A 57,671-nucleotide genomic window follows, 5' to 3' on the forward strand; every position below is an offset into this window, starting at 1 on the left:
TATAAGCACGACCCAAGTCCAATAAAAAAAAGATTTTTGCAAAGCAAAATATCTAGTCCATAGTGCTTGGCAATATAAGCACGACCCAAGTCCAATAAAAAAAAGATTTTTGCAAAGCAAAATATCTATTCCATGTATAGCATTTAGAGTAGTCATTGTCGATCAGGAAGTGAGAGGAGATATCATGGCAGATCAGGGATTCAAAGTAGTTGAGGGAGGTTCTATTGTAACTCCTCAAGGATTTCAGGTAGGTGGATTGCATTGTGGTCTCAAAAAAACAGAGCGTAACGATCTTGGGGTCATCGTCTGTGATGTACTGGCCAATGCAGCGGCAGTATATACAACGAATCTATTTCAAGCCGCACCCCTTCAAGTGACTCGTGAAAGTCTAGCACATGGCACATTGCGCGCAGTAGTGGCTAATAGTGGAAATGCAAATGCATGCACAGGCAAACAAGGTGAGCAAGATGCATATACGATGCGTGCTCAGACCGCGCAGTATCTAGGTGTACATGAACACGAAGTAGCGGTAGCCTCAACAGGTGTGATTGGTGAATTGCTCAAAATGGATCGTTTATCTGCTGGAATCACTCGCCTTCCTGCACATATCGGCAAAACAGAAGAACATGCAGAAGCATTTTGCCAATCGATTTTAACAACCGATTTGGTTAAAAAAGAAATCTGTGTATCTGTAATGGTAGATGGACAAGAAGTGCATATTGCTGGAGCAGCCAAAGGATCTGGAATGATTCATCCGAATATGGCGACGATGCTTGCTTTTATGACTACAGATGCTGTGATCTCTTCCAGTGCGTTACACCAATTATTAAGTCAAACGACAGATCAGACATTTAATATGATTACTGTAGATGGAGATACAAGTACTAACGATATGTTGGTTGCGATGGCAAGTGGCTTTGTCAAACATAATGAATTAACACCAGAGCATCCAGATTGGGCTCATTTTGCTGCGGCTTTCCGTAAAGTCTGTGAATATCTAGCTCAAGCGATTGCACGTGATGGTGAAGGAGCGACCAAATTAGTAGAAGTGGTTGTAACTGGAGCAATCAGTGAATTATCGGCTAGAGCGATTGCTAAAACGGTAATTGGCTCAAGTTTGGTTAAATCAGCGATGTTTGGAGCAGATGCGAACTGGGGACGTGTTATAGCCGCTGTAGGGCGTGCAGGCGAACCTTTGAATGTAGAGACAGTAGATATTCGATTAGGCGATATCGTCGTGCTGACAGGCTCTAGACCGGTTACATTTGATGAAGAAGCAGCATTAGCTTATTTGCAAGGGGATAAAGTCGAAATCGTGGTTGATTTGCATTATGGCGAAGGACAAGCTGTAGCATGGGGCTGTGATTTGACGTATGACTATGTACGTATTAATGCCGCTTATCGCACATAACAATAGTATTGGATTATTCAAGTTCAAATAAAGGCTAGGTGATACAAACAATGAGCGGATCAACTACACGTACTTTTGTAATGAAGTGCGGAGGAAGTACACTTGCAGCATTACCTGATTCTTTTTTCACCGACTTGAATGAGATTCAATTATCAGGTATCCAACCCGTTATTGTACATGGCGGTGGACCAGCAATCTCTGAAAATTTGAGCAAATTGGGTATTGAAACTGAATTTGTAGGTGGATTGCGTAAAACGACAGAAGAAGTATTAGACGTTGTAGAAATGGTACTATCAGGCAGTATCAACAAGCAGATTGTGCGACGTATCCAGAGTACAGGTGGCAAAGCGATCGGTATTTCCGGTGTAGATGGCTCATTGATCCAGGCCAAACCTGTAGCAAATTCTAGCGAAGTCGGGCTAGTCGGTGATGTAACGTATGTTGAAGCTTCTATTATTCAAGGAATTGTTGATCTAGGTTATATGCCGATCATTGCGCCTGTTGGAAGCGATGCTACAGGACAACGTTATAATATCAATGCAGATACTGCTGCCGGTGCGGTCGCTTCTTTTCTAGGCGTACTCCAAATGATAGTCGTTACAGACGTACCCGGAATCATGCGAACAATAGATGGCAACAAACAAGTATTGCCTCAAGTATCTATTCAAGATATCGAGGATATGATCGCTACCGGAGAAATCTACGGCGGCATGATCCCTAAAGTTAAAGCAGCCATCGCCTGCATCCACGGTGATGTCCAAGAAGTAATCATCGTAGACGGCACCGAACCCCAAGTACTCAGCCGTGTACTCAAAGGCGAAACCATAGGCACACGCATTGTACGTAAAAATTAAAGATACAAACCAAGCTAAAACAACCATTACATCTATAGTTCAGATAGATGATAAACAGTATCTATTATTAAAAACTCCTGTTTATTTTAATTAGTATCTTAAAGATATTCAATCTCATACAAAGTACATGTAACCATATTATCATGTATCTGTGTATCTAACTTAAAATAAATCTTTCTAAAACTGATCATATCTGTGCAAAAGTACGAATCCAGATTAGCGTATTTTAACTAATCAGCTTTTAAACTATTAAATCTATTTCACTAATCCAAAATTCAAGAAATTGAACTACCCTGCCACTCCACCTGTAAAATTAAAAACGATCTTAAAATGAGGTTATATGCACAGAGTGGAAAAAATGGATTTGATTCTGAAAGAGCGAAGCGCTCGCCTTTGAGGTGGTATCCTTACCGCAAAGCGGAATCAAAAGGATACCACCTCAACAGCGACGACAAGAACAAATCCATTTTTGGAACAGTGTTAGCATATCCCCCATTTTCATTCGTTTTTCAAATCACACACTAATTATGAGGAGCGTGACCAGCATGGCTAATCCGATCAGCAGTCAATCTGCACAACCAACACAAACCGAGCAATCTGAAAGTTCTTTATTCCCGACGTATGCGCGTTATCCTATCGCTTTTGCTAAAGGAAAAGGCAGTTATCTGTGGGATACCGATGGCAAAAAATATCTCGATTTCATGTGCGGAATTGCTGTGACGAATCTAGGTCATGCACCAGACGCTGTGATCGATAAACTCAAAAACCAGTTGGATCAACTGTGGCATACATCGAATCTGTTTCATATTCCGAATCAAGAGCAAGCCGCGAAATTAATTACCGATCATAGCTGTGGCGATGCAGTATTTTTCTGTAACAGTGGAGCCGAAGCGAATGAAGGGGCAATCAAGTTAGCTCGCAAATATCAACAAAAAGTCAAAGGTGAAGAACGCTACGAAATTATTACGTTCGGGCAATCATTTCACGGTCGTACGCTGGCTACATTGACAGCTACCGGACAAGATAAAGTCAAAGAAGGATTCCATCCATTGCCTGCTGGATTTGTGACTGTACCTTTACATGACCTGGATGCCCTGAAGTCAGCTGTTAACGAACATACAGCAGCGATTATGATCGAAATGATTCAGGCTGAAGGTGGCGTCTATCCAGTAGAACCTGAATTTATGCAACATATTGTAGACCTGTGTAATGAACATGGATTGCTACTCATTATTGATGAAGTACAGACAGGCATGGGACGTACAGGCAAAATGTTTGCCTATGAGCATTACGGTATCGAACCGGATATTTTCACATTAGCTAAAGGGCTAGGAAGCGGATTCCCGATCGGAGCATTGGTCGGTAAAGCTTTTTTGAAAGAAGCTTTTGTCGCAGGCAGTCATGGCTCTACATTTGGAGGAACACCTTTAGCTACAGCCGCTGTTATCGCTACGATCGAAACGATGCAAGAACATAATGTGGTAGAACAAGCCGCTACGATGGGAACGTATTTACAACAACAATTACAAGAGAAGATCGGTCATCATCCATTTGTCAAAGATATTCGTGGAAAAGGATTATTGATCGGTATCGAATGTGATGGGCCTGTTGGAGAATTGGTTGTAGTTGGACAAGAAAAAGGACTGTTGTTTATTACAGCAGGACCTAATGTGATTCGTCTGTTACCTAATCTATTGGTCACTAAAGAAGAAGTTGATCAAGCAGTGAATGGAATTAAAGAGATTATCGAAGCCTATGCGCCGATTGTAAATAGTCAGACCCAACTCAATGGTAAATAAACAGAAGGATGGAGGTTTACACCAATGACAGATCCAGTATCGAAAAACAGCTCATTAGAGCTTAGTCATTTTAAAGGCAAAGACTTCGTAGAATTAAGCGACTATACAGCAGAAGAAATTCATTTTCTAATCGATCTAGCGATAGAATTGAAACGCAAGCAAAAAGCAGGAGAATCGTATCGTCCACTCGAAGGTAAAACAGTCGGATTAATTTTCGAGAAATCTTCGACACGTACCCGGGTATCTTTTGAAGTAGGTACTTTCCAACTTGGAGGACATGCGTTGTTCTTGAGTAAAAACGATATCCAAATGGGACGCGGAGAGATTATCGCCGATACAGCGCGTGTAATGTCTCGTTATCTCGATGGGATTATGATTCGTACGTTTGGACATGAAAATGTAACGGAACTAGCGAAATATGCAGATATTCCTGTGATTAACGGACTAAGCGATCTAGGGCATCCTTGTCAGGTGCTTGCTGATTTCCAGACGATTGTCGAGAGCAAAGGCAAACTCAAAGGATTGAAATTAGCTTATATCGGAGACGGTAACAATATGGCACACTCGCTGATGATCGGTGGTGCGCGTGTAGGTCTGGATGTGTATGTAGCTAGTCCAGAAGGCTATGAGCCTGATCCTGAAGTGGTGAAACAGTGCGAAGCCTTAGCGGCTGAAAGTGGAGCAACCATCAAAGTCGTACGCGATCCGAAAGAAGCGGTGCAAGATGCAGATGTAATCTATACCGATGTCTGGGCAAGTATGGGCTTTGAAGAAGAGCAGAAGATTCGGGAACAAGCTTTCAAAGATTATCAGGTCAATGAAGAATTGGTCAGTCATGCCAAATCCGATTATATCTTCTTGCATTGCCTTCCTGCTCACCGCGGTGAAGAAGTGAGTGCAGGTGTGATCGATGGACCGAACAGTGTCATTTTTGATGAAGCTGAAAATCGTCTACATGCACAAAAAGCAATTATGGCGGCTTTGATCGGATAACAAAAACGAAGTATTTTTATCGTTACTTTGAATTTGGAACAATAAAGCAAGATCATTGAAGGCGAAAAAATAAAGAAATAACTGCGATTTTGACAAGAAGGAAAATGGAGGGAACACATTACTATGGCTAAAAATAAAATTGTACTTGCATACTCGGGTGGACTGGATACGTCTATCATTTTGAAATGGTTAAAAGAAACGTACGATGCAGAAATTATCGCATTTACAGCAGATATCGGACAAGCGGATGAATTGGATGGATTGGAAGAAAAAGCATTAGCAACAGGGGCTTCCAAAGTCTATATCGATGATTTGCGTGCAGAATTTGCCGAAGACTTTATCTATCCTATGTTCCAAGCAGGAGCGCTATACGAAGGGCAATATCTTCTAGGTACAAGTATTGCTCGTCCACTGATTGCGAAGCGTATGGTTGAGATTGCGCGTGCTGAAGGTGCTATGGCTATCGCTCACGGTGCAACAGGTAAAGGAAACGATCAGGTTCGATTTGAATTGAATGCAGCGGCTCTAGCTCCTGAGATCAAAGTTATCGCTCCATGGCGCTTAGAAACATTCCGTGATCAATTCCCGGGACGTGCAGAAATGATTGAGTATGCTGAAAAACATGGTATTACCGTTACAGCTTCAGCAGCAAAACCATATTCAACAGATCGTAACTTGCTACATATTAGTTATGAAAGTGGTGTGCTGGAAGATCCGAACTTTGATGCAAGTGCAGAAAGCAACAAAGATATGTTCTTACTCAGCGTGTCTCCAGAAGATGCACCCGATCAACCAGAAATGTTAGATTTGGAATTTGAAAATGGTAACTGTGTTGCGCTTAATGGAGAAAAATTAACTCCGCTTGCAGCGATGGAGAAATTGAATGAGCTTGGTGGTAAACATGGTATCGGTCGTGTCGATATGGTGGAAAACCGTTTTGTCGGTATGAAGAGCCGCGGCGTATATGAGACACCGGGCGGAACGATTCTGTTCACAGCTCACCGCAAATTAGAATCATTAACAATGGATCGTGAAGTGATGAGTCTGCGTGATTCGTTAATTACACGTTATAGCAATCTAGTATACAATGGCTTCTGGTTCGCACCGGAACGTCTTGCTCTTCAAGCGCTTGTTACAGAAAGCCAAAAAAATGTAACAGGTACCGTACGTGTGAAATTATACAAAGGCAATATTATTGCAGCAGGTCTAAGCAGTCCATACAGCCTGTATAACCCTGAAATTGCAACGATGGAAGCTGATCCAACCAATGCTTATGATCAAGGGGATGCAGCAGGCTTTATCCAATTGAATGCTCTTCGTCTACGTGTAGGCGCAGGTGTGCGTCAAGCAGCTCAAGCGGATAAAGGAGAGTGAGTCACCAATATGAGTAAATTATGGGGCGGACGTTTTACCAAGCAAACGAATCATCTGGTTGAAGAATATACAGCTTCGATTAATTTTGATAAAGCTTTGGCAGAAGAAGATATTCAGGGCAGTCTGGCACATGTAAGTATGCTAGGCAAATGCGGAATCGTTCCTGCTGAAGATGTAGAAATCATCAAAAACGGACTGAATAAAGTATTGGACAAAATTCGTGCAGGCGAGATTCAATTTTCGGTGTCGGATGAAGATATTCATATGAATATTGAAAAGCACTTGATCGAAGAAGTAGGCGCTGTTGGTGGTAAATTACACACCGGACGTAGCCGTAACGATCAGGTGGCTACAGATATGCATTTATATTTGCGTAAACGTGTGGTGGAGTTAACAGGACTACTTCATGCGTTACAAGAATCGTTGATTACACAAGCGAAAAGCAATATGGATACGATTATCCCGGGATATACGCATCTACAACGGGCTCAACCGATCCTTTTCCCTCATCATCTGATGGCATATGTCTCGATGTTTGAACGTGATATCGATCGTCTGAAAGACAGCTACAAGCGGATCAATGTATTGCCACTGGGTGCAGGTGCACTCGCAGGGACTACTTTCCCGATCGATCGTCATTATGTAGCAGAGCAACTAGGATTTGATGGAGTTTACGAAAATAGTCTGGATGCAGTAAGTGATCGTGACTTTATCGTTGAATTTCTCGCAGGGGCTTCATTAATTATGACGCATCTTTCTCGTCTATGTGAAGAGTTAGTGTTATGGAGCAGTACTGAATTTAGCTTTGTTGAATTGGATGATGCGTTCTGTACCGGTAGCAGTATTATGCCACAGAAAAAAAATCCAGATGTTGCTGAATTGGTACGCGGTAAAACCGGTCGTGTATACGGTAATCTGATCGGATTACTAACCGTACTCAAATCGTTACCGCTTGCTTATAATAAAGATATGCAAGAAGACAAAGAAGGTATGTTTGATACCGTAGCTACTTTGGAAGGTGCACTTCAATTATTTGCTCCGATGATCGCTACAATGAAAGTGAATACAGGACGGATGCGTGAAGCGGTTAATAAAGACTTTTCCAATGCGACTGATATTGCAGACTTCCTGGTAGGCAAAGGGTTGCCTTTCCGTCAAGCTCATGAAGTGATTGGTAAAACGGTCTTGTACTGTATTCAAGAAGGCAAATACTTGCTAGATCTAACATTGGAAGAATTCCAAAACTTCTCTCCATTGTTCGACGATAGTATCTACGCAGTGTTGCAACCAGAAGCTGTCGTGAATGCACGTAATGTATACGGCGGTACAGCAACCGTACAGGTAGCAGCAGCTATCAAACGTGCAGAAGATAAATTAACGCACACTGTAACATGGCTAGAAGGTCATGTGCAGTAGAATACATGAACATATAGGTAAAGCAGAACAATCGCTTAATAATTTTGCATAGAATAGAGCAGGGTTGGAGTGTGGATGATGTCTCATGTTGATCCTCTCTATTCTTATTGCTTTTAACCTATCATTTCAAAAAAAGTCATCTCAAAAAGGACAACCATGCTGATGCTGGTTGTCCTTTTTGAATATTACGATTTGATCACCAACCCCATTAGTCCTACAAATGAAGAAGCTTGATAAGGCGATATAATACATCCGCGTAAATCTTCAATCTCAATCTGCAAACTTGTAAAATCACAGGTGCTTAGATCAACTGTATCTAACGAAGTACCTGACAGCATCGCTGTATCTAATTGACATTGTTCGAAAAAAACAGAGTTAAATACCGATGAACAATAATCAGCACCAAGCAATGAACAATTTTCAAAAAGAACACGTTTGAACTGGGAAAAGCGAAATACAGAATAATCAGCAACACAATCAGTAAAACGAACATTTTGCAATCGACTTTGAGCAAAATCAGTACCGATTAATTTGCAGTTGCGAAATTCAGTACGATGTACAAACGAACGAGGAAATGGAATATTAGACAGATCACATTGATCAAATATTACATCGGTCAGTTCGATTTCAGCTAAATGAGACTCGATCATATCTACGTGTTCAAAGATTGTTTTATCAAAAGAAACACGCTGTGCTTCCTGACGATCAATGGTGAAATGTTCTATTCTGGCGTGGCTGAATTCGTCTTTGGATTGCAATGTGTATAAAGGCTCATGTAAAGCTTCTAAATGCTGAGGAATTTTGGGTGCTTCGATTGAGATATTCATATGTACATGTACCTCCTGAATTGGGATTGTTATTATTGTATATCAACGATAAGTGGTTATTCTATGACTCGGTGCCTAGATTATGATTTTGCTGTGATATCTGTTACAATAACAGCACTTCTTAGTTCATATAACTGTAACAATAAAAATATCGAAATCCTATTGCGTATTCTACAAAAAGAGATACAATAAGACTGTAAATGTTCACGTTAACAAAATGAATAAACATTGCTGAATCAACGAAAGGAAGGAATACAATGACTGCTAAATTTTTGGATCAAAACTTTATGTTACATAGTGATACAGCGATCCAACTGTATCATCAAGTAGCCAAAGATATGCCGATTATTGATTACCATTGTCATTTAAGTCCGCAAGAAATTTTGGAGAACAAAACGTTTAAAAATATTACAGAAGCATGGTTGTACGGCGATCATTACAAATGGCGGGTTATGCGTGCAAATGGTGTAGAAGAAAAATATATTACAGGCGATGCCGATGATTACGACAAATTTCTAGCGTGGGCAAGAACAGTACCGCAATTGATTGGCAATCCGCTGTATCACTGGACTCATCTTGAATTACAACGCTTTTTCGGAGTAGAAGAATTATTAAGTGAAAAGACAGCTCCGCAGATCTGGCAAAAAGTAAATGAACAGTTGCAAGGAGAAGGATTTGGAGCACGTGATCTGATTACCAAATCGAAAGTAACTGTAGTCTGTACAACCGATGATCCATTTGATGATCTTGGTTATCATGCACAGATTCGTGGATTAAGCGATTTCTCTACAGCGGTGTTGCCAAGCTTCCGCCCGGATAAAGCATTAGAAATTAATCGTGCAACTTTCCGTCCGTGGTTAGAGCAATTAGTAGTGGTGTATGGTTCAGATATTCGCACTTATGATGACTTTTTGAAAGCGCTTGAGCAAAGAGTTCGCTTTTTCCATGCGGCAGGTGGACGTGTATCTGACCATGCACTGGATACGGTTGTTTTTGCAGAAGCGACGCAAGCAGAAGTGAATGAGATTTTTGCCAAAGCATTAGAGCAAGGACAAGTAAGCAGTGAAGAAGAAGCGAAGCACAAATCGTATACACTTGTATTTTTAAGTCAATTGTATGCTGAATTGGATTGGGCGATGCAGTTCCATATTCATGCGCTACGTAACAACAATACATCGATGTTCCGTAAGTTAGGGCCGGATACCGGTTATGATTCCGTAAATGATGGATTGATTGCCAAACCATTAGTATCTTTACTAGATGCGATGGAATCGGCAGGAGCATTACCGAAAACGATTTTGTATTCACTGAATCCGAATGATTACCCTGTATTAGCTAGTGCAGCAGGTAGCTTCCAGAGCGGTGGAATCGCTGGCAAAATTCAGTTCGGTACAGCATGGTGGTACAACGATCATCGTGATGGTATGCATGAACAAATGAAATTGTTAGCTAATATGGGTGTGTTAGCACGTTTTGTAGGAATGCTAACCGATTCACGTAGCTTTTTATCGTATACTCGTCATGAATATTTCCGCCGTCTATTATGTGATCTATTAGGAACATGGGTAGAGCAAGGGGAAGTTCCTGATGATATGGAATTGTTAAGCGGTATCGTTGAAGGCATTTGTTATACGAATGCAGAGCAGTACTTTAATTTTCCTGCTGTAGTATCTGTGCAATAAAAAGATACAAAAATCGCTTTGGCTGACTGCTAGAATAAGTGATCTATTATAGTAATGTTCTAGCGTATGCAGTCAAAGCGATCTTTATTTTAAATGATTATGTGATTAATTTCACAATATATGAATGTGTGATAGCAAAGTTATTATGAATGCCATAAGTATAACAACGCGTAGTAGAAGAGCCAAATCGTATCTGTATTGTAAGCGGTTGATTTTATCAAATCAAGGGGTGTGTCACATGGGAGTAGCTACATTAAAAGGGGTCAAAGCAGAAGAAAATGTAATTGACGGCAAGATCAGTCTTAAAGAAAAGATTTCATACGGTATGGGGGACTTTGGGAACGGATTTATGTTTGATCTAGGGCAATTGTATCTGCTTAAATTTTTTACAGATGTTGCCGGTATTCCTGCAATCGCAGCAGCAGGTATTTTTCTAGTCAGTAAATTATTTGCAGCGATCTGTGATCCGATTGTAGGTTCATCGATTGATTATCGCAAAAATATCGGGAAAAACGGTAAATTTAGACCGTATCTGATCTATGGAAGTATTATTCTTGCGATTCTTACAGTGTTTACGTTTATCTCACCTAATCTATCGGTAACCGGTAAATTAATTTATGCGTATGCGTCTTATATGATCTGGGGAATTGGCTATTCATTTGTTAATATCCCTTATGGTTCACTTGGAGCATCGATCACTCAGAATACGATTGAACGAGCGTCATTATCTTCATTCCGTCAAGCCGGTTCGCTTGGAGCACTATTTGTGACCAGTGTTATTGTGATGCCTTTGATTGTGCATTTCGCTAATCCATCTGTAGGATTTCCGGTAGTTATGGGAATTATGTCTGTGATTGGAGTACTTGCTTTTATTGTCTGCTTCCGCGGAACCAAAGAACGGATTATTAGTCAGGCAGCTCCTTCTGAAAAATTATCGGTCGGCAGTGTAGTCAAAACGTTTGTCAGTAACAAACCACTGTTAGTGCTCGTATTAATGACGGTGTTTACCATTTCAGCTTATAATATCAAATCAGCGATGTTGATTTATTTTGCTCAATATAATCTTGGTAATGTGGAACTAATGGCGTATATGAACTTTATTATTATCGGATCTTCCTTTATCGGCGTGTTATTTTTACCTAAACTGGTGAAAAGATTTGGTAAACGCAAAACAGCGATGATCGGGCTTGGAATAAGTGTAATAGCAGATACAATCAACTTTATTGCACCATCGAATGTGTATCTTTTCACAATCTTAGCAAGTATTGCTTTTATCGGTATTAGTATTCCGAATGGTGTTACATGGGCATTTGTATCCGATATTATCGATTACGGAGAATGGACTTCTGGCGAACGTAAAGAAGGAACTACTTATTCGTTGTTTAACTTTTCACGTAAATTGGCACAATCATTATCCGGTTTCTTATCAGGGGTAGGTCTGGCTGTAATCGGTTATGTACCGAATGTCGTGCAGACAGTAGGGACGCAGATCGGGATCAAAGCATTACTTTGTCTGTATCCTGCGATTGCACTAGCGATTGCGATGTTAATTATCGGATTAATGTACAAATTAACAGATAAAAAGCATGAACAAATCGTCGAAGAATTACAATTGCGTCATCAACCTTTAGAGTAAATACGAGTGAGAACAATCGCATAGCGTCCGGCAACCATCCGTATTATGGTGAGTAGATCATAATATGTTATTCTTAGGAGAAGAGGAACGACCGTATCCTCTATTCTGTTCTATTGGACAAGCTGGAATAAAGGAAGGTATGCATATGGCAGCCACAATTAAAGATATCGCAAAGCTAGCGAATGTTTCTCATACGACTGTTTCTCGTGCACTTAATAATAGCCCTCTTATTAAAGAGGTCACCAAACGTAAAATTATGCAAATTGCGCAAGAAGTTAATTATATCCCTAATTATAATGCGAAAAGTCTGGTCTTACAGCGGTCGCATACGATCGGGTTGTTTTTTACCAGTATCTCTAATGGTACAAGTAGTAGCTTTTTTGCCGCCACGATTCGCGGGGTGAATCGTGTGATCGGGATTGAATACAATTTATTTGTACGCGGAATAGATGATTATTTGGATTACAGTTCTATTCATCATAAGCGATTTGATGGCATTATTTTGATGAGTCAAAGTGAAGCTGATAACGACTTTATCGATCATGTGCTAGAGCAAGAGATTCCGATTGTTGTTCTTAATCGTCTACTGCCAGATGCGAATCTAGTCAATATTGTATCTAATGATAAAGAAGGCTCGTATCATGCTGGTCATTTTCTAATACAGCAAGGTCATACGCAGATTGCGATTATAGAAGGAATCAAAAGCTTCAAATCGACAGAACAACGCCGATTAGGATTTTTACAAGCGATGGAAGAAAGTCAATTATCGATTCCAGCAGAATATATTGTCGGTGGAGAATACGATACAGAAAGTGGTTATCAAGCGATGCAACAATTGTTAGCATTATCATCACCACCTACCGCTGTATTTTGCTCCAATGATGATATGGCAATTGGTGCGATGAATGCGGCATTTGAACAAGGGTTGAAAGTACCGCAAGACTTATCGATTGTCGGCTTTGATGATATCAATTTCTCGATGTATACCAATCCTGCGTTAACAACAGTGAAGCGTCCGATCGAAGATATTAGCGCGCGTGGGGCAGAGAAAATATTAGAACAGATTCGTGAGAAAGAAACCCAACAAGAATTGATCTTTGTCGAAACTGAATTGATTCAACGTAAATCAACAGCAGTTCGTTCGTGATAAAGGTTCAAAGTATATTCATCAGCTAGTCTAGAAGGAGGATTCCAGAGCATCAGTAGACGCACAGGAATTCTCTTTTTAATAAATAATAAGATTGTGATCTAATTCACTTTGTTAACGTGTGCATAAAATTATAATCATTAGTAAGTACTTTATAAATGAACGTAAGATTCGTTCACCATAGACAGTTCAACAAATCAACGATCAGGAGGATCTATAATGAACACACTCAACCGAACCACATACCATGCTACAACCTATACTGAAAAAGTAGTGCAATTTGGCGAAGGTAATTTTTTGCGAGCTTTTACCGATTGGCAGATTCATCAGATGAACAAAAAAGCGAACTTTGATGCAGGTGTTGTTATCATACAACCGTTAGCTACAGGGATGGCTGAACCACTCAATAAACAAGATGGATTATATACGGTATATCTGGAAGGTATTCAAGATGGACAGCCTTCTCAGACACATGAAGTGATTGAGTGTGTAACACGCGGAATCAATCCTTATGAACATTATGAAACCTATGAAGCTTTAGCCTATCAACCAGAACTTCGCTGGATCATTTCCAATACAACAGAAGCAGGAATTGCTTTTCATCCAACAGATCAGTTAGCAGATCGTCCACAGCAAAGTTATCCGGGTAAATTAACATCGCTATTGTATCGTCGGTTCCGTCATTTTCATGGAGAAGCAAGTAAAGGGTTTATTATTCTTCCATGTGAATTGATAGATCATAATGGAGATGAACTAAAAAAAATCGTGTTGCAATATGCAGACTTGTGGAACTTAGAGCCTGAATTTGTTGCATGGGTACATCAAGCAAATACATTTTGTAGCAGTCTGGTAGATCGGATTGTTCCCGGTTATCCCAAACAGCGTATGCCTGAGATTACAGCAGAGCTTGGATATGAAGATTCATTTGTTGTAGTAGGTGAACCATTTCACTTACTTGTGATCGAAGGGCCGTCTTGGATTGAGCAAGAATTGCCGTTTGCCCAAGCAGGTCTGCATATCAAAGTTGTAGAAGATATGGCTCCGTATCGTACACGTAAAGTACGTATTTTGAATGGTGCTCATACCGCTATGACCCCTGTTGCTTATCTGTATGGCCTAAATACAGTTGCAGAGACGGTCGATCATCCGGTGACTGGCGCTTTTGTACGATCATTGATCCAGGATGAGATTATACCTACGTTGGATTTGCCAGCAGAAGAGCTAGAGCAATTTGCTGAGGCTGTAATGGAACGGTTCCGTAATCCGTATGTACAACATTTTCTAATGAGTATTTCACTAAATAGTATTTCCAAATTCAAAACGCGCGATCTACCAACACTAACTGCTTATATCGAACAGACAGGCAAATTACCACAAAAACTTGTTTTTTCCCTTGCAGCTTTGATCACTTTTTATAAAGGAGATCGCAGTGGAGAACCGATCGCGTTAAACGATGATATCGCTGTATTACAACAGTTAGCTGAATTATGGAAAGTATGCGATAACAGCCAACAAAGTCTACATCAGCTCGTTACAGCTGTTCTGGGAGAATCATCTTTCTGGGGAATGGACTTGAACCATTATAGCGGCTTAACCGAGCAAGTGACGAACGATCTGTATCGTATTCAACATCAAGGCATTGTCGTTGCTTTGCAAGCGTTGATGGATCATTCTGCAACACCTACTTCTTAATGGATACGCAGTACAAATCAGTGGATAGATACATCTTATGAGGAGGCATAATTAACCATGCTTGAATATATACAGATTCATCCTGATGACAATGTCGTCGTTGCATTGCGTGATTATCAGCAAGGCGAAATGATTACACTGGATACACCAACCGCTTTGCAGCAACAGATTACAGTTACAGAAGATATCGCCCGCGGGCATAAGATTGCGCTTCAACCTATCGAGATCAATCAACATATTATCAAATACGGCTATCCGATCGGACATGCGATTCAACCGATTATAGAAGGTAGTCATATTCATACGCATAATGCCAAAACCAATCTAACCGGTATCGAAGAATATCATTATCATCCCAAAACGTTATTCAATCCGTATACGCTTGAAAATCGTGCTTTTCAAGGCTACCGACGTAGCAATGGTGATGTAGGAATTCGAAATGAATTATGGATCGTACCTACTGTGGGCTGTGTGAACGGAATTGCTGAATTGATTCTAAGCGAGTTCCAGCGCGAAGTAGGTGATATCGCTCCTTTTGAAAATACATTAGTACTCAAACACAGCTATGGTTGCTCTCAGCTAGGAGATGATCATCAATATACACGAACTATTTTGGCAGATGCGGTCAAGCATCCGAATGTAGGCGGTGTGCTTGTACTTGGACTGGGCTGTGAAAATAATGAAATGGATCAATTCAAAGTAGCGATTGGTGAATACGATGAACATCGCGTTAAGTTCCTTGTCTCTCAAATGGTATCAGACGAAGTAGAAGCAGGCGTACAACTACTTAAAGAGATATTTGCCCATGTACAGGGTGATCATCGAGAAGATATTCCTTTATCCGATCTTAAAATCGGACTGAAATGTGGTGGTTCGGATGGATTATCAGGGATTACAGCGAATCCACTATTGGGCAAATTATCAGATTATATGGCGGCGCAAGGTGGGACAACAGTATTGACCGAAGTACCTGAGATGTTCGGCGCAGAACAGATATTGATGGAACGAGCAGCAGACGAACAAGTATTTGGCAAAATCGTACATTTGATTAATGATTTCAAGCAATATTTTATGGATTACAAACAGCCTGTCTATGAAAATCCTTCTCCTGGTAACAAAGCAGGCGGAATTACAACATTAGAAGATAAATCACTCGGTTGTACGCAAAAGTCAGGCATTTCTCCTGTACAAGATGTTCTATTATATGGAGAACGATTGCAGACACGTGGACTGAATTTGTTAAGTGCACCGGGCAATGATCTGGTAGCTTCGTCTGCACTGGCGGCAGCAGGTTGTCAGCTGGTGATTTTTACTACCGGACGGGGAACACCTTTTGGTTCCTTTGTACCTACGATGAAAGTGTCTACCAATTCCCCTTTATTTGCGAACAAACCGCATTGGATCGATTATAATGCAGGCACACTGGTTGAAGATGTAACGATAGAAGACGGATTACAAGATTTTATTGATTACATTATTGAAGTTGCCAGTGGTCGCTGGGTGAATAATGAGAAAAATAAATTCCGCGAACTCGCGATATTTAAAAGCGGAGTTACTTTGTAAATATAAATACGCGTTTGGCATCTTAAACGCAATATATGCTATACTCATTCCATTGTGACCAACGGGTCAGTAACTGATCGATGCTTTGCAGAAAGATCATGTTATGATTACGACAAAGGAGTGAGTGTATGTCAGCGTCTGTTGCTGCAAAAAATCAAAAAGCTTCAAAAACAGGCTGGATTGTTGCAGGGTTGCTGCTCGGTATTTTTATTGCGGCGATCGATAATACGATCGTAGCTACAGCAATTGCGACGATTGTAGGTGATCTTGGAGGATTTGATCAATTTGTATGGGTAACTTCAGCATACTTGGTCGCTTCACTCGCAGGTACACCTATTTTCGGCAAACTATCGGATATGTACGGTCGTAAGCGATTTTTTATTTTTGGTGTTGTTGTCTTTATGCTTGGTTCTATTTTGTGTGGTACAGCAGACTCGATCGTACAACTTAGTATTTATCGAGCGATTCAAGGGATTGGTGGCGGTGCGCTGGTACCGATTGCTTTTACGATTGTATTCGATACATTCCCACCGGAAAAACGCGGTAAAATGACAGGCTTACTAGGCGCTGTATTTGGTATGTCCAGTTTATTTGGCCCACTGTTAGGCGCTTATATTACCCAATATATGAACTGGCGCTGGGTGTTCTATATCAATGTTCCGTTTGGGATTGTTTCGTTTCTATTGGTTATGATTTTTTATCATGAATCGATGGAACGTTCGAAGCAAAAAATTGATTGGTGGGGCGCAGCGTTATTGATCGGAGCTGTCGTGTCCTTGATGTTCGCTTTAGAACTAGGCGGAGATACGTACGCTTGGAATTCAGGTGTGATTTTAGGATTGTTTGCAAGCTTTGTGGTACTGCTGATCGGATTTATTTTTGCAGAACAGAAAGCCGCAGAACCTATTATTTCATTTCCGATGTTCAAAGATCGGTTGTTCAGTAGCAGTACATTAGCCGCTTTTTTCTATGGAGCTGCTTTTATTACAGTAGCGCTCTATATTCCGATTTATATTCAAGGGGTTAGCGGTGGGACAGCGGTCAATTCCGGGCTTACTCTAATGCCGATGACGATCGGGTCTGTGATTGCAGCGATGCTTGGCGGAATACTGGTAAATAAATTAACATTCCGCCGAATTATGATGATCTCTGGATTTTTATTTGTACTAGGGATGGCATTGTTAAGCCGGATTACACCGGATACACCTGCATTACTATTATATCTGTATCTGGCTACAGCAGGCTTCGGAATTGGATTTTCTTTCTCAGTGCTGAATATCAGCGGAATTCAGAACTTTGATTTCCGTCAACGCGGAGCAGCGACCTCTACATTAACATTTGTTCGTTCTCTGGGAATGGCACTGGGTGTTACGATATTTGGATTGATCCAACGTAGCTTATTAAGCAATCAATTAGAAGCAGGGATAAATCAGAGTGGTGGTGAAAGTGCATTACCAGCAGGGCTTGATCTGACTCAGCTTGATCCACGTGCCTTGCTATCCGATGATATCAAATCTCATTTGCCAGCTCAGGTGATTGAGATGATTCAGGTAGCATTAACAAGTTCGATTGCAGGTACATTTATGTGGGCAGTCTTGCCAGCTATTGGAGCACTTATCGCTGTTTCTTGTATGGGTAAAGAACGTGCTCTTCAAACGAATAAGCCTACTCAAAAGTAAGTAATAACGTGATTGCAATATAAAGTAGTCATAGCAGGTATCCATAACAAACCCAAAAAAGATCGTTCATCTTCAGGTCAGTCTGAGATGGAACCGCTTTTGAAGGACGTTAGCAGAAGAAAGTCTGATTTCAGCATTGCGCTGATTTCAGGCTTTTTTGATTATGGAGTGATTTTCGAGTTATTATAGTACTCAAATGGTAACGAATTTGTTACAATAGAGATTGTTGAATCTGTCTTTCAAACATATGGTGTTTTGCTACATCCAGTACAAAGTACCTAATCGTATATTGGTTTACTTGATAAGAACCAACCTACCTATACTTAATGTTGTCTGTGAAAACGAATAGTAACCGTATAAGAAGAAATGGTGAGTCTAAATACCATGTACCACATGCAATCAACAAAACCATTCAGACATCATCTCTGATAACAAAATGTTGTCTATGATAAGGTGAATGATCTGATTATTTAGGAAGTGATAATTTGATAGAAATGCAGGATGTCTGGAAAACTTATCCGAATGGAGCTCATGCTCTTCAAGGTGTATCTGTGAAGATTGATCGCAATGAATTTGTATATGTGGTCGGTCCTTCCGGTGCGGGTAAGTCTACCTTTATGAAATTAATGTATCGTGAAGAAACACCAACAAAAGGTCAAATTTCTGTAAATGGATTTAATTTAGGCAAATTAAAACAGCGTAAGATTCCACTGTTGCGCCGTAATATCGGAGTTATTTTTCAAGATTTCCGTCTACTACCGAAATTAACAGCTTACGATAATGTTGCTTTTGCAATGGAAGTTATTGAAACGCCGCGAAAATTAATGAAAAAGCGGGTAATGGAAGTACTTGATCTGGTAGGGCTTCAAAGTAAAGCAGGGCGTTACCCTGAACAAATGTCCGGTGGTGAGCAACAGCGGATAGCTATTGCACGCGCAATCGTCAATAATCCGGCTGTGATTATAGCGGATGAACCTACAGGAAACCTTGATCCAGAGACTTCATATGGGATTATGCAATTGCTAGACGAAATTAATTTCCGCGGAACAACGATTATTATGGCTACTCATAACAGAGATATTGTTAATTCGATGCGTCGTCGGGTATTAGCGATCGAAGACGGTATGATCGTCAGAGATCAGATTAGAGGGGAGTACGGTTATGAATTTTAATACCTTCTTGCGACACTTGCGGGAAGGTTTTAGAAGCGTATTCCGCAACGGGTGGATGTCAGTTGCATCGATCACCTCTATTATTGTGTCTCTGTTTATTTTGGGTGTATTTATTTTGTTAGTTTTGAATGTGAATCAACTTGCCGATCAGGCAGATAGCGAAGTAGAGATCAACGTCTTTTTGGAACTCAATGTCGATCAGTCATTACGACAAGAGTTGCAACAAGAGATCAGCGCTATGACAGAAGTGAGTACTGTTACATTTGTTCCCAAAGCGCAAGGGTTACAAGAATTACGTGATCGTCTAGGTGAAGGTGGAGAATCATTCTTGCAAGGGTATGCGCAAGATAATAATCCATTGCCTGATGCTTTACGTATCCAAGTTATTGAACCAACTACCGTTCCTTTTGTCGCTCAGAAGATAGAAGCATTAAATAAAGAACATCCTGAAAAACCTATCCTTAAAGTTCGGTATGGTGGAGATACAGTACAGACGTTGTTCAAAGTGACAGCATTGATCCGCAATATTGGTCTAATTCTGGTTGCTGCTCTTGGATTGATGGCCATGTTCTTGATAGCGAATACGATTCGAGTGACTATACTCGCGCGTCGTCGTGAAATTAGTATTATGAAGTTAGTAGGAGCCACCAATCAGTTTATACGCTGGCCTTTCTTTATTGAAGGTGCATTGTTAGGCGGTATTGGTTCACTCGTAACGATCGCTATTTTATTTATAGGGTATCAGCAATTGGTAGCCGCTTCGGTTCGTTCATTCGGAATAGCATCTGTGATCACTTTGATTCCTTTACAGCAAATCTGGCCGCTATTGGGCAGTTTACTACTAGGACTTGGAGTATTGATCGGAATATGGGGCAGTACACTCTCAATTCGTCGCTTTCTTAAAGTGTAAAATAAATTATTTTCGTAAATATGCAAAAAAAGCTAAGATATCTGCAAAACATTGCCGATAATCATACTTGATGCAAGTGCTGAACGCCGGAAAACGACTGTTTCAAAAACCTACAAACGGTAAAAGGATGGGGAGAAAAAGTTGAAAAAAGTCGCATCAGTTATGGCTGTTATTTTATTGGCAGTCTCAGTGATCCAACCACAACAAGTACACGCCGCCAAATCGGTTAGTGATATCCAGAGTCAATTAAATGCTGTGGAGAAAAAAGCACAGGAAGCAGCCCAACAGAAGAAAAAAGCTGCTGCTCAAAAGAAAAAATCGCAAATGCTAAAAGCTAGAACACAAAAAGATCTAGGTAAAGTATTGCAAGCGATCAATGAAGTGAGCAGTCAGTTGGCTCGCGTTTCTAGTGATATTTCACAAACGGAATCAGGTCTTCGTCAGGCGAAAAAAGATTTGGCTGAAACCAAAGAACGTATTCATGCTCGTGAAGGTATGATTGATACTCGTGTACGAATGATGTATACCGACGGATTAATCTCTTATATGGATGTGTTAATGGCTTCAACGAACTTTTCCGATTTTGTAGAACGTGCGGATTCATTGCGTATGATTGTAGACCAGGATCAGGACATCTTGGCTCAACATGAAAAAGACAAACAATTCGTAATCGTGACACAGAAAAAATTAACCGCTTCTTATGCGAAAGCGAAAAGTCTATACGCTGAAAAAGCAGAGCGTAAAGGCGAATTAGATGCAAAAGAAAATGAAAAACAAGTACTCATTTCTAAATACAACACACAGATTGAGAATGCGGATGATATCACATCCGAGCAAGAACAAGCGTTATGGGATTTGGCAGACAAACGCGCTTCTCTCTATCAGGAGAAAACAGCACTAGAAGCACAAGAAAGAGCAGCAGCGGCGGCTCGTGCGGCAGCAGAAGCTCAAGCAAGAGCAGAAGCAGCAGCCAACAATCCTCCATCATCTGATGATGGTGGCGGTTATACTCCACCAAGTACAGGTGGATATCAAGGTAGCGGCAATGGAAGTATGGGTCTACCGGTGAATGGTGCGCGCATTTCTTCTCCTTTCGGATATCGTAATCACCCGATTCAAGGGGTATACAAAATGCACACGGGAGTCGATTTTGCAGCTCCACAAGGAACCGATATTCATGCTGCTCAAGGTGGAACAGTAGTTGTTGCGCAATGGCAAAATGGATACGGAAATACAGTTATTATCGATCATGGAAATGGGATCAAAACATTATACGGACATATTCGTGATGGCGGTATTGCTGTTTCTGTAGGTCAGACAGTAAGTCAAGGACAGAAGATTGCAGAAGTAGGTTCTACAGGGAACTCTACAGGCCCTCACTGTCACTTTGAAGTACGTGTGAATAATACGCCTGTCGATCCGATGGGTTATCTGTAATAGCGTTAAGCTCAGAGAGGCGGTAACACATGATGAGAAAACGCACCGTAGCACTGCTTGTGATTGCCATGATGGTGCTAAGTAGCGTGCTTACACTGGCTTTTACCAGTCTGCCAGGAATTGCTCGTAATGCTGTAAATGGACAAGGATTACTCGCTGCACTTAGCGGTGGAGGTCTAAGCGATCAACAACAGAGCAAACTCAGTACAGCTGCTAAATTGATTGAAAGTAATTATTACCAAGATGTAGATAGTAACAAGCTTGTAGATGGTGCAATCAATGGGATGATGGAAGCGTTAGGTGATCCTTATTCCAGTTATATGGCTCCTGAGACAGCAACTCAATTTTCTGAATCGATCGCAGGATCATTTACAGGAATTGGTGCAGAAGTATCGCAAGAAGATGGCAATGTCGTGATCGTTTCGCCGATCAAAGGTTCACCTGCGGAAAAAGCAGGATTACGTCCGAAAGATATTATCGTATCCATCAATGGCGAATCACTAGCTGGTGTGGACTTGAATGATGCTGTGAATAAGATTCGTGGCAAAAAAGGAACAACCGCTACTATTGAAATTAAACGTTCAGGCAGTTCCAATAATTTAACGTTCAAAATTGTTCGTGATGATATCGATGTCGAGACAGTCACTTCGAGAATGACTGCTGACAAAATCGGTGTGATTACCGTAACCCAGTTCTCAATGAATACCGCAGAGCGCTTTGATGCTGAAGTCAAAAAGCTTGAAGGCGAAGGTATGAAAGGTCTTGTGATTGATGTTCGTAACAATCCAGGTGGCGTTCTGTCTGTTGTAATTGATATGGCTGAACAATTTGTCCCGAATGGCAAATTGATCGTACAAGTCGAAGACAAAGCAGGTAAACGTGATGAGACCAAGTCTACCGGCAAAGGAGTTAAATATCCGATTGCTGTCGTAACAAATGGTGGTAGTGCAAGTGCTTCTGAGATTCTAGCAGGTGCATTGAAGCAATCTGCGGGTGCTACATTATATGGTGAGACTACCTATGGTAAAGGTACTGTGCAGACAAGTATGGACAATATCTTTAACGATGGTAGTTTAATCAAAATTACGATTGCCAAATGGTTGACTCCAAATGGAGATTGGATTCATAAAAAAGGAATCAAACCGGATGTGAAAATCGCTCCGCCCGATTACTTTACCGTGACTCCAATCAACAAAGAAAAAACACTCAAATATGATATGAACAATAGCGATATTAAGAGTGCTCAAATTATGTTAGATGGCCTTGGTTACAGTGTCGATCGCAAAGACGGTTATTTTGATCGTGATACCGAGAGTGCAGTGAAATCATTCCAGACCAAGCAAAAGCTGACGGTGACAGGTGCGATTGATGAGAAAACAGCAACTGCCCTTGAGATTGCATTAGTGAAGCATATTCAAGACCCACAATATGATGTTCAAATGAACAAAGCGATTGCTGGGGTTGAAAAGCAAATTTCTACAGCGAATACCAAATAATTTAAAGCTAACACTCCTATATTCATATGTATTTCCAAAAAGAAGGCTGTTATAGCCTTCTTTTTTTATGTAGAATAGAGAGAGTTGAGTCCATGTAGGATTTGATGGTACGATTTCTATGAAAGCCAGATAGATGGCAAAGGAGAGTGGCAACCGTTGAACGTGTTAGGTGAGGCACTCCGTATGATAGGCGGGGCTTTAGGGGCGCTATTAACACAGCCTTTTTATTATATATTTTTGATCGGTGTTTTGTTGCATTACAGACGTCAAGGTATTCTTGAACGTAAATTATTTAATATTCGTATTTATGTCTATGCAGGTCGTGTATTACGTACAGTGATTACAGGAATTATTGTCGGATTACTGGTATCGATTGTGATGGCATTTATAGGTATACATATACAGACAGAAGTTATCTGGTGTATAGGAACAATTTTGATTCTATTATCCGTATTCCGTCTACGTTATGCTCATATAACGATGGCTTTGGCTGTACTTACGATCATTTATATGGTGTTGCTCTCTTTACCGTCATGGCAACCTATAGGTTTTATCGGGCAAGTGATAGAGAGTATTCGCAATGTAGATTTGCCTGGATTGTTAGCCATCTCGGTATTATTACAATTGATTGAAGCAGTATTATTCCGTATGCAAGCCACTCGCTTTTCTTCTCCAGTTGTCATTGAAGGCAAGCGTGGTAAGCCTGTAGGGGCCTATGCAATAGAAGCATTCTGGTCGATTCCTTTATGGTTATTTATCCCTTCCACCGGTGGTCTTGTTCTGCCATGGACACCGCTTCATGGAGCAGAGTCATGGATAAATGGTGTATCTTTAACAGCATTACCGGTGATGATCGGTTGCAGTATATTAACACAGACCCATTTGCCACAAGTCAAAGTGAATGCGATAGCTAAGCGATTATTACAAAGTAGCTTCATTATGATCGTACTTGCGGCTTTGGCACTGTGGTGGGCGCCTATCGCTATCCCTGCATTAGTGATAGCTGTAATTTTACGTGAATGGATTATGTATGTGAGTAGACGAGAAGAGTCGCAGCAGAGCCCATTATTTATTCGTGGATTACGGGGACTTAAAATACTAGATGTTATCCCAGCTAGCCCGGCGGCAGAGTTAGGTATTACCGCAGGGGAAAGTGTATATAAAGTGAATGGACAGTTGATTCAAGACCCACAATCATTACATGCAGCATTACGAATCAATCCTGCTTTTTGCAAATTGGAAATATTAAATATTCAGGGCGAAAGTAAATTTCTACAACGAGCGATCTATGCAGGGGATCATCATCAGTTAGGCATGATTTTTGCACCGGACGATCAAGCTGTTATCTCTCCAGATATTCAGCGCTTATCGGTCTGGCATCTGGTCACCAAACCGCGTGTACACAAGTTGAACAACGGTTATCAGGAAGCGGATGCGACATTATTGCTAGAAAGCAATCTGGCTACGGAAACAGAGGTGCCTGAAGAGCCGATTGAATTGACTCCCGAGTATATCGAAAAGCATGGATTACCCAAGCGTCCACGACGTAAGTGAGTACTATTCAGTGCTGTAGTGTTAGGATCAGTCATTGCTTTACAACATAAGTAGGTATTTGAATATCAGCACTACAATAAATGATAAACTATAAAAAGCACCCAAGTGTACTCTCGATCAGCAGATGAGTAGATACACTTGAGTGCTTTTTTTGAATTCAAACTTAACAGTTACATCTTAGTATTAAAGCCTACCTATCACATGGTATTGAAAATACGAATGCTATTACTTGATCGCTCCTATTAGTCTTGCAACTGACGTAAAACGATAATTTCTACACGGCGATTTTTTTGACGGCCTGCCGCTGTTGAATTATCTGCGGTTGGACGTGTATCTCCATAACCCGCATATTGAAACTTCGATTTGTCTAATCCTTTAGTATCAATAAAATAACGTAGAACAGACAATGCACGTGCGCCCGATAATTCCCAGTTATCTTGATAACGTGAGGCATTCACAATAGGTAAATTATCGGTATGTCCTTCAATACTGACTGTTGTATCAATAGATTGGAATAAGCTAGATAATTGTGCAAGTGTTGCTAATGAAGGTGATTTGAGATTCGCTTGACCTTCGTTAAATAAAAATTGATCACTGAGTGTAATAGAGATCCCTTGCGGTTTGTCAGCGACGACGACTTGATTGCCTAGATTATTAGTTTTGACATACTTTTGGATCACACTCATTAGATTCGCTAATTCGCTTTCTTGCTTACGAAAAGCTTCTTCGCGATTAGTCAGTGTAGTTGCGCCGCTTTGTGTATCTTTACCGCCTGCATTGCCTGCTTGATTACTGGTCGACGTAGAACCACCGTTACTTGTATTTTTGCCAGCGGTTCCTGTGATACCTTTACCACCATCTAGAATCGAATTATCGCTTTGAAAAGTAAGCTGTAATGAATCGGTCAGCACCTGATACTTGGCAGTATCTACATGACTTACTGAATACATCACAACAAAGAAGATCAGTAACAACGTAATTAAATCAGCGTAGGTAATCAGCCAACGATCTTGCTGATTATGTCCAGTGCCTTTTTTACCTCGCCGAGAATAACGTGCCATCGTTATTCCTCCCCTGTTCTAGCTTCACGAATAAGATTTCCATTGTTCTCAGGCAAAAACGTTTCTAGCTTTTTACGTACCAATTGAGGATTTTCGCCATTTTGGATCGATAACACGCCTTCTAATAACATTTCCATCGTTTGAATATCAAGCTCGCTACGAGAACGGATTTTGGAAGCGATCGGTAAAAAGATCAGGTTGGCACTAGCAACACCATACAAAGTCGCTGTAAAAGCAACAGCAATCGATCCGCCTAATCCGGTAGGTTCGCTAAGACTACCTAATACCTGGATAAGACCCATAACGGTACCGATAATCCCCATCGTAGGTGCATACCCACCAGCAGAATCGAACACTTTAGCATATTGTTCATGTTCTAATTCTGTTTTGGTCATTTCCAGTTCTAGAATTTGTTGAATAACTTCACGATCTGTCCCATCGACTACTTGCTGAATACCTTCTCTTAGAAAAGGATTATCATGAGAAGAAGCTTGAGGCTCAAGAGCCAGTACACCTGCCCGGCGTGCATGTGTAGACATATTAACAATATCTTCAATCAATTGCTCATTATCAGTACCACCTGTTGAAAAGGTGAAAGCAATCGCACGCGGAATTTTTTTTAATCGTGCTAATGGAAAGCTGATTACAACAGCCGCAGCGGTTCCTCCAAATACGATCAATGCCGCAGCACCTTGAACTAGCCCGCTCGCATCGCCGCCTTCCCATAAAAAGCCCCCAATCAATGCAGCAAGCCCTGCAATAATCCCGATAATCGTTGTTAAATCCATTCATTCATCTCCTGTTCTGGGTATGGGGAATAACCGTAACTATAACGATTTACATGAAAAAAGTTAAAATTTCAGTCGTGTTTCAATTGCATAAACGCAGTAGGAGGAGTATAATATAAGAACAAACATTCCTATAGCGGTATATTTTTGCTGTGCTATAGAACTGATAATCTACAGACAACTTATTATAGAATAATTAACCAAAAATGAGATTCGTCAATTCATGGTGTGCCACCATCGTACATGTTGGGTAAAGTATAATGTATTCGGCACTTTGATTAACGGTCTCTTTTGTTATTATCGGGCATGTGTAATTTATATTTTAGACGATAGGGTGATGCAGGGCAATGAATGATATTGTTGTCAGCTCCAAGAAATTTGAAATACAGTCGGAATTCTCTCCTCAAGGCGATCAGCCTCAAGCGATAGATGAGTTGGTGAAAGGTATAGAACGAGGAGAAAAGTATCAGACTCTTCTCGGGGCAACCGGAACAGGTAAAACATTTACAATGGCACAAGTGATTGCCAAGTTGCAACGACCTACACTGGTTATTGCACATAACAAAACACTAGCGGCTCAATTAGCAGGGGAATTTAGAGACTTTTTCCCGAACAATTCAGTCGATTATTTTGTAAGTTATTATGATTATTATCAACCGGAAGCGTATATTCCGTCTTCAGATACGTATATTGAGAAAGACTCCAGTATCAATGAAGAGATTGATAAATTACGTCACTCCGCGACCAGTTCATTGTTTGAACGTCGTGATGTTATTATCGTAGCGAGTGTATCTTGTATTTATGGTCTGGGTTCACCGCAGGATTACGGCGGTTTGTTATTATCACTGCGTGTAGGTATGGAGAAGTCACGTAATGAAATATTATCTCGTTTAGTGGATATTCAGTATCAACGTAACGATATTAACTTTGTACGGGGTACTTTCCGTGTACGTGGTGATGTCATCGAGATATTCCCTGCTTCACGCGGAGAACAAGCAGTTCGTATCGAATTGTTTGGTGACGAGATTGAACGTATCACTGAGATTGATGTATTAACAGGCGAATTAGTCGGTGAACGCGAACATATTGCTATTTTCCCGGCATCTCACTTTGTTACCAAAGAAGAGACACTCAAAGTAGCACTTAAAAATATCGAACGTGAACTCGAAGAGCGCCTCAAAGTGTTAAATGAACAAGGTAAGTTGCTAGAAGCACAGCGTTTAGAGCAACGTACTAATTATGATCTTGAAATGATGAGAGAAGTAGGTTTCTGCTCAGGGATTGAGAACTACTCCGGTCCTCTTACTTTCCGTGAACGTGGAGATACTCCTTATACATTAATGGATTATTTTCCTGACGATATGTTGATCGTTGTCGATGAATCTCATGTGACATTACCGCAGATTAGAGCGATGTATAATGGTGACCAGGCACGTAAAAATGTTCTGGTAGATCATGGATTCCGTCTGCCATCTGCGCTTGATAATCGTCCACTGAAATTCGAAGAATTTGAAGATAAAATCAATCAGATTGTGTTCGTATCTGCGACACCGGGTCCTTATGAGCTGGAACACTGTCAAGAAATGACACAACAGATTATCCGTCCAACCGGACTACTTGATCCGATCATTGAAGTGCGTCCAACCAAAGGACAGATCGATGATATTATTGGAGAAATTCGGTTACGTATTGAGCGTGATGAACGGGTACTGTTAACGACCCTGACGAAGAAAATGTCAGAAGATTTAACCGATTATCTCAAAGAAATAGGAATCAAAGTCAGGTATCTGCATTCGGATATCAAAACACTGGAACGGATGTCGATCTTACGTGATCTACGTCTAGGTACATTCCATGTGCTTGTCGGAATTAACTTACTCCGGGAAGGACTTGATTTGCCTGAGGTATCTCTGGTAGCGATATTGGATGCAGACAAAGAAGGATTCCTGCGTTCAGAGCGTTCATTGATTCAGACCATTGGTCGTGCCGCACGTAACTCGGATGGTCGAGTCATTATGTATGGTGATCGTATAACCGATTCGATGCAAAAAGCGATCTTCGAAACAGAGCGTCGTCGTAGTATTCAGGTTGCTTATAATGAGGAACATGGCATTACGCCGCAAACGATCCGTAAAAAAATACGTGATGTTATCGAAGCGACCAAAGTGGCTGAAGGTAAAGCAAGTTATATGGAAGAGATCGGCAAAACAAAACTTTCCAAACGCGATCGTCAAGCACTGATTAGTCGTCTTGAACTGGAAATGAAAGAAGCAGCGAAAAATCTACAGTTTGAGCGTGCTGCTGAACTTCGAGACGCAGTGCTTGAACTGAAAGCTGAATAACAAATAGTTATAGTTAATAACAGATCGATATCGTCGGCGATCATCAATCATTTAATAGATAAATAATGAAGGTTGTTAAATATCCTGTGCTTGATGCAGTGATGTTTGGCAACCTTTATCATAGCTTGTAGCTAAATTCGATACATGCTCAACTAGAGATGTTCATATACAGAAGTGTAGCAATTACTCCGGAAGCACCGGACTTGGAGGTTGGATTATTTGGCAAACAAATTTATCGAGGTTAAAGGCGCACGAGCGCATAATCTCAAAAATATTGATATTAGTATCCCTCGCGATAGCTTTGTTGTATTAACAGGGTTAAGTGGATCAGGGAAATCTTCACTTGCATTTGATACGATTTATGCAGAAGGTCAACGTCGTTATGTCGAATCATTATCTGCATATGCTCGTCAGTTTTTGGGACAAATGGAGAAACCGGATGTCGATTCGATTGAAGGACTATCCCCTGCAATATCGATTGATCAGAAAACAACAAGTCGTAACCCTCGTTCTACTGTAGGGACAGTTACCGAAATTTATGATTACTTGCGTCTTTTGTTTGCGCGTGTAGGTCATCCTCATTGTCCTGTGCATGGAGTTGAGATCACTTCACAAACGGTAGAGCAAATGGTTGACCGTATTATGGAATATCCTGAGCGTACACGTCTACAGATTTTGGCACCTGTTATTTCTGGACGTAAAGGTGAACATAAAAGCATTTTCTCTGAAATCTCCAAGCAAGGTTTTGTACGTGCTCGTGTCAATGGTGAGATTAGAGATGTATCAGAAGATATTCAACTGGAAAAAAATAAAAAACATACGATCGAAGTAGTAGTTGACCGTATCGTAGTCAAAGAAGATGTAGCAGCACGTCTAGCAGATTCAATTGAGATGGCTTTGAAAATGTCTGGCGGTCAATTGCTAGTAGATATTATCGACAAAGAAGAACTTCGTTTTAGTTCGAATTTTGCTTGTCCGATCTGTGGATTCAGTATGGAAGAGTTATCTCCACGTATGTTTTCGTTTAACAGCCCGTTTGGAGCTTGTACCGAATGTGATGGGTTAGGTATACGTATGGTGGTCGATCCTGATCTGTTAATTCCAGATAAAAGTAAAACGATCGATCAAGGTGCTTTTCAAGCATGGAGCGGTGGATTATCGAACTATTATCCGCAATTTCTCAAATCAGTCTGTGAACATTACAAAATTCCGATCGATGTACCTGTGTCTGAGTTAACAGAACAGCAGATCAATATTATTTTAAAAGGTTCAGATGGACAAAAGATTCGTTTCCGTTATGAAAGTGACTTTGGACAGAAAAAAGAAGCTCAAGTCTTGTTCGAAGGTATTATTCATAATTTGGAACGTCGGTATAAAGATACATCTTCGGATAGTATGCGTGAATATATCGAAGGATTTATGAGTGCGAAGCCTTGTCCGGTATGTAAAGGCAATCGTTTGAAAAAAGAAATTCTTGCGGTTACTGTCAATAAGGTGAATATTTCTGAAGTAACAGCGATGCCAATTGGTGATGCAACTACCTTTTTTGAAAATCTAGTGTTGAGCGAAAAAGAGCAAAGTATTGCTCGCTTGATTTTGAAAGAAATCGGCAGTCGTTTAGGATTCCTAGTGAATGTAGGATTAGAGTATTTGACGATGGCACGTGCAGCAGGAACATTATCTGGTGGTGAAGCACAGCGTATTCGTCTAGCGACGCAGATCGGTTCCAGTCTGACCGGTGTACTTTATATTCTGGATGAGCCAAGTATTGGTCTACATCAACGGGATAATGATCGCTTAATTCACACATTAGAGCATATGCGTGATCTAGGAAATACGTTAATTGTGGTTGAGCATGATGAAGACACCATGATGGCGGCAGATCATATTATTGATATTGGACCAGGTGCAGGGATTCATGGAGGTCATGTGATTGCAGAAGGAACACCTGCTGAGATTATGGCACATCCTGATTCGCTGACCGGTCAATATTTAAGTGGTCGCAAATTTATTCCTGTACCTGCTAAGCGCCGCGAAGCAAGCGATCGTTGGTTAGAGATTCGCGGAGCCAAAGAAAATAATCTTAAAAATGTAAATGTTAAATTTCCAATTGGATTATTTACAGCTGTTACAGGGGTATCCGGTTCTGGTAAATCAACATTAGTAAATGAAATTCTATACAAAACACTAGCTCGCGATCTTAACAAAGCTAGAGTTCGTCCGGGTGAATATCGTGAAATTCGTGGATTAGAGCATGTGGATAAAGTAGTAGATATCGATCAATCTCCTATCGGTCGTACACCACGTTCCAATCCAGCAACGTATACAGGCGTATTTGATGATATTCGTGATCTGTTCGCTCAGACCAATGAAGCCAAAGTACGTGGTTACAAAAAAGGTCGCTTTAGCTTTAACGTTAAAGGTGGACGCTGTGAAGCTTGTCGTGGAGACGGTATTATCAAAATCGAAATGCACTTTTTACCAGACGTGTATGTTCCTTGCGAAATTTGTAAAGGCAAACGTTATAACCGTGAGACACTTGAAGTGAAATACAAAAACAAAAGTATCTCGGATGTGCTTGAAATGACCGTAGAAGACGGCGTAGACTTTTTCCAAAACATCCCGCGTATTCAGCGTAAAATGCAGACGTTGTTTGATGTAGGTCTAGGTTATGTGAAGCTAGGTCAACCGGCAACTACATTATCCGGTGGTGAAGCACAACGTGTGAAATTGGCTTCTGAACTTCATCGTCGTAGCACAGGTAAAACGATCTATATTTTAGATGAGCCAACAACAGGACTACATGTAGACGATATTGATCGTCTATTAACCGTACTTCATCGTCTGGTCGATTCCGGTGATTCCGTACTGGTGATTGAGCATAATCTGGATGTAATCAAAACAGCAGATTACTTGATCGATCTTGGTCCAGAAGGTGGTAGTGGCGGCGGTACGATTCTGGCATCAGGTAGTCCGGAACAACTGGTGAAGGTGAAGAATTCGTATACAGGTCATTATCTCAAACCTATTTTGGAACGAGATACACAGCGTAGTCGTGAGTTAGAGAGCAGTCAGGTGTAACATTAGCAGTAGCAATAATAGCCAGTACATGTTGAATAGTTCGATGTATTCAGATGTACTGGCTTGTTTTTTGCCTAAATATCCTTATATTTACCAATGAATATGCAAAGATAGTTCTTCATGGCAATTGTGTCATACCTGTGCATATGCTACATTGGAATCAGACTATTTTTCCTACAAAATGACAATTTTACAGGAACGTATACGCAACTATAGAAAGGCTGGATGAATTTGAAATTATCCCGATCCAAATTACCTGCACTTGTATTATTAACTTCTGTGTTGATGTTACCGACACAACAATCGGTATGGGCATCGGATACAAGCGACGCTTCAAGTTATACATATTCCTCTCCAAAGTTTGCAGCTTCTACAACAAGTAATATTTCTAAAATTATTGCTCGTATTTCTCCTTCTGTAGTAGGTATTGTAGGTACCCCTACAGCTGAAGCTATCGCTTCGGAAGGTGGTTCTGAAAGCGAAGAGCCGGGCGGAACAGGCATCGCTTTCGGTTCTGGTGTTATTATTTCATCAGACGGTTGGATTGTAACGAATGCCCATGTGATTGACAGTATGGAACCTGGAGCTAAAGTGATCACATCGGAAGCCAAAGGAAACAGTAAAACGTATCTGGTGAAAGAAATTTACAGCGATACTGTCAGTGATCTAGCTATTATCAAAATCAATGCTACATCGCTAAAAGTTGCATCATTTGTATCCAGTAAAGAGCAACCGGTAGTCGGTGAACAAGTAGTGGCTATTGGTACACCGTTATCACTATCCCTACGTAATTCAGCAACATCTGGCATTATTAGCGGTGTGAATCGTGCTGTTGATGCTTCGTACAAATTGCTTCAAACTGATGCAGCGATCAATCCAGGGAACAGTGGCGGCCCATTGGTCAATATGGATGGCAAAGTGATCGGGATTAATACGATGAAATATGAAGCACTGGGCGTAGATAATCTTGGATTTACGATTCCAGCAGATACTGTTCAATACATTATTGGACAGTTATTCAAATACGGCGAAGTTCATCGTGCTTCCTTAGGGTTGGATTTTGAAGAAAGTGAAGATGCACTTAGCGGTATGCCTACTGATGATGCGTTGACAGTAGGGAAAGTGAATTCTAAGATTGCAACCAAAGCAGGCATTAAAAAAGGTGATATTCTATACAGTGTAAATGGAAAAAAAGTACACACTGTTGTTGACCTTAACGAAATTCTCAAATCGTATGTACCAGGGCAAACAGTCAAACTGGTCATGCAATCCAATGGCGATATTATTAATCGTCAAATCAAATTAAGTAAAGAATAATCGGCTGTAAGCCTATCGATGAGGAACATCGCGATAACAGATACAACACTATCAGTCAGAAATCGCTGTTGGAATTTCCAACAAGCTTGTATACAGAAATGAGGAGCTTGAATGAGTAAGTGGTTGCGGATTACCGCTTCAAGTCTACTGGCTATTATGCTTGTGTTGACAACCGTCTATGCAACAACAGGAACAGCATCGGCAGCAGCACTATTGGAATTGAAGATCAAAAAAGGCAGTACATCTGCAACGATCAATGGTCAAAAGCAAAGTATCGTCAAACCTTACGAAAGTAATGGAATCACAATGGTACAATTAGGGCTATTTACACGTGCATTCAAAGCACAGGTGAAGTTGCAAGAAAATGATTCGATCAAGTTGATATACGGCAAGCGTACACTTTCGATGACAATTGGTAGCAAAAAAGCATATTTAAACGGTTCTACATTCACACTTGATGCAGCTCCTGTGATGAAATCAGGTATCTTAATGGTTCCTGTTCGCTCTGTAGCTAAAAGTATCGGTGCGAAGTTCAAAGTAGTATCCGGTCAAATGATTATTACAGCCGCACCGGCAACAACGGATTCGAGTAAAGATAAATCTAGTCATGCTGGTAAAACGAAAGTCGGAAATAGTAAATATCAATGGTCGATCAATTACCCGAGCGATTTAATGTATCTGGGTTCTCAAAGTAGTGAGAGTGCCACATTTATGGATAGTGAAGGTAACTATTATTTACAAATTTCTGTCGATCCAGAAATTGCTTCCGCAGATGAAGCGAATGAAAGTGATCCGCAAGATTTGTTAGACGATTTGGTATTGTATGCGCAAGATGCTGGCGAAATGGTAGTTGATCAAAAAGCCGTTTCTAGCAGTAAAGGCAATTATGCTTATATCATTTCCAAAAATTCAGATGGCATTTTGTCAGAAACACGTATTTATACAGGTAATGGACATACGTATTATGTTTTTTATGCTAATTCGGAAGCTTCCAGTTATAAAGATTTTGCTGATAAAAAGGTTACTTCTTTACTGAATTCGTTCCAAACTTCTTTCAATAGTGGAGATAAAGCAATCGAAGATCTAGCCAGTGAAGCAGACAGTGCAGGTTCAGAAAATACATTAGAAGCTAGTGAGTATGGCGTCTATATGGAACTTCCATCCGATTTCACAGCTAGTGAAGATACAACCGATGCTTCTGCCAAAGACGGTTCGTATGTGTCTGTTAATGTCTATAGTGCACCGTCAGGAAGCACATTAGCCGATTGGTTACAGAAGATTCAAGGCTGGTTTGCCGACAATTTTAACAGCGATGCTTATCGTGATCTGGGTAGCGAGCAAAAAGAAATTGCAGGACAAACAGCAACTGTCAACAAATTAGAATACAACTTTGGAGATGCTTGGACGACTGAATATGAAGTATTATTCCAAAAAAATGGATATCGTTATTATGTAGAATATAGCACTCCATCGGATAAAGCTTCGAAAGATGCAGATTTCAAAGTGATCACAGATTCCTTGGAACTTGATTTCCCTACATTGGAAGAAAACTTTGGTTCGTTACCGATTGACTACTATTCGCAAGATCGTAGCAAAGTAACCACGCACACATCCAAACTTAATCATTACAGTGTACAAGTTCCTCGTCATTGGACAAGTACTGATAATGATTATGAATCGTCTTACGTGTATTTTTCTCATACAGGTGGATCATTCAATATTTCAACCAAAACAACAAGTTCCTTGGAAAAAGCAGTGACCCAATGGAAAGCGACATTTGAGGGTTCTGGAGATAATAATGTATACGGCGTAGAACTATCTGAAGGCACACCAACAACGTTTGCAGGTGTTCCTGCTTATACCTTTACAGCCAATTATCCAGATGCGACTCATCCTTATACAGGAACGTATACGTTATTCACTCAAGGCAAAATCACTTATATTTTAAGTGATGAAGTCAATAACGCCAATAATACACCTGTTCATCAAGCAGAGTTAGCTAAGGTATTAGCTTCTTTTCAATTAACAGCTAATTAAATCGGTCCATAAGAACAGAGCTACCTTTACCGGTAGCTTTTTCTTATGAATAAAGATGAAAAAAGATCATGATTTTCATTGAAAATTCAAGCAATAAGGTAGATAGACGCTCTTCGGTCTGTTACACTGGAATTAGAATAAATTTAAATCATCGTATCTGTTGATATACATGATCGCATGATCAATATTAAAACGTGTTGCCAATGTTATGGCAATCTAGGAGGATATAAACTTTACATGAGTGATACAGGGTTACGAAGAGAAGACGTGGAGCTTTTAGCACCTGCGGGTGACTGGGACTGCATGCGGGCGGCGGTAGCCAATGGGGCAGACGCAGTCTTTTTTGGCGTGGAGAAGTTCAATGCACGAGCACGTGCGAACAATTTCCGTATGGATGAATTGCCTGAGATTATGTCGTTTTTGCATAGCTATGGAGTCAAAGGGTTTTTAACCTTTAATATACTGGTATTTGAAAATGAATTATCCGATGCTCGTGAATTGATTGATGCTTGTGTTGTGGCAGGTGTAGATGCAGTTATCGTACAGGATTTGGGATTGGTTAAAATGATTCGTGAGATTTCACCAGACTTCCCGATTCATGGTTCGACACAGATGACAATTACATCACCAGAAGCAGTTGAATTTACGAAGCCATTTGATATTGAGCGTGTAGTACTTGGACGTGAAAATAACCTTAAACAAATCAAAAAAATCGGTGAGCAAGCACGTTTGCCAATGGAAGTATTTGTTCATGGCGCACTATGTGTATCGTATTCCGGTCAATGTCTAACTTCTGAAATGTGGGGTGGACGTTCTGCGAACCGCGGAGAATGTGCACAAGCTTGTCGTTTGCCATATGATCTAATGGTGGATGGAACGCAGAAGATTATGGGAGACGTAACGTATTTGCTTTCTCCTAAAGATTTGGCGGCTATCGATATTATGCCTGAATTAATCGAAGCAGGAGTGACTTCTTTCAAAATTGAAGGTCGTCTCAAAACGCCTGAATATGTAGCCAACGTTGTGAGCAAATACCGTAAAGCGATCGATCGTTATTTTGAAGGAGATCGTGATTCGATTACACGTGAAGATATTCGTGAATTAGAACAAAGCTTTTCTCGTGGATTCACGCATGGTTTCTTAGATGGAACGAATAACAAAAAATTGGTAGACGGTACATTTCCAAAAAGTCGTGGTGTCTATATGGGTCGCGTCGAGCAAGTATTACGCGATGGCGTAGTCTGCCGCTTAGAAGCTCCGCTTAAACGTGGAGACGGGATTGTATTTGATGCAGGAGATCCTACGCAAAAAGAGCAAGGCGGACGTGTCTATGATCTACGTCGTAAAGGCGTGAAGATCGAAGGCGAAGCTGATGAGACATGGATGGTTGATATTGTTCCAGGTCGTAACGATGTGAATCTACATCGTGTACATGTCGGTGATAAAGTATGGAAAACCAATGATCCTGCGCTCGACAAACGGATGAGACAAAGCTTTGATACCGAGAAGCCTTATCGTGTATTCCCTGTTCATGTCAAAGCTGTAGGGCATGTAGGACAGCCTTTAGTCACATGGTGGACAGATGTACAAAAAGGTGTCACTGTACGTGTCGATTCTGAAATGGAATTAGAGATTGCTGCTAAGCGTCCAATGACTTCTGAATTACTGGAAGAACAATTTGGCCGTCTGGGAGGCACTGTTTTCCAATTGGATCAATTAGAAGTGCAATTGCATGGTGATATTATTATCCCGATGCGTGAATTAAATAATATTCGTCGTCAAGCAGTAGAACAGCTTGCTGGAGAGCGTCCGAAGCCACCTGTGTATATTCAACGTGATATTGAAGTGTATGGTGATTCTGTAGCAGCCTCTGCGCCTGTTCAAGGAACAGCAGCAACATTGACAGCATTGTGCCGTAGCGTAGAGCAAGTGGAAGCAGCACTACAAGCTGGAATCGAAATGATCTATGCTGACTTTGAATTTATTAAGCAATTTCCTGCTGCTGTTGCCGCTGTACGTGCAGCCGGTAAAAAAATCGCTTTAGCGACACCACGTATTCATATGCCTGGTGAAAATGGTTACCATGCCAATATTCTACGTCTCCAACCGGATGCAGTACTGGTACGTAATACAGGAGCATTGTATTATTACTTGAGTCGTCGTCAGACACATCCAGAAGAAAATCATCCAGAATTAATCGGGGATTTCTCTTTGAATGTAGCAAATCACAAAACAGTAGATCTATTTTTAGAAGCAGGTGTTGACCGTATCACACCTTCATACGATCTCAATATTCAACAAATGGTTGATTTGCTCAGTCGTACACAGACTTCTCAGTTAGAAGTCGTTATTCATCAGCATATGCCAATGTTCCATACCGAGCATTGTGTATATTGTACTTTCCTTAGCGAAGGCACAGACTATACGAACTGTGGTCGTCCTTGTGAAGAGAAACGCGTTTCGTTGCAAGACCGGATTGGTATGTCTCATCCTGTACGTGTAGATGAAGGATGTCGTAATACCGTTTATAATGCGATCGAACAATCAGGTGCTGAATACCTGAGTGATTTCCTACAATTGGGAGTGCCTAGTTACCGTATTGAGTTCCTTGAAGAAACACCAGAGCAAGTCACAGAAGTGATCGAATTGTATACCAAAGCATTACGTGGTGAGATCAACGGTACCCAAGTATGGCGTACTTTGAAAGCTACTAATCAGCTAGGTGTAACTCGCGGACAATTGGTCAAATAATCAAAAATGTATATAGATATAAGAAAAAGAGAATGCGCTAAGCATTCTCTTTTTTTATGTCCCAGTGGACGATCGTTCACCTACAAATAGACTGATAATTTTGCTGATTTTGCAATCATTATTTTTCCAGAGATATAGCGGATGAAAAGGTTCTCATAATGATTTGTGATCAGCCATGTTGAGTCGTACATATAATTTAAGGGTAATTTGCATAAGCAATGACTTTACTGTCGGTGAAGTCAAATGAAAGAAATGGTCTGATAAATTCAGGCGATTTACACATAATGAAAAGCAAGCCAATCACATAATTATTCAATTATTGTTTAGGAGAGGGGATTCAATGAGTAAAATTATTTTTGTATCCAACCGTTTACCTGTAACTGTAAAAAAAGGTGAAACAGAGATTGAATATAGTATAAGTATAGGTGGACTGGCTACCGGTCTGAAAAGCTACCACGAACAATCCGATAGTCTATGGGCAGGATGGCCTGGAGTAGCACAAGACGATCTTAATGAAGAAGAAACACAAACGATTAATAGTGAATTGCAAGAATCATATAACTGTTTACCGATCTTTTTGTCGGAACAAGAGATTGAGCAATATTACCATGGATTCTGTAATGAAACGATCTGGCCGTTGTTCCATTATTTTAATGACAAAGCAGAGTACAATACAGAGACATGGGATGCTTACAAAAACGTCAATCAGAAGTTTTTTGATGCGTTAGAGCCTGTGATCGAACCAAATGATACGATCTGGATTCATGATTATCAATTAATGTTACTTCCACAGATGATCAGAGAAAAATATCCCGATACTCGGATTGGGTTTTTTCTGCATATTCCATTCCCTTCCTTCGAAATCTATCGTCTGTTAATCTGGCGCGAAGAGATCTTGCAAGGATTATTGGGAGCTAATCTGATCGGATTCCATACTTATGATTATGTACGCCACTTTTTAAGTAGTGTACGTCGTATTTTAGGTAAAGAACATAACTTATACAAAATCAACGGAGAAACACATACTGTGCAAGTGGATGCTTTCCCGATGGGTATTGATTACGACTACTTTGCAGCACCGAATCAATCTCAGAATTTGTCCTCAGAAGCACAAGAATTTATTGAAAGTACGAAAAGTGTACAAAATATCATCTCGGTCGATCGCTTAGATTACACCAAAGGGATTCCAGACCGTATTAAAGCGTTCAAGCAATTTCTGGCGCAATACCCGGAATATCATGAGAAAGTACGCTTAAACCTCATCGTAGCGCCTTCTCGTGTCGGTGTAGAAGCATATGATTCGCTAAAACGTGAAATCGAAGAACTCGTTAGTGAAGTGAATGGTAAATTCGGTACACTGAGCTGGATGCCAGTCTGGTTCTTTTTCCGTACATTTACGCAAGACGATCTTATCGCTTTCTACCGCAATAGTGATGTGCTCTTAGTAACTCCACTACGCGATGGTATGAACCTTGTTGCTAAAGAATATATCGCTTCGCGTACTGATTACAAAGGTATGATTGTTCTAAGTGAAACAGCAGGAGCAGCGAGTGAGTTGGGCGAAGGTGTTATCGTGAATCCGAACGATTACGGCGAAATTGCCGCAGGTATCAAAACAGCACTTGATATGCCAGATCATGAAAAAATCGAACGTAACAAAATGCTACATGTTCGTCTTTCCCGTTATAATGTGAAATTCTGGGCAGATGAATTCTTGGTAGCTCTTAAAAATACAACTGAAGAGCAGACGCCTACTCGTCCACTTCTGAATCTCAAATCTGGATATTCAGATATGGAAAAAGTGTATAGCGATTCAGAGAAACGATTACTGTTCTTAGATTATGACGGTACATTGGTAGGATTTAAGCCTACGCCAGAACAAGCGAAGCCAGACGAAGAGCTGAAGCAGTTGCTTGCTGATCTATGCAAAGACCCTCGTAATACAGTCGTTATTATTACAGGACGAGATCGCTTTGTAATGGAAAAATGGCTAGGTGATCTAGATCTTCATATTATCGCTTCTCATGGTCTGTGGTTCCGTAAGCCAGGAGCAGACGAAGAGTGGATGATGACTGTCAATGTAGACAACGATTGGAAAGATACGATCCGTCATATTTTAGAGAAGTATACAGATCGTACGCCAGGATCGTTAATTGAAGAAAAAGAATACTCGTTAGCATGGCATTACAGACAATGCGAACCTGATATGATCGGACTCAAACGTGACGAGCTTAAAGAAGCGTTGTTGTCGATAACCAATTCGATGAGTATCGGTGTACTAGAAGGTAATAAAGTGCTAGAAGTGAAAGATAACCGTATTAACAAAGGACATGGAGCGCATTTGTTGCTTCGTGATCAAGAATATGACTTTATTTTGGGTGTAGGCGATGATACAACAGATGAAGATTTGTTCTCAGCGCTTCCAAAAGATTCATATTCCGTCAAAATCGGAACAGGCAATACGCATGCTAATTACCGTTTGAAATCGGTAAAAGATATGCGCTTATTGCTCAAACGATTAGTTACACAAAACAAACAAGAAGTATAATATATAATCTATAGATGCAATCAAGCATAGAAAAAGGAGTTTGAACCATGAAAATTCGTAAAGCCATTATCCCAGCAGCAGGATTAGGAACACGTTTCTTACCTGCGACTAAAGCGATGCCGAAAGAAATGTTACCGATTGTAGATAAACCAACGATTCAATATATTATCGAAGAAGCGGTAGCTTCCGGAATCGAAGATATTATTATCGTTACAGGTAAAGGCAAACGCGCGATCGAAGATCATTTCGATTACTCGTTTGAATTGGAACAGAATTTGGAAGAAAAAGAAAAATGGAAACTTCTAGATGCTGTACGTGAATCTTCTGAAATGGCAGATATTCATTACATTCGTCAGAAAGAACCGAAAGGACTAGGACATGCGATCTGGTGTGCTCGTAAGTTTATCGGAGATGAGCCATTTGCAGTGCTTCTAGGCGATGATATTGTCGAATCCGATGTTCCTTGTCTGAAGCAGATGATGGATGTGTATGAGAAGCATGAGTCTTCTGTAGTCGGTGTGAAAGAAGTGCCATGGGAACATGTATCTCGTTACGGATTGGTAGATGCTGATCCTACGACAGAATCGGATCGTCTATACAAAACCAAAGGTCTAGTAGAGAAACCACCACGCGAAGAAGCACCTTCAAACTTGGCGATCATGGGTCGTTACATTTTGACTCCTGAAATCTTCGATATTTTAGGTAATCAAGATGCTGGCGCAGGTGGCGAAATTCAATTAACCGATGCTATTTCAAAATTAGGCGAAAAACAAGAAATCTTAGCTTATCAGTTTGAAGGATTACGTCATGATGTTGGTGAGAAAAGTGGATTTGTTCAAACAACTATCCATTATGCATTACAGCATCCTGAATTACGTGAATCCACATTAGAATATTTGCGCGAAGTTATGGCAAAAGAAGAAAATAAATAAAAAGAAAAAAGGCGTTCTCTCATTAGGAGAATGCCTTTTTTTGTATTAAGACTTAATTAAATACTCATAATTTTTGACCAGTGTAATTGAAGATAGTATACAGACCTAAAATAGCTATATTATTAGCTAATGACTAATATCAATTTGCTTGCTATGAGATAATCTGTAAGTTTGAATAAGACTAACATTTCGTGTTTTTAATTGCAGATACTAATACTCAGACTTAATATACACATAACATGTTTACTTAAAATATATAAGATTAATAGCCAACAAAGCTCAAATATTTTATTATTGAATTTTGTGAGGGTATATCTCAATATATGTTTAAAGTACTTTATATTATAATTGATTATAGTATAATTGATACGAGCATGAAATGGGATTTTATAAAGAAACGCTTTTAACATTAAAAAATTATTTCTATAATCAATAGGGTTAGCTACAATATCATATGATGTTATTAGATATATAGCCAAAAGAGAGTTTCTCTTGTAATAAAATAGCTATTGGATATCTTCAATAGTAGAATTGGTTTATGATACGAGAAAAGTATATTGTCAAAAAATGGTATGCTTAGTATCGGAATATTGCATGCAACTTAAATTTTATGGGATTACTGATTAAGGAGAACACAACAAATTTGTAAGAAGAACATATCAAGAAATATATAGCAGTGAGTAATGATGTTCTTTTGTTAAAGTATTTTAATGAAAAAAGGAGAATATAATGGAATTTAATAAAGTGAATAAAATGAGCAAAAAGCAGGGTGCTCTATTATTAGTAGTGTTCATTTTTCTTGCATTTCTATATACACAAGGGTACAACAAAGGAACTTTTACATCAAAGATATATATGCAGAATCAAATGCAGCAAGTTCAGTTACCCGGAGGAATCACATCAGATAGATCCATTGAGCAAGAAATTACTATTCCTGAAAACTACAGTGGTAGTTTTATTGATCTCAATATCTTCTTTGCTACATATCAAAGAGTTAATCATTCTGAATTACTTATCTCTCTTACTCAAAATAATATAAGCGAATTAATACATCTGGATGCTGTCCCTCTTAAAGATAATTCATATGCTGAAGTAAGGTTTAAAAATAGCGGGTTCAAGTCAGGTCCAGCTACTTTGAGAATCACTTCCAATACTACTGATACAGCAAAAACATTAACAGTAGCGTTGACAAAAGATATTTCACAAGGCGAAGCATCTGTTGATGGAACTCGTCAAAATGGTTATGGATTGCTACATCAAGAAATTTATCCTGTGAAAAATCTTAATGGTGTGTATTTTATTTTATTTCTACTTTTCTTTTTCTTTAGTGTATTGAAGATATTAGATATTCAATACCGAAGAATAAATTACTATATTTGTATGAGCGTAATTGGAACTGTCACAATGATTATGTACTTTTTCCCTTCTGCATCTGTTGCGGCTGAAAATTATGCTGAAGCAGCTACTAATTATTTTATGGCAGCTTATGAAAAGGGATGGATTGAAAGCTTAAAACAATTAGATGCTGGATATTTACCATTATTACCTCGGATCATATCATTGATTTTAGTGAAGATACTTCATGTTGGTACTAGTTTTGCTATTATTACGCAGTGGATCGCTATCATTTTATTAGCATTATTTACATCTTTATTTAACCTTAAAACGTTTCGTCAATTGATTCCTTCTGATTTTATTCGTTTTATAGTCGGTTTTGTAATTGGAACCGGATTATTTCACGATTATGAATTATTCATGTTTATTAATTTTTCATATCTAGCTTTAGTTCCATGTCTACTGGTCATGTTTTTTAATCTAGAAAATGTGGAAAAATGGAAAATTTTCTTATTAGGGATAGTTGGATTTTTACTAGTCTCCTCCAAAGCATATTTCATTACATTTTTTCCTTTTTACGGCCTTTTGTTTTTGTATTATTTCTTTAAAAAGAAATATAAATCTGCGATTTTTTATGGTGTAGCAACTATTTCAATGTGTATACAAATTATTGTTGTTATTTCTAATCGCTCAACATGGACCACACAATCTGTAGGTGAGAATGTTGACACTAGCTTATCTCATATGATTTTCCAGCTTATTTCCCTATACATTCACAATGTCTACTGGTACTTTTTCGAAGTATCTAATTCTATGACAAGTGGTTTTGGAAAATTCATGGTTATGGGGTTTTTAGTACTAATTTCTTTGGCAATAATTTACTTTGTACGAAAAAATGGCAATAAAAAGATTTTTGTTTTTATTCTAGTGACTCAGTTATTAGCAATTATGGCATTAACCTTATCTTTAACTGTTCCTTATGTAAAAGAAATGAGTGTATGGTCACCTGGGTTTGAAATTCCTTATAATCGACATTTTATATTTAGTAATGTTCTTATTTTTCTAGGGGTATTAGTTGCTTTTATCCATACTTTTAAATCAAGAAAAGTTCAGTTTGTTATGGCAAGTATTTTCTTGGCTATTTATATTCTAAATGGTTATAAAGGTACAGATTTTTATCCCTATGAGAATATGTCCTACTCTCAATGGCAAGAGAATTTTAGTGCTTTTGAACAAGGTGGATGTGTACCAGTCAATCCGAATCCTTGGATGATCTGCAAAGAAGGAACAAAATATTTTGCTCCTGTTGCTGTAGTCGATGAAGATCCTGTACTTAGTGTAGATGTAGCAGAGTCTAATCCAGAAAGTCTGAATTGGAAAGAAACGGGCTTAGTATTAGACAAAACAAATCCTTGGAATCAAAAACTTAAAGTCGTTTTGTATAACCAAAATTTCGAAAAAATTGGAGAATCTGTAGAAACATCTAATCCAACGTATCGGTATGGCTATTTTAAATTTGATAAAGAATTAAATGTATCTCGTGTAGAGTTTTATACAGAGCGAGGTCAGCCAGTTTCATTAACGAATCCAATCTTGACGTTTTTTGGAACTCCATAAAAGATGAACAAATGAGGTCAAAAAGTGATAAAAACAAAAATTAAATTTTGGTTCCTAACAATTTTAGTGATCAAAATAATAGCGATGATGCTATTCTCGTCTGGATATCAAGATGATTTATTTAAGCCTTTTATTCAATATTTTGTAACACATTGGAGTAACCCTTGGAATTATTTTTATAATATTCATTATTTTAATAATCCTTTTCCGTACCCACCATTGATGCTGTATGTTTTATCATTAAGCTATTTTCCAGCAGCACAAATATCACTACCCTTGTTTGTTGATAACTTTTTGATTAAGCTTCCGAGTTTATTGTCAGATGTGCTTATCTACTGGTTGTTAGTTAGGTTATATCCATTTAGCAAATTAAAAGTACTCATTTATTATTTTGCCTCACCTATTATTTTTTATGCTTTTTATATTCATTCGCAACTGGATTTATTACCAACAGCTGTTTTATTTTTAGCTTTCTATTTTTTAGTAAAAGATCGTTGGAAATTATCTGCATTTATATTTGGGCTTGCTATTGCGATTAAATTTCATGTTATTGCTGCTCTTCCTTTAATACTCATTTATTTATTTAAAGCTAGAAATAAAAAAAGTTACCCTTTTTATTATTTAGGAATCGTGATTTGTATGTATCTAATCATTTGTTTACCTTTTTTAAATTCAACAGCATTTCAATCCTATGTGCTGCTTAATCAAGAACAGAATCAAGTTTTCTATGTATTCTTTTCATTTGGTGGCTTGAAGTTGTATCTTGCTCCTTTAGCTGTTTTTGCGATTTATTTAAGGTTCATAGCATATAGTAAAATTAATCATCAACTTCTTTTTAGCTTTGCCGGACTTTTATTTTCTATTTTCATTTTAGTTGTTCCACCTATGCCTGCTTGGTATATTTGGATTATTCCTTATATTTGTATTTATTTTATCAATCGTAAAGAGTCAAATGATCGTAGTACTTCTTTATTGAACTTGATTTTATCAGTTACTTATCTTGTCTATTTTGTATTTTTTCATAAGACTTCACTAGGTGATATTTCTTTTTTAGGTCAACCCGTAAACCTGAAATTAGGAATTGAACATTTTGCTAATTTAAGTTTTACACTTTTAGAAGGTAGTTTATTAGCGATTGTTTATTTTTCTTATCGTTATGGCTTAAAAAATAATGCTATTTATAAATTGAAAAATGTCCCTCTTTTGATCGGAATCGGTGGAGATAGCGGTTCTGGTAAGAGTACTTTGTTAGATGATATTTATAGACTACTTCATGAAAAAGAAATACTGTTAATAGAAGGTGATGGAGATCACAAGTGGGAACGTGGACATGAAAATTGGAAACAAGTGACTCATTTAAATCCTAAAGCTAATTTCTTGCACCGCCAATCTGAGGACATCTTAGCCTTAAAACGTGGAGAGTCTATAGAACGCGTAGAATATGATCACAAAACAGGTGGATTTACAAGTCCGCGTAAAGTTAAATCTAAAGATTATGTAATTGTAAGTGGATTACATCCATTTTATTTGCCTAAAATGCGTAGAGCCTTAGATTTAAAAATCTATCTAGAAACAGAAGAAAATCTGCGTAGGCATTGGAAAGTACTCAGAGATACCAAAAATAGAGGTTACTCTAAAGAGAAAGTTCTTGAGCAGATCGAAGATCGAATGTCTGATGCTCAAAAACATATTTGGCCACAGCGTCAGTTTGCCGATCTCGTTGTTTGTTATTTTTCTGATGAAGATATTGATATTGGAAATATAGAATGTGATCCGAAGTTGAAATTAAAATTGACTGTAGATTCTAACTTGAATCTTGAAGATTTGTTAGACGAATTATCAGAACAAAATATTGAATTAGAACACGATTATTCAGAAGATTTGAGAACTCAATATATTATTATAGATCAATACCAAACCAACATTAATTTCAAAATGATTGCTGATAAAATTATTCAAAATAGAGAAGAAATTATTTTTGATGATTCTATTTGGTACTCTGATTATAGAGGTATTGTACAATTGCTCATATTATTAATGATTAGTGAAAAGTTAAAGGAGGAGCGTCCCTATTGAAAAAATTTAAAGGTATAATATTAGATCTTGATGATACGTTATATGACTATAAATCTGTTAATAAAATAGCGTTATCTTATACGTTTGAACAGATCAGTAAACGAACGGGTATTACTTTTACAGAAGTAGAACACCATTTTTTTGCTGCTCGTAGTCAAATTAATACAGAATTAGATCGTACAGCATCTTCTCATAACCGATTATTATATTTTCAACGTATGTATGAAATGATGAAGTTGAATCCTGTTCATCATGCTTTAGAAACTTATGATCATTATTGGAATACGTTATTAGAACATATCCATATAAATGAGTCTGTATACGAATTCTTAGATTCTATAAAAGATAAAAAAATATGTATTTTGACTGATTTAACGGCTCATATTCAACATCGTAAAATCAAAAAACTTGGCTTAGAGTCCTATATAGACTACCTAGTGACTAGCGAAGAAGCAGGACGTGAAAAACCACATCCATACATGTTTTTGCTAGCAGTTCAAAAAATGAGTTTATCATTGTCTGAAGTATGTATGATTGGGGATAGCTATACCAAAGATATATTAGGAGCACAAAGAGTGAATATTGAGGCTTTCTTTTTCAATCCAGAAAATCAAAATGTACAAACATCAACTACAATACATTCATTCTGTAATTTTAATGAATTGATAAATATGGAGATGACAATATGAATGAATTATTAGAATTTGTGAAAATGTCCAAATATGCAGGTGAACGTTTTGATTTGACTCAAGCCGGAGGAGGCAATTCTTCAGTCAAGTTAAACAATGGAAAGATGCTTATCAAAGCATCTGGATATCTGCTATCAGATGTAGAATTAGAAAAAGGATATGCTACTTTAAATCATAGCCAAGTAGTAGAGGCACTGAACAATCCTACATTTGAAACAATTTCGAATAAAAGAGAACGAGAACAATATGCTTCTCAGTTAGTAAATGAGTCTTTAATTAGCACAGAATCAAGACCATCTATCGAAACTTTTTTGCATTCGCTATTATATCGTTTTACTTTGCACACTCATCCTGTGGTTGTAAATATGGTAACTTGTCAAAAGGATTGGGAAGATAGACTAATAGCGTTATTTGGGGATCAAGCATTATATGTTCAATACGAGACACCTGGAATCGAACTTGCTATAGCAATGAATGAAAAGCTAAAAGCATATCGCACAACTCATACAGAAGATCCTCAAATTGTATTTTTACAAAATCACGGAGTAATTATTAGCGCTTCTACAGCTGAAGAAGTGTATACATTGAATGAGAAAGTATTATCTATTTTAGAAAAAAGTGAAAATGTTGATTTCTCGCGTTATAGATACACCAATCAAATATCTTCTTTAATCAATCAACACAATAATACACAATATATCGCTTATTTGTCTGAAGATACACAAGTGAATCAATTAGCTACTCATCAGAAATATTTGGAAGTTACTCCATTTTGTCCGGATGGATATGTATTTTGCGGTGCAAAAGTCCTTGTGTTACCTAAATTAAACTATGAATTTATGAAAAAATATATAGATTCCTATCATGATGTTCCTAAAGTGATTGTATACCAATCTATGGTTTTTTTGATCGCAGTTAATGTTAAAAAAGCAAAAGAGATGGAAGAAGTATTTAAATTTCATTTAATGACAATTCATTTTGCTAAAAAAGAAATTAACACATTACCAACTGATGAAATTAAATATCTGGGAAATTGGGAAGCCGAAAAATATAGACAAAAATTATAGAAGCAGGTGTATAAAATGCAAATTGTCATCCCTATGTCTGGAATCGGTAAACGTTTTATTGATGCGGGTTATAAAGATCCTAAACCATTAATTGAAATTGATGGTATACCTATTATTGAACATGTAGTTAACATGTACCCTGGCGAATCTAATTTTATTTTTATTTGTAACTCAGATCATTTAGCGAATACACATATGAGAGCAGTACTGGAACGTATTGCTCCTACAGGTCAAATTATTGAGGTTGCTCCACACAAGAAAGGACCTGTGTATGCAGTAACTCAAATATTTGATCTATTAGATCAAGAGCAAGAAGTCATTGTGAATTATTGTGATTTTAGTGTGTATTGGGATTATAAAGATTTCTTAAAACATACACGAGATCGAAATGCTGATGGTGCTATCCCTGCTTATAAAGGATTTCATCCTCATATGCTTGGAACAACAAATTATGCTTTTATGCGTGACGATAATCAGTGGATGCTTGAAATTAAAGAAAAAGAACCTTTTACAGATAACCGAATGGAAGAGTACGCTTCAACAGGTACTTATTATTTTAAAAAAGGCTCTTATGTTAAAAAATATTTTCAACAACTTATTGATGAAGATATCAATTTAAACGGAGAGTATTATATCAGTTTAGTATACAATCTTTTAATTCGTGATGAGCTAAAAGTATCAATCTATAGTATTCAACATATGTTGCAATGGGGTACTCCACAAGACGTACAAGAATACAATACATGGTCTAGTTATTTTAGTCAGGTTACTCAACACAAGGCTGAATATCAATCTCAGTCTAAATCGACTCTTCTAATGCCTTTAGCAGGCGTAGGTAGCCGATATGTCAAAGAAGGTTATAAAGATCCTAAACCATTAATTAGCGTTTCAGGCAAGCCAATGATCATTCAAGCTTCAGGTAGTTTACCACAAGCCGAAAATCAAGTTTTTTTATGTCAAAAAGAACATTTAGCAAAATATCCTTTAGCAGAAGAAATTCAAAACGTATATCCTGATGCAAAAATCGTAACAGTTGAATCATTAACTGAAGGACAAGCTTCTACTTGCGAACTAGGATTAGAGTATATAAATGCTGAAGATTCCTTATTAATTGGTGCATGTGATAATGGAATGCTTTGGAACTCGGAAAAATTTCAGCAACTTGCTAATGACCCGGATGTAGATGCAATTGTATTCAGTTTTCGTCATCACGTTTCCAGTGAACGTAATCCACAAATGTATGGTTGGGTTGATATAGATGAACAACAGACCATCAAAAATGTTTCTGTTAAAAAGCCGATTAGTAATGACCCTTTTAATGATCATGCAGTAGTAGGTAGCTTTTATTTCAAGCATGCGCGCATTTTTAAAGAAGCATTAGATCAATTGTATGCCAAAGATATTCGCATTAATAATGAATTTTATGTAGACAGTCTGGTTAATGAAGTAATTGACCTTGGGTATACAGCCAAAGTATTTGAATTAGATCAATATGTAGGTTGGGGAACACCGAATGATTTGAGAACTTATGAATATTGGCAAAGTTTTTTCCACAAATGGGCTTGGCATCCTTATACATTAGATCAGGAAACGATCATAGAGCCTTCTGCTATACCTGAATTGAAAAAGCAATACACTACTTTCGATCAGGAAAATCGTTAATTATGTTAAAAAAGCAACTTTTACGCTTCCTGATTACTGGATGCTCGGCAGTAATAACAGATAGTATTGTATATTATCTGTTATTAAACATTCTCTCTACTTCTATTTCTAAAGGAATATCTTTTTTATGTGGTGCAGGAATTGCATTTATATTAAATAAATTATGGACATTTGAGGCGACTAAAAATACAGCATCTCATGTATGGAAGTTTAGTATACTATATTTGTCTACACTAGCTATTAATATATTGATGAATAAATTGACTTTGATTATTTTTCCTTCTAATTATATTTTAGCTTTTTTAGTAGCTACGGGAACAAGTATGGTATTAAATTTTATTGGTCAGAAATGGTGGGTGTTCAGGAGTGATAAAATTATCGGTGATCGTTCCATGTTACAATGAATCGAAAAATATACCTTTGATTTTAGAAAAATTTGATAGTGTCATTAAACGAAAAGACATTGAAGTTATATTGGTGAATAATGGTTCCAATGATGGTAGTCAGGAATTAATGGAGAGCCTAATTATCAACTATCCATTTGCTCGAATTGTACATGTCAAAGTTAATGAAGGCTACGGATTTGGGATTCTATCAGGGCTTCGTGAAGCCAAAGGAGATTACTTGGGTTGGACCCATGCTGATATGCAGACAGACCCTTATGACGTGATCAAAGCTTTAGATATAATTGAAGAACAAGGGAATCTTACTCAAATTTACGTTAAAGGTGAACGTAAAAACCGCCCATTATTTGATCAATTATTTACTACAGGAATGAGCATTTTTGAGACATTTTATCTGAAAGAAAAATTATATGATATTAATGCACAACCTAATATTTTTCATGTCTCATTTTTTAAATCGTGGACTGCTCCGCCTCATGATTTCTCATTAGATTTATATACTTTGTATATGGCGCGTCAGCAAAAGATAGATATCATTCGTTTTAATGTTATTTTTCCAGAAAGGTTACATGGCGAATCAAGCTGGAATACTGGCTTAAGTGCCAAATATAAATTTATTAAACGGACTTTAAGTTTTAGTAAAAAACTAAAAAAGGAGTTGAAAAATGTATATCGCCCATCGCATTAATACAGTTGCTGAACTACAGATGATTCCTTTAGAATATGGTGCTGAAATTGATATTCGTGATTTAGGTGACCGTTTAGTATTACAACATGACCCTTATGTAGATGGAGAAGATTTAGAATATTTTCTTCAACATTATCGACATGGTACTTTGATTCTTAATGTAAAGAGTGAACGAATAGAGCACAAAGTAATAGAACTGATACAAAAATATAATATACAAGATTACTTTTTTTTAGACAGTACTTTTCCAATGATTTTTTTGTTAAGTAATCAAGATGAAAAGAAAATAGCTCTCCGCTTTTCTGAGTATGAAGGGATAGACACTATAAAATCTATGATAGGTAAAGTTGACTGGGTATGGGTAGATTGTTTTACACAGCTACCTATAAATCAGGAGAATTATGCCTTACTTCGTGAATGGGGATTTAAACTTTGTTTGGTATCTCCAGAGCTTCAAGGTCGTGATCAAGATATTGAAGAGTATAAGCAATATTTAGAGGGTCAAGGTATTGTTTTCGATAAAATTTGTACTAAATCATATAATATTAAGCGCTGGCAGAAATAAGAATTTATTTATATCAAAAAACCGTTATTCTCTATTATGAGAATAACGGTTTTTTGATTATTTAGTATTGTAATTAGTACTTACAATAGTAGCGATTTGTTCTTTTTCTTTGGCATCAATAGCAATCAATTTATCATAGATAGCTTGATCATTTTGATTTTCTTTTTTCAATGCAGCTAGATAATAACGGGCAACTTCACGATTAGTCTCATCGTTTAGATCATCTGCAAGCGATGATTTGAATGTGGCTGCCGCTTCTGTTGTCTTACCTTGCATCAATTGAATTTTTCCAATATTCAGAGCGACTGTAGGTGTGACTGCAAAAGCGCGACCTTGTAACTGACCTGTAGGCAATGTTTTGAGATATTCTACACCGTCTTGCACTTCTTTATAAGCGTTGAGACCGGCAGTGAAATACTTCTCTTGAGCGGCTGTATCTTTTTTCTCATAAGCTTGATTACCCAGTGCATAAGCTTGAGTGATAACACCTTCATACCACTCAATATCCCATTTGTATTTCGGAATACTGTTTACAAGTAGATCAAAGGCTACATCAGATTTGCCACCCAATTGGTAAGCTGTTACTAATTGTTTCACAATATTTTTATTAAATGGTTCTTTTTCCTGTGCTTTATTGAGAAGAGCAATATCTTCGTTGTAATATTGTTCATCTTTAGTCTGTTGAAATACTTGAGTCAATAAGGAACCCATAAATACAACGGCATCAGGGAAAGTACTACGTATAGCCAAAGCTTTATCAAGTGGAGCACGAATACCTTCATAACTTGGGCTTGCTACTTGAGATGCTTTCTGTGCATCCATTACGTCTCCAGAAGCGACTGAGAAGCGTAGTGAAGTGAAAGCAACGATAATCGCAACGACACCAATCAAAGATACATAAATACCTCGGATCATTCCAGCAGGAGCTTTCAAGCGCTTCAGTGGTGTTAAATCCATAGCAGAAGCCATACCACCTAGACCTAGAAAGACCAAAATGCTCATATAAGCATAACTTAAGTTAAAATCGAGCAAACTATGCATTAGAATCGATACAACGATAATAAAGTAAATAAAGTGAGATTCTCTACCTTCACGATTAGCTTTGAAATAACCGCGAATATATTTGTAGAAAATAAAGCCAACAAACAAGATAAAGATAATGAAACCAATCACACCAACTTCAACTAAATATTGAATAAAGAAGTTATGCGCCTGACGACTGACATAAGGGTTATTCTGGTACGCTTCATATGAAGCACCCCAAGCCCCACCGCCTGCGCCGAAGAGTGGATAATCACGTAATAATTTCATAGCATCACGATAAAAAGTAAAACGTTCCAATACACTACTTTGTTGGAAGTTAATATTTTCAAAACGCACACGAATATTAGCTGGCAATAGATTACGTAGATTCGTCGCAATCAGTAAAACAAGCATCAGGATACCGAGTAGAGCAGAACCAATTGGAATCCATAGACTTGCACCACGACGTGCTGTCCATTTTTCTACACCATGTTCAAGCTTAGGTGCAATATAACGTCCAACAAGCATAATCAGTACGCCTGCAATTAAAGAAGCAATTAATAGATAAGACCAACCTTTAGCAGCCACAGCACCATCATACTTAGCAATGACTTGTAGACCGATATCTGTTACTGGATTCAAAATCACTGCTGTTGCAATACCTGCGATTACTAGATTAATAAACCACAGTATCTGTTGAGCAGGACGAAGTAATAGAAGTAAAATAAGTAACACGAATGGTAAAACAACTAAACCACCACGAGAAAGAGTTAGAATTAAAGCTAAAATAACAGGAACTAACATAAATCCATGAATAAATTGGTCATACCATTTTTTGAGACGGCTTGCGTTAAACAGACCTGCAAACATAATAGCCATAAGGAAAGCTGCATATGTATTCGCATATTGGAATACAGAAGTTAAACGCCAACCGTTGGAATCTTGCATGATGGCATCGATGTAGACACCGTTACCTACTCCATTAGAGAACCACCATACTAAATGTCCAGCTAGATAACCTTGACCGAACCAACTGATATATCCAAAGAACACAATAAGATAAGCTGAACCCATCAGTGTAATCTGAATAATCTTGTTGGAGACACGATCACGTAACAGATAGATGCCAATTACAAAAATAAATGCATACATCCATTGAATTAGCACCATATTTACGGCATAATGCCAAGAGGCAGCCGAAAACATAGAGATCATATACGAGAGAGGAAGCAAAATGATTAATAGTGCAACCATATCGCGTTGATCATTCAATTGGACCTTTTTGTTGAACTGAATGAGTGCTAGAATCATAAGGATACATACCAACATAATGGCCCAAAAGAGAGGCTTTTCAAAACTGATGCCTAGACCATTAAATAATGCAATTTGAAACGGGGCCCATAATAAAAATAAAATCATACAGATATTAAGGACCCAAAACAGACCACCGCGTTTTTCGTCCTCAGTGGACGCTTTAAAATGTTTGCCGTATACTGGATTAGCCAATGTTTTAAACTCCTTTACTTGAGAGGTACTAGGACATTTTAACATACGATTAGCTATGTTAACAAAACCAATTTAATTTTGTATTTAATATAAGTAATAAGGAGAAATAATATGAAGAAGTATTTAAAAAAATCTATATGGGTAATTTTCTTTTTAATTGTATATAGTATGTTTTTTTTATTGGTTTCCTCTTATCACGCAGATAGTAAAGTTTTGAAAATTAATTTTTCTATTAATATGGATCATTCGGATAAAGTAGAGGTCTTCTATGCTGCTAATGGAGAAGATTGGACTTCTAATCATTCCGCAGATAAATTATACGGAGAAGCAAATAAATGGGAAAGGATGGAGTTTGATTTACCTACAAATACAACAAAAATAAGATTGGATCCTGCTACAAATAAAGGAACTATTAAAATTAAAGATATGACCTTATCACAAACAAAAAGCATTTCGTTAAACCTAAATAGTTTAATTTTCAATAGTAAGCAATCGACTATTAAAACTGATGGAAATCAATTGTTGATAGACTCTACTGGAGGAGATCCTTCAATTGATTTTGAAATGGAGGAATTCAAAAGTTTAATCAATCAGCAATCTAATAGTGATTTAATCATCATCGGAATTTTAAGTATGCTGTGTGCTATAGTATTGACTTATTCTATGCGAAATTTCAGAGAAAACCTTTTATTTTTTAAAGATGTATATGGCGGTAAAGAATTGATATTTAATTTAGCTAAAAATGATTTTAAGACCAAATATGCTGCTTCTTATCTTGGTATAACCTGGGGATTTATTCAACCTCTAATAACAATATTGACATATTGGTTTGTATTTCAAGTGGGACTAAGAAGTGGAGATGTATCAAGCGTGCCATTTATTCTTTGGTTTATTGCTGGTATAATTCCATGGTTCTTTTTCTCGGAATCGGTCTCAAGTGCTACTGGAGTTTTTTCTGAGTATGCATATTTAGTGAAAAAAGTAGTATTTAAAATAGAATTGTTACCTATAGTTAAAATTGTATCAGCATTGTTTGTTCATTTATTTTTCATTCTATTTATTTATATAATCTATTCTATATATGGACATTATCCAGATTTTATGGATATTCAAATTTTATATTATTTATTATGCTCTGTAGTATTAGTTTTTGCAGTGTCTATTTTTACTTCTTCTATCGTATTGTTTTTTAAAGATTTGAATCAAATTATCACTATTATTTTACAAATTGGATTTTGGTTTACTCCAATAGGCTGGCCCGTGACTATGTTATCGAATTTTTGGATTTTAATATTCAAGTTAAATCCAATGTTTTATATCGTTCAAGGATATAGGGATACACTTATTGATGATATTTTATTTTGGCAAAGACCATATAATACTTTATATTTTTGGTTAGTCTGTATTGTGCTAATATTTGTGGGGATTAGAATATTCAAAAAATTAAAGCCGCATTTCTCTGATGTGCTTTAGGAGTGGGAAGATTGAACTCAATTATTGAAGTGAAACAAGTAACTAAAACTTATAAATTGTATGAAAAACCTATTGATCGTCTAAAAGAAGCATTAAGTCCATCTAAAAAAATATATCATAAAGAGTTTAACGCTCTTTATAATATGAATATGAGCATTAAAAAAGGAGATGCTGTTGGGATTCTCGGAAAGAATGGATCTGGAAAGTCTACACTATTGAAAATGATAACCGGTATTTTAACTCCAACCAATGGCGATATTCAGGTTAATGGAAGAATTTCCGCAATTCTTGAGCTTGGAGCAGGTTTTAACCCTGAGTATACAGGTCGAGAAAATATTTATTTGAATGGTTTGATGTCTGGAATTGACAGAGAAAAGATGGAAGAAAAGATTAATGATATTATAGAATTTGCTGATATTGGAGATTTTATCGAACAACCTGTAAAGTTATACTCTAGCGGGATGTTTGCAAGATTAGCATTTGCAGTATCTATAAATGTCGAACCTGATATATTGATCGTAGATGAAGCCTTAGCAGTAGGAGATAGTCGATTCCAAACTAAGTGTATTGATAAGATGAAGGAACTCAAAGAAAAAGGAACAACGATATTATTTGTTTCACATGCTGCAGAACAAGTGAAGCGTTTCTGTAATAAAGCTGTTTGGATAAAAGAAGGACAACTTGAAGCAGAAGGAGAAGCAAGCGAAATTGTCGATCTATATGAAGACTATATGAAAAATAGTTCGAATATATCATATAGTTCAAATAGAAAAGAAGAGCCTATGAACGAAACAGAAAATGTGGTGGAAGATGATTTTGTGATTCCGCAAAATACAGAATTCATGGGTTTCATTAGTAAGGTAACAATTAATAATACTAATTTGAAAACTTTTGATAAAATGGTTGTTGAAATAGAGTATGAAATTTATGATACTGCAATTGAAGGATTACTTTTAGGAGTAGCATTATATACTCCTAGTCGAGATTATATTTTTGGTCCTAATACTTTTCTTGAAAAGGTAAACATACCAAACACATTAGGTAGGCATAAAGTAAACTATATAATACCAGAGATGAGTTTGTTAAGTGGAACATATGTTATAGATGTAGGGCTGTTTAATAATGAAGGTTTAGTATGTTTACATTATAAGGACAGTGTGCATTCGATAAATATCAGAAACAAGTATATTTCAGAAGGTCTTGTATATATTAATCACAGATGGGAAGTGGAAAAATGATCAACATCTTATTTGATCAGTATCAAAGATACAATAATATTAAACTGATTGTTGACCAAATGAGAACTGAGAATCAAGTTTTTAATATATTAGAAGTAGGTGCCAATGAACACAGAAATCTGGAGAATTTCTTACCAGATGACAATATAAAATATCTTGATATTAGTTTGCCTGATCATTTACTAACTGATCCGAATTATATACTCGGAGATGCTACTGATATGACCTTTCAAGATAATTCATTTGATGTTGTAGTAGCCTTAGATGTTTTTGAACATATTCCTGAAAACAGAAGAAAGAACTTTATTGATGAGTTACATCGAGTGAGTAAAGAATTTTTTGTTATTACAGCTCCATTTGCTTCTTCATCAGTTTCTCTTGCTGAGAATGCTGTGAATTCCTTTTACAAAGGTCTATTTAAAAAAGATTTTATTTGGCTACAAGAGCATATTGATAACGGACTGCCAAATTTGAAAAAAACAGAAGAATATTTGAAATCAAAACAAGTTGAATACAAGATATTAAATCACGGTAACTTGAATATTTGGCGCACGATGATGAAAATTCATTTTTCAGCAGCTAAAAATCCTGAATTGGCAAGTTATCGACAAGAAATGGATATTTTTTATAATACTATGCTGTTTCCATTTGATTATACTGAAAATTCTTATCGTAAAATCATAATTGGTTCTAAACAAAAAGATATCAGTTTGATTTCAAATTTAGGTCAGTATCAAAATATGGAACAAAATAAGATTGATGAACTATATGAAAGAGAAAAAGATTTCTACCATATGAGTTTTTTGTTAGCTGACCAGCATCATGCACA

At 38.1% G+C, this 57,671-nt stretch carries 39 protein-coding genes (1 of these 39 running past the window's edge); 35 read left to right on the top strand and 4 right to left on the bottom strand.

Translation table 11 applies throughout. The features are described 5' to 3' along the window. Positions 1–184 precede the first annotated feature (184 nt). The 6 genes from argJ to argH all read left to right on the top strand — a co-directional run bounded on the left by argJ (position 185) and on the right by argH (position 7,847). Positions 185–1,411 carry a bifunctional glutamate N-acetyltransferase/amino-acid acetyltransferase ArgJ gene (gene argJ, locus QCD85_RS21215; RefSeq protein WP_301263817.1) on the top strand — a complete coding sequence of 409 codons (1,227 nt, stop codon included), beginning with the start codon at positions 185–187 and terminating at the stop codon, positions 1,409–1,411. Positions 1,412–1,461: 50 nt separating this feature from the next. Next, complete coding sequence (gene argB, locus QCD85_RS21220; RefSeq protein ID WP_301263818.1) at positions 1,462–2,265, top strand: acetylglutamate kinase; 804 nt, start codon at positions 1,462–1,464, stop codon at positions 2,263–2,265. A gap of 545 nt (positions 2,266–2,810) precedes the next feature. Next, entirely contained in the window at positions 2,811–4,064 is a 1,254-nt protein-coding gene (locus QCD85_RS21225; protein ID WP_273613728.1) for an acetylornithine transaminase, read from the top strand. Positions 4,065–4,088: 24 nt separating this feature from the next. Continuing rightward, positions 4,089–5,057 carry an ornithine carbamoyltransferase gene (argF, locus tag QCD85_RS21230; protein WP_301263819.1) on the top strand — a complete coding sequence of 323 codons (969 nt, stop codon included), beginning with the start codon at positions 4,089–4,091 and terminating at the stop codon, positions 5,055–5,057. Positions 5,058–5,180: 123 nt separating this feature from the next. Continuing rightward, on the top strand, positions 5,181–6,431 hold the full coding sequence (locus tag QCD85_RS21235) for an argininosuccinate synthase (RefSeq protein WP_069328524.1): 1,251 nt from the start codon (positions 5,181–5,183) through the stop codon (positions 6,429–6,431). 9 nt (positions 6,432–6,440) lie between these two features. After that, positions 6,441–7,847, top strand: a complete 1,407-nt coding sequence (gene argH, locus QCD85_RS21240) for an argininosuccinate lyase (protein WP_301263820.1) — start codon at positions 6,441–6,443, stop codon at positions 7,845–7,847. 185 nt (positions 7,848–8,032) lie between these two features. On the opposite strand, the gene QCD85_RS21245 is transcribed toward argH, so the two are convergent. Then, entirely contained in the window at positions 8,033–8,674 is a 642-nt protein-coding gene (locus tag QCD85_RS21245) for a pentapeptide repeat-containing protein (protein WP_301263821.1), read from the bottom strand. A 257-nt stretch (positions 8,675–8,931) separates the two neighbouring features. Here QCD85_RS21245 and uxaC point away from each other — a divergent pair, with 257 nt between their 5' ends. The 11 genes from uxaC (at position 8,932) to QCD85_RS21300 (ending at position 24,642) form a co-directional block, all read left to right on the top strand. Then, positions 8,932–10,356 carry a glucuronate isomerase gene (gene uxaC / locus QCD85_RS21250; RefSeq protein ID WP_301263822.1) on the top strand — a complete coding sequence of 475 codons (1,425 nt, stop codon included), beginning with the start codon at positions 8,932–8,934 and terminating at the stop codon, positions 10,354–10,356. A gap of 238 nt (positions 10,357–10,594) precedes the next feature. Further along, on the top strand, positions 10,595–11,992 hold the full coding sequence (locus QCD85_RS21255; RefSeq protein ID WP_301263823.1) for an MFS transporter: 1,398 nt from the start codon (positions 10,595–10,597) through the stop codon (positions 11,990–11,992). Positions 11,993–12,137: 145 nt separating this feature from the next. Next, the gene (locus tag QCD85_RS21260) at positions 12,138–13,139 is read left to right on the top strand and encodes a LacI family DNA-binding transcriptional regulator (RefSeq protein ID WP_301263824.1); all 1,002 of its coding nucleotides are present in this window, start codon (positions 12,138–12,140) and stop codon (positions 13,137–13,139) included. Between the two features lie 219 nt (positions 13,140–13,358). Then, positions 13,359–14,831: a tagaturonate reductase gene (locus QCD85_RS21265; RefSeq protein ID WP_301263825.1), complete on the top strand. Its 1,473-nt coding sequence runs from the start codon at positions 13,359–13,361 to the stop codon at positions 14,829–14,831. A 57-nt stretch (positions 14,832–14,888) separates the two neighbouring features. Continuing rightward, positions 14,889–16,394 carry a UxaA family hydrolase gene (locus tag QCD85_RS21270; RefSeq protein ID WP_301263826.1) on the top strand — a complete coding sequence of 502 codons (1,506 nt, stop codon included), beginning with the start codon at positions 14,889–14,891 and terminating at the stop codon, positions 16,392–16,394. Between the two features lie 128 nt (positions 16,395–16,522). Continuing rightward, positions 16,523–18,073, top strand: a complete 1,551-nt coding sequence (locus QCD85_RS21275) for an MDR family MFS transporter (RefSeq protein ID WP_301263827.1) — start codon at positions 16,523–16,525, stop codon at positions 18,071–18,073. 485 nt (positions 18,074–18,558) lie between these two features. Then, entirely contained in the window at positions 18,559–19,245 is a 687-nt protein-coding gene (gene ftsE / locus QCD85_RS21280) for a cell division ATP-binding protein FtsE (RefSeq protein WP_204827203.1), read from the top strand. After that, the gene (ftsX, locus tag QCD85_RS21285) at positions 19,235–20,155 is read left to right on the top strand and encodes a permease-like cell division protein FtsX (protein WP_273613717.1); all 921 of its coding nucleotides are present in this window, start codon (positions 19,235–19,237) and stop codon (positions 20,153–20,155) included. The genes ftsE and ftsX overlap by 11 nt, the downstream gene beginning before the upstream one ends. A gap of 141 nt (positions 20,156–20,296) precedes the next feature. Beyond that, positions 20,297–21,592, top strand: a complete 1,296-nt coding sequence (locus QCD85_RS21290; protein ID WP_301263828.1) for a murein hydrolase activator EnvC family protein — start codon at positions 20,297–20,299, stop codon at positions 21,590–21,592. 29 nt (positions 21,593–21,621) lie between these two features. Continuing rightward, positions 21,622–23,088 (top strand): S41 family peptidase, encoded by a 1,467-nt coding sequence (locus tag QCD85_RS21295; protein ID WP_273613715.1) that lies wholly within the window; start codon positions 21,622–21,624, stop codon positions 23,086–23,088. A gap of 162 nt (positions 23,089–23,250) precedes the next feature. Next, a complete protein-coding gene (locus QCD85_RS21300) occupies positions 23,251–24,642 on the top strand; it encodes a PDZ domain-containing protein (protein ID WP_367317672.1) in 1,392 nt (463 codons plus the stop codon). Between the two features lie 242 nt (positions 24,643–24,884). On the opposite strand, the gene QCD85_RS21305 is transcribed toward QCD85_RS21300, so the two are convergent. Together QCD85_RS21305 and QCD85_RS21310 are read right to left on the bottom strand one after the other, a co-directional pair. Further along, positions 24,885–25,703, bottom strand: coding sequence for a flagellar motor protein MotB (locus QCD85_RS21305; RefSeq protein WP_273613713.1), 819 nt, complete (start codon positions 25,701–25,703; stop codon positions 24,885–24,887). A gap of 2 nt (positions 25,704–25,705) precedes the next feature. Then, a complete protein-coding gene (locus QCD85_RS21310) occupies positions 25,706–26,491 on the bottom strand; it encodes a flagellar motor protein (RefSeq protein ID WP_273613712.1) in 786 nt (261 codons plus the stop codon). A gap of 347 nt (positions 26,492–26,838) precedes the next feature. Here QCD85_RS21310 and uvrB point away from each other — a divergent pair, with 347 nt between their 5' ends. The 15 genes from uvrB (at position 26,839) to QCD85_RS21385 (ending at position 51,602) form a co-directional block, all read left to right on the top strand. Next, on the top strand, positions 26,839–28,833 hold the full coding sequence (gene uvrB / locus QCD85_RS21315) for an excinuclease ABC subunit UvrB (RefSeq protein ID WP_273613711.1): 1,995 nt from the start codon (positions 26,839–26,841) through the stop codon (positions 28,831–28,833). Between the two features lie 219 nt (positions 28,834–29,052). After that, entirely contained in the window at positions 29,053–31,914 is a 2,862-nt protein-coding gene (gene uvrA, locus QCD85_RS21320) for an excinuclease ABC subunit UvrA (protein WP_301263830.1), read from the top strand. Between the two features lie 231 nt (positions 31,915–32,145). Continuing rightward, a complete protein-coding gene (locus QCD85_RS21325; protein WP_301263831.1) occupies positions 32,146–33,231 on the top strand; it encodes a S1C family serine protease in 1,086 nt (361 codons plus the stop codon). 111 nt (positions 33,232–33,342) lie between these two features. Then, positions 33,343–35,268: a stalk domain-containing protein gene (locus tag QCD85_RS21330; RefSeq protein ID WP_301263832.1), complete on the top strand. Its 1,926-nt coding sequence runs from the start codon at positions 33,343–33,345 to the stop codon at positions 35,266–35,268. A 237-nt stretch (positions 35,269–35,505) separates the two neighbouring features. Beyond that, positions 35,506–38,019 (top strand): U32 family peptidase, encoded by a 2,514-nt coding sequence (locus QCD85_RS21335; RefSeq protein ID WP_301263833.1) that lies wholly within the window; start codon positions 35,506–35,508, stop codon positions 38,017–38,019. 340 nt (positions 38,020–38,359) lie between these two features. Continuing rightward, the gene (locus tag QCD85_RS21340; protein WP_301263834.1) at positions 38,360–40,567 is read left to right on the top strand and encodes a bifunctional alpha,alpha-trehalose-phosphate synthase (UDP-forming)/trehalose-phosphatase; all 2,208 of its coding nucleotides are present in this window, start codon (positions 38,360–38,362) and stop codon (positions 40,565–40,567) included. A gap of 47 nt (positions 40,568–40,614) precedes the next feature. Further along, on the top strand, positions 40,615–41,499 hold the full coding sequence (gene galU / locus QCD85_RS21345; RefSeq protein ID WP_301263835.1) for a UTP--glucose-1-phosphate uridylyltransferase GalU: 885 nt from the start codon (positions 40,615–40,617) through the stop codon (positions 41,497–41,499). Between the two features lie 729 nt (positions 41,500–42,228). After that, on the top strand, positions 42,229–44,451 hold the full coding sequence (locus QCD85_RS21350) for a hypothetical protein (RefSeq protein ID WP_301263836.1): 2,223 nt from the start codon (positions 42,229–42,231) through the stop codon (positions 44,449–44,451). Positions 44,452–44,475: 24 nt separating this feature from the next. Further along, positions 44,476–46,527: a hypothetical protein gene (locus QCD85_RS21355; protein ID WP_301263837.1), complete on the top strand. Its 2,052-nt coding sequence runs from the start codon at positions 44,476–44,478 to the stop codon at positions 46,525–46,527. Continuing rightward, positions 46,524–47,216: an HAD family hydrolase gene (locus QCD85_RS21360; protein WP_301263838.1), complete on the top strand. Its 693-nt coding sequence runs from the start codon at positions 46,524–46,526 to the stop codon at positions 47,214–47,216. The genes QCD85_RS21355 and QCD85_RS21360 overlap by 4 nt, the downstream gene beginning before the upstream one ends. Further along, positions 47,213–48,283 (top strand): class II aldolase/adducin family protein, encoded by a 1,071-nt coding sequence (locus QCD85_RS21365; RefSeq protein ID WP_301263839.1) that lies wholly within the window; start codon positions 47,213–47,215, stop codon positions 48,281–48,283. The genes QCD85_RS21360 and QCD85_RS21365 overlap by 4 nt, the downstream gene beginning before the upstream one ends. Positions 48,284–48,298: 15 nt before the next feature. Next, positions 48,299–49,945 carry an NTP transferase domain-containing protein gene (locus tag QCD85_RS21370; protein WP_301263840.1) on the top strand — a complete coding sequence of 549 codons (1,647 nt, stop codon included), beginning with the start codon at positions 48,299–48,301 and terminating at the stop codon, positions 49,943–49,945. Between the two features lie 2 nt (positions 49,946–49,947). Beyond that, entirely contained in the window at positions 49,948–50,349 is a 402-nt protein-coding gene (locus tag QCD85_RS21375) for a GtrA family protein (RefSeq protein WP_301263841.1), read from the top strand. Beyond that, entirely contained in the window at positions 50,312–51,037 is a 726-nt protein-coding gene (locus QCD85_RS21380) for a glycosyltransferase family 2 protein (RefSeq protein WP_301263842.1), read from the top strand. Before QCD85_RS21375 ends, QCD85_RS21380 begins: the two co-directional genes overlap by 38 nt. Further along, complete coding sequence (locus QCD85_RS21385; protein WP_301263843.1) at positions 51,015–51,602, top strand: hypothetical protein; 588 nt, start codon at positions 51,015–51,017, stop codon at positions 51,600–51,602. The genes QCD85_RS21380 and QCD85_RS21385 overlap by 23 nt, the downstream gene beginning before the upstream one ends. 57 nt (positions 51,603–51,659) lie before the next feature. Here QCD85_RS21385 and QCD85_RS21390 read toward each other — a convergent pair whose 3' ends face one another. Next, positions 51,660–54,131, bottom strand: a complete 2,472-nt coding sequence (locus QCD85_RS21390; protein ID WP_301263844.1) for an O-antigen ligase family protein — start codon at positions 54,129–54,131, stop codon at positions 51,660–51,662. 111 nt (positions 54,132–54,242) lie between these two features. Here QCD85_RS21390 and QCD85_RS21395 point away from each other — a divergent pair, with 111 nt between their 5' ends. The 3 genes in view from QCD85_RS21395 to QCD85_RS21405 are tightly spaced (at most 11 nt apart) and all read left to right on the top strand, a layout consistent with a single transcriptional unit that may run on beyond the window. Then, positions 54,243–55,604: an ABC transporter permease gene (locus tag QCD85_RS21395; protein WP_301263845.1), complete on the top strand. Its 1,362-nt coding sequence runs from the start codon at positions 54,243–54,245 to the stop codon at positions 55,602–55,604. Between the two features lie 11 nt (positions 55,605–55,615). After that, the gene (locus QCD85_RS21400; RefSeq protein WP_441005640.1) at positions 55,616–56,842 is read left to right on the top strand and encodes an ABC transporter ATP-binding protein; all 1,227 of its coding nucleotides are present in this window, start codon (positions 55,616–55,618) and stop codon (positions 56,840–56,842) included. Beyond that, positions 56,839–57,671 carry the 5' portion of a methyltransferase domain-containing protein gene (locus QCD85_RS21405; RefSeq protein ID WP_301263847.1) on the top strand. 721 nt of this gene lie beyond the right edge of the window, so only the first 833 of its 1,554 coding nucleotides appear in the window; it begins with the start codon at positions 56,839–56,841; its stop codon lies off the right edge, out of view. The genes QCD85_RS21400 and QCD85_RS21405 overlap by 4 nt, the downstream gene beginning before the upstream one ends.

The sequence above is a fragment of the Paenibacillus sp. PsM32 genome (assembly GCF_030433815.1).
GTDB lineage: Bacteria > Bacillota > Bacilli > Paenibacillales > Paenibacillaceae > Saccharibacillus > Saccharibacillus kyungheensis.

Coding starts and splice junctions, on each gene's coding strand:
- QCD85_RS21335 (WP_301263833.1), top strand. CDS start 35,506: ATGAGTGATACAGGGTTACGAAGAGAAGACGTGGAGCTTTTAGCACCT.
- QCD85_RS21395 (WP_301263845.1), top strand. CDS start 54,243: ATGAAGAAGTATTTAAAAAAATCTATATGGGTAATTTTCTTTTTAATT.
- uxaC (WP_301263822.1), top strand. CDS start 8,932: ATGACTGCTAAATTTTTGGATCAAAACTTTATGTTACATAGTGATACA.
- QCD85_RS21305 (WP_273613713.1), bottom strand. CDS start 25,703: ATGGCACGTTATTCTCGGCGAGGTAAAAAAGGCACTGGACATAATCAG.
- QCD85_RS21270 (WP_301263826.1), top strand. CDS start 14,889: ATGCTTGAATATATACAGATTCATCCTGATGACAATGTCGTCGTTGCA.
- QCD85_RS21310 (WP_273613712.1), bottom strand. CDS start 26,491: ATGGATTTAACAACGATTATCGGGATTATTGCAGGGCTTGCTGCATTG.
- QCD85_RS21295 (WP_273613715.1), top strand. CDS start 21,622: ATGATGAGAAAACGCACCGTAGCACTGCTTGTGATTGCCATGATGGTG.
- QCD85_RS21385 (WP_301263843.1), top strand. CDS start 51,015: ATGTATATCGCCCATCGCATTAATACAGTTGCTGAACTACAGATGATT.
- argF (WP_301263819.1), top strand. CDS start 4,089: ATGACAGATCCAGTATCGAAAAACAGCTCATTAGAGCTTAGTCATTTT.
- argJ (WP_301263817.1), top strand. CDS start 185: ATGGCAGATCAGGGATTCAAAGTAGTTGAGGGAGGTTCTATTGTAACT.
- galU (WP_301263835.1), top strand. CDS start 40,615: ATGAAAATTCGTAAAGCCATTATCCCAGCAGCAGGATTAGGAACACGT.
- QCD85_RS21365 (WP_301263839.1), top strand. CDS start 47,213: ATGAATGAATTATTAGAATTTGTGAAAATGTCCAAATATGCAGGTGAA.
- QCD85_RS21265 (WP_301263825.1), top strand. CDS start 13,359: ATGAACACACTCAACCGAACCACATACCATGCTACAACCTATACTGAA.
- QCD85_RS21375 (WP_301263841.1), top strand. CDS start 49,948: ATGTTAAAAAAGCAACTTTTACGCTTCCTGATTACTGGATGCTCGGCA.
- QCD85_RS21350 (WP_301263836.1), top strand. CDS start 42,229: ATGGAATTTAATAAAGTGAATAAAATGAGCAAAAAGCAGGGTGCTCTA.
- QCD85_RS21330 (WP_301263832.1), top strand. CDS start 33,343: ATGAGTAAGTGGTTGCGGATTACCGCTTCAAGTCTACTGGCTATTATG.
- uvrB (WP_273613711.1), top strand. CDS start 26,839: ATGAATGATATTGTTGTCAGCTCCAAGAAATTTGAAATACAGTCGGAA.
- QCD85_RS21225 (WP_273613728.1), top strand. CDS start 2,811: ATGGCTAATCCGATCAGCAGTCAATCTGCACAACCAACACAAACCGAG.
- QCD85_RS21245 (WP_301263821.1), bottom strand. CDS start 8,674: ATGAATATCTCAATCGAAGCACCCAAAATTCCTCAGCATTTAGAAGCT.
- QCD85_RS21235 (WP_069328524.1), top strand. CDS start 5,181: ATGGCTAAAAATAAAATTGTACTTGCATACTCGGGTGGACTGGATACG.
- ftsX (WP_273613717.1), top strand. CDS start 19,235: ATGAATTTTAATACCTTCTTGCGACACTTGCGGGAAGGTTTTAGAAGC.
- QCD85_RS21260 (WP_301263824.1), top strand. CDS start 12,138: ATGGCAGCCACAATTAAAGATATCGCAAAGCTAGCGAATGTTTCTCAT.
- QCD85_RS21275 (WP_301263827.1), top strand. CDS start 16,523: ATGTCAGCGTCTGTTGCTGCAAAAAATCAAAAAGCTTCAAAAACAGGC.
- argH (WP_301263820.1), top strand. CDS start 6,441: ATGAGTAAATTATGGGGCGGACGTTTTACCAAGCAAACGAATCATCTG.
- QCD85_RS21340 (WP_301263834.1), top strand. CDS start 38,360: ATGAGTAAAATTATTTTTGTATCCAACCGTTTACCTGTAACTGTAAAA.
- QCD85_RS21370 (WP_301263840.1), top strand. CDS start 48,299: ATGCAAATTGTCATCCCTATGTCTGGAATCGGTAAACGTTTTATTGAT.
- argB (WP_301263818.1), top strand. CDS start 1,462: ATGAGCGGATCAACTACACGTACTTTTGTAATGAAGTGCGGAGGAAGT.
- QCD85_RS21255 (WP_301263823.1), top strand. CDS start 10,595: ATGGGAGTAGCTACATTAAAAGGGGTCAAAGCAGAAGAAAATGTAATT.